General features: G+C 71.2%; 29 protein-coding genes, 1 pseudogene and 1 CRISPR repeat array (1 of these 31 running past the window's edge). Of the genes and pseudogenes, 5 read left to right on the forward strand and 25 right to left on the reverse strand.

What is annotated here, in order from left to right:
• Nucleotides 1-138: 138 nt before the first annotated feature.
• From AB0P03_RS13560 to AB0P03_RS13610, 11 genes are all read right to left on the reverse strand, one after another.
• Nucleotides 139-351 carry an MbtH family protein gene (locus tag AB0P03_RS13560; protein ID WP_363628887.1) on the reverse strand — a complete coding sequence of 71 codons (213 nt, stop codon included), beginning with the start codon at nucleotides 349-351 and terminating at the stop codon, nucleotides 139-141.
• Between the two features lie 12 nt (nucleotides 352-363).
• Nucleotides 364-1269: a winged helix-turn-helix domain-containing protein gene (locus tag AB0P03_RS13565; RefSeq protein WP_363628888.1), complete on the reverse strand. Its 906-nt coding sequence runs from the start codon at nucleotides 1267-1269 to the stop codon at nucleotides 364-366.
• Between the two features lie 51 nt (nucleotides 1270-1320).
• Nucleotides 1321-2127, reverse strand: a complete 807-nt coding sequence (gene mppR / locus AB0P03_RS13570) for an enduracididine biosynthesis enzyme MppR (protein WP_363629152.1) — start codon at nucleotides 2125-2127, stop codon at nucleotides 1321-1323.
• Between the two features lie 4 nt (nucleotides 2128-2131).
• Nucleotides 2132-3391, reverse strand: coding sequence for an aminotransferase class I/II-fold pyridoxal phosphate-dependent enzyme (locus tag AB0P03_RS13575; protein WP_363586135.1), 1260 nt, complete (start codon nucleotides 3389-3391; stop codon nucleotides 2132-2134).
• Nucleotides 3388-4518 (reverse strand): enduracididine biosynthesis enzyme MppP, encoded by a 1131-nt coding sequence (mppP, locus tag AB0P03_RS13580; RefSeq protein WP_363586134.1) that lies wholly within the window; start codon nucleotides 4516-4518, stop codon nucleotides 3388-3390. The genes AB0P03_RS13575 and mppP overlap by 4 nt, the downstream gene beginning before the upstream one ends.
• 39 nt (nucleotides 4519-4557) lie before the next feature.
• On the reverse strand, nucleotides 4558-5580 hold the full coding sequence (gntD, locus tag AB0P03_RS13585; RefSeq protein WP_363586133.1) for a guanitoxin biosynthesis L-enduracididine beta-hydroxylase GntD: 1023 nt from the start codon (nucleotides 5578-5580) through the stop codon (nucleotides 4558-4560).
• 125 nt (nucleotides 5581-5705) lie between these two features.
• Nucleotides 5706-7022: an MFS transporter gene (locus tag AB0P03_RS13590; RefSeq protein WP_363586132.1), complete on the reverse strand. Its 1317-nt coding sequence runs from the start codon at nucleotides 7020-7022 to the stop codon at nucleotides 5706-5708.
• A 4-nt stretch (nucleotides 7023-7026) separates the two neighbouring features.
• A complete protein-coding gene (locus AB0P03_RS13595; protein WP_363628890.1) occupies nucleotides 7027-8382 on the reverse strand; it encodes a serine hydrolase domain-containing protein in 1356 nt (451 codons plus the stop codon).
• A gap of 2 nt (nucleotides 8383-8384) precedes the next feature.
• A complete protein-coding gene (locus tag AB0P03_RS13600) occupies nucleotides 8385-20753 on the reverse strand; it encodes an amino acid adenylation domain-containing protein (RefSeq protein WP_363628892.1) in 12369 nt (4122 codons plus the stop codon).
• Nucleotides 20740-30291, reverse strand: coding sequence for an amino acid adenylation domain-containing protein (locus AB0P03_RS13605; RefSeq protein ID WP_363628893.1), 9552 nt, complete (start codon nucleotides 30289-30291; stop codon nucleotides 20740-20742). The genes AB0P03_RS13600 and AB0P03_RS13605 overlap by 14 nt, the downstream gene beginning before the upstream one ends.
• A 65-nt stretch (nucleotides 30292-30356) precedes the next feature.
• Nucleotides 30357-31904, reverse strand: coding sequence for a glycosyltransferase family 39 protein (locus tag AB0P03_RS13610; protein WP_363628895.1), 1548 nt, complete (start codon nucleotides 31902-31904; stop codon nucleotides 30357-30359).
• Between the two features lie 267 nt (nucleotides 31905-32171).
• Here AB0P03_RS13610 and AB0P03_RS13615 point away from each other — a divergent pair, with 267 nt between their 5' ends.
• The 3 genes from AB0P03_RS13615 to AB0P03_RS13625 all read left to right on the forward strand — a co-directional run bounded on the left by AB0P03_RS13615 (nucleotide 32172) and on the right by AB0P03_RS13625 (nucleotide 36618).
• Nucleotides 32172-33314 (forward strand): sensor histidine kinase, encoded by a 1143-nt coding sequence (locus AB0P03_RS13615; RefSeq protein WP_363629154.1) that lies wholly within the window; start codon nucleotides 32172-32174, stop codon nucleotides 33312-33314.
• A gap of 464 nt (nucleotides 33315-33778) precedes the next feature.
• Nucleotides 33779-34219 carry a hypothetical protein gene (locus AB0P03_RS13620; RefSeq protein ID WP_363628897.1) on the forward strand — a complete coding sequence of 147 codons (441 nt, stop codon included), beginning with the start codon at nucleotides 33779-33781 and terminating at the stop codon, nucleotides 34217-34219.
• 497 nt (nucleotides 34220-34716) lie between these two features.
• On the forward strand, nucleotides 34717-36618 hold the full coding sequence (locus AB0P03_RS13625; RefSeq protein ID WP_363628899.1) for a DNA/RNA helicase domain-containing protein: 1902 nt from the start codon (nucleotides 34717-34719) through the stop codon (nucleotides 36616-36618).
• A gap of 7 nt (nucleotides 36619-36625) precedes the next feature.
• Here the strand turns inward: AB0P03_RS13625 and AB0P03_RS13630 are convergent.
• Nucleotides 36626-36967, reverse strand: a pseudogene (locus AB0P03_RS13630) (HNH endonuclease); the annotation flags it as partial.
• Between the two features lie 491 nt (nucleotides 36968-37458).
• Between AB0P03_RS13630 and AB0P03_RS13635 the strand changes: the two are divergent.
• Nucleotides 37459-37587, forward strand: coding sequence for a DUF6408 family protein (locus tag AB0P03_RS13635; RefSeq protein WP_363586125.1), 129 nt, complete (start codon nucleotides 37459-37461; stop codon nucleotides 37585-37587).
• A 57-nt stretch (nucleotides 37588-37644) separates the two neighbouring features.
• Here AB0P03_RS13635 and AB0P03_RS13640 read toward each other — a convergent pair whose 3' ends face one another.
• From AB0P03_RS13640 to AB0P03_RS13655, 4 genes are all read right to left on the reverse strand, one after another.
• Nucleotides 37645-39720, reverse strand: coding sequence for a DUF2075 domain-containing protein (locus AB0P03_RS13640; protein WP_363628901.1), 2076 nt, complete (start codon nucleotides 39718-39720; stop codon nucleotides 37645-37647).
• Between the two features lie 849 nt (nucleotides 39721-40569).
• Entirely contained in the window at nucleotides 40570-40956 is a 387-nt protein-coding gene (locus tag AB0P03_RS13645; protein WP_363628902.1) for a hypothetical protein, read from the reverse strand.
• Nucleotides 40953-41279 carry a transposase gene (locus AB0P03_RS13650; RefSeq protein WP_363586123.1) on the reverse strand — a complete coding sequence of 109 codons (327 nt, stop codon included), beginning with the start codon at nucleotides 41277-41279 and terminating at the stop codon, nucleotides 40953-40955. The genes AB0P03_RS13645 and AB0P03_RS13650 overlap by 4 nt, the downstream gene beginning before the upstream one ends.
• 17 nt (nucleotides 41280-41296) lie before the next feature.
• Nucleotides 41297-41521: a hypothetical protein gene (locus AB0P03_RS13655; RefSeq protein WP_363628904.1), complete on the reverse strand. Its 225-nt coding sequence runs from the start codon at nucleotides 41519-41521 to the stop codon at nucleotides 41297-41299.
• 534 nt (nucleotides 41522-42055) lie between these two features.
• Between AB0P03_RS13655 and AB0P03_RS13660 the strand changes: the two genes are divergently transcribed.
• Nucleotides 42056-42835: a restriction endonuclease gene (locus AB0P03_RS13660; RefSeq protein ID WP_363628905.1), complete on the forward strand. Its 780-nt coding sequence runs from the start codon at nucleotides 42056-42058 to the stop codon at nucleotides 42833-42835.
• Nucleotides 42836-43738: 903 nt separating this feature from the next.
• Here AB0P03_RS13660 and AB0P03_RS13665 read toward each other — a convergent pair.
• From AB0P03_RS13665 to AB0P03_RS13705, 9 genes are all read right to left on the reverse strand, one after another.
• Nucleotides 43739-44158 carry a hypothetical protein gene (locus AB0P03_RS13665; protein WP_363628907.1) on the reverse strand — a complete coding sequence of 140 codons (420 nt, stop codon included), beginning with the start codon at nucleotides 44156-44158 and terminating at the stop codon, nucleotides 43739-43741.
• Nucleotides 44159-44864: 706 nt separating this feature from the next.
• Nucleotides 44865-45722, reverse strand: coding sequence for a type I-C CRISPR-associated protein Cas7/Csd2 (gene cas7c / locus AB0P03_RS13670; protein WP_363628908.1), 858 nt, complete (start codon nucleotides 45720-45722; stop codon nucleotides 44865-44867).
• Between the two features lie 31 nt (nucleotides 45723-45753).
• Nucleotides 45754-47601: a type I-C CRISPR-associated protein Cas8c/Csd1 gene (gene cas8c / locus AB0P03_RS13675; RefSeq protein WP_363628910.1), complete on the reverse strand. Its 1848-nt coding sequence runs from the start codon at nucleotides 47599-47601 to the stop codon at nucleotides 45754-45756.
• 2 nt (nucleotides 47602-47603) lie between these two features.
• Complete coding sequence (cas5c, locus tag AB0P03_RS13680) at nucleotides 47604-48296, reverse strand: type I-C CRISPR-associated protein Cas5c (protein ID WP_363628911.1); 693 nt, start codon at nucleotides 48294-48296, stop codon at nucleotides 47604-47606.
• Between the two features lie 472 nt (nucleotides 48297-48768).
• Nucleotides 48769-50907, reverse strand: coding sequence for a CRISPR-associated endonuclease Cas3'' (locus AB0P03_RS13685; protein WP_363628913.1), 2139 nt, complete (start codon nucleotides 50905-50907; stop codon nucleotides 48769-48771).
• A gap of 3282 nt (nucleotides 50908-54189) precedes the next feature.
• Nucleotides 54190-54393, reverse strand: coding sequence for a hypothetical protein (locus tag AB0P03_RS13690; RefSeq protein ID WP_363628915.1), 204 nt, complete (start codon nucleotides 54391-54393; stop codon nucleotides 54190-54192).
• 62 nt (nucleotides 54394-54455) lie between these two features.
• Nucleotides 54456-55900: direct repeats of the CRISPR family, unit length 28 nt; unit sequence GTTGCGAGCCCTCCAGGGCTGATCACGA.
• A gap of 89 nt (nucleotides 55901-55989) precedes the next feature.
• Nucleotides 55990-56253: a CRISPR-associated endonuclease Cas2 gene (gene cas2, locus AB0P03_RS13695; RefSeq protein ID WP_363628917.1), complete on the reverse strand. Its 264-nt coding sequence runs from the start codon at nucleotides 56251-56253 to the stop codon at nucleotides 55990-55992.
• Between the two features lie 6 nt (nucleotides 56254-56259).
• Nucleotides 56260-57240, reverse strand: a complete 981-nt coding sequence (gene cas1b / locus AB0P03_RS13700; protein ID WP_363628919.1) for a type I-B CRISPR-associated endonuclease Cas1b — start codon at nucleotides 57238-57240, stop codon at nucleotides 56260-56262.
• On the reverse strand, nucleotides 57240-57671 hold the 3' portion of the coding sequence (locus AB0P03_RS13705) for a CRISPR-associated protein Cas4 (protein ID WP_363628921.1). 90 nt of this gene lie beyond the right edge of the window; the window shows 432 of its 522 coding nt (coding positions 91-522); its start codon lies off the right edge, out of view; it ends in the stop codon at nucleotides 57240-57242. Before AB0P03_RS13705 ends, cas1b begins: the two co-directional genes overlap by 1 nt.

Raw genomic sequence — 57671 nt, forward strand, 5'->3', positions numbered from 1 at the left:
GGTTCTCAAGGATCCGCCGCATTCCGCGGCGGACCATCTCCTGGTCGTCTGCGAGCAGTAATCGAATGGTCACAGCCAGGAATTCTGTCATAGCGGCGGACCGGGGTGCTCCGGTCCGCCGGGTGGGACCGGGTCCGGTCAGCCCTGCCGGGCCGCCAGGCTCGCGGGCCGCATGTCCGTCCAGTTGGTGTTGACGTAGGCGATCGCCGCCTCACGGTCGGCGTCGGCCAGGACCGTCCGCCAGCCGGCCGGGACGTCCACGAAGACCGGCCACAGCGAGTGCTGGCCCTCGTCGTTCACCAGGACGTGGAAGATGGCGTCGGGGTCGTCAAAGGGGTTGGGAGAACTCATGGTCGCGCCTCCTCAGGCCGAGATCCAGGTTCGTTGGTGACTGCGAAACGGCACCGGCGTGAGTTCGCGGCTCTGCAGCAGGGCCATGCCGAGCGAGGTGAGGGTGTGCAGCGCCGTGTTCCGGTTGCGGGCGGTGGTGATCAGGCCGGCCCGGCGCAGGACCGCGGCGTGCTTGCTGGCGCCGGCCAGCGATATGCCCAGCTGTTCGGCGAGTTCACCGGTGGTGCGGCTGTCGGTGAGCGCTTGGATCGCGGCCGCCCGGGTGTGGCCGACCAGCGCGCCGAGCGCCTGTTCGTCCGACTGCCACGCATCCCAGAGCCCGGGCTTGACGCCGGAGCCGATCGGGAAGACGACGGCGGGCCCGCCGGCCTCGCGGTCGTCGTCGATGAACACGCAGGACTGGTCGTGCAGGAAGAACGAGGGGCTCAACACCAGCCCCCGGCCGCCGAGGTGGACGTCCCGATCCGGCCCGCCGCGAACCTCCAGGGTCGGCGCGTTCCAGATCAGCCGCGGGTGGAGGGCGCTCAACAGCCGTTCCGCACCGAGGGCGATCGCGACCCGGCCGCGGGCGTCCCGCACCCGCTCCAGCTGCGGCTTGACGTCCGCCCAGTGCGGCAGGACCGCGACCTGGGTGAAGGAGCTCAGGAGCGCCGTCGGACCGGCCTGCCCCTCGCCAGGCGCAGTGGACGTCCCGAGCAGCTCGATCAGGTCGGTCAAGTTCGGAGCCTGTTGCGCAAGTAACTCCAGCTCCGCGGTGCGCACGCCCAGGACGGCACGCACTCGCATGCGCCAGGGCTGGAACGCCACGCTGCCGCTGTGGCTGAACCGGTGAAGGGCGAAGACGCCCTCCGTCAGCGGGCCCAGGCCGGCGACCATGCGCAGCCGGGCCAGATCCTCGACGGTGAAGTGAATTCTCAACACAAAGACTGCCCCCGTAAGTCGCTTTATCAGGCGGGACTCAGTACCTGTTCAATCCTCGCTGCCCCTCAGGACCCGGCCGCCATGCAGCGTCTCGGCGTAGGAGAACACGTGACCGGCGCCCACTTCGACCGGGGCGAGCCGGGCGAAGTCCGCTCCCAGCACATCGAAGAATCCGAACTCGGCCGCCCCCGACCACACCTGCGAGAACTCCACATCGGACACTTCGGACGCCACAAGAGCCGTCTCTCTAGGTCGAGTTGACGTCCAGTCAGGGATATGCAAAGTGTGCGCCAACGGTACCATGTGCAACCCTGGCGGCTCAGGGGAGATTCCCGTCAGTGTCACCGATGCCTCGACGGCCCTGCGGCCGTGGACGGACATCGTTGCGGCGAAGGTCCCGCCAGGAGCCAGCCTGGGCCCGGCCCGGCCCACGGTGGCCGGCCGGCTCTGGTGGACGACCCCGAACTGCTTGGGCATGCCCTGCACCCAGCCGCGCATCATCGGCACGGGCTGGTCGACCCAGGCGTACGGGCACCTCGCCATCGGCTCCCCCTCGAACTCGCAGGCGAGCAGGACCAGGAACTCTGAGAAGCGGTTGCGGCACGGGTCGGCCAGCTCTTCCCCCGAGTCCGAGCACCATTGCCACTCCGCGAAGACGGCCGCCGCCGCGCCGGCGTCCCTGCCCGGCGTCAGCCCGGGTGGCAGGAAAGCGGCCACGGCCTCGGGTTCGACCCGGTAGTCCACCATCACCACCTCACCGGTGAAGTGCCATGGGGGCGGGGTGAGCATGGACGACCCTCCGGACGGGGAGAGCGGCAGGCTGTACCCCCGCAGGCCGCCCACGACGGCGGGCATCCCCTCATCGGTCACGGACACATTCGGCTCCTGTCGATAGCGGGGTCGCCGACGGGTGGGTGGTCGACGGCGGCGAAAGGGTGCGCCAGGCGGCGGCCAGCCGCTCGGCGGCCATCACCAGTCGCCCGGACGAGTTGAAGCTGAAGGCCAGCCGAAAGGAGTTCTCGCCACCAGGGCCGAACCGGGAACCCGCGGCGATCCGGACGCCGGCCAGGGCCGCCGCCCGGAGCAGTTCCGCCTCCCGGTGGCCGGCCACCGGCTCCAGCCACAGGAAGTAACCCCCGGACGGGACCCGGAACCGCACCGGCTCCGGCAGGTCGACGGCCCGCAGGCCGGCCACCAGGGCATCCCGGCGCGCCGCCAACTCCCCACACAGAAAGGCCACATGGCGATCGTATTCACCGTTCGCGAGCACGACGGCGGCGGCCAGCGAGGCGGTGTGGTTGAGCGAGCCGCCGCTGACGAAGAGGCCGTGCGCCGCCAGCCGGTCGACGAGTGCGGGATCGCCGAGCAGCCAGCCCAGCCGCAGCCCCGGGGCGAGCGTCTTGGAGAAGGTGCCGAGCCGGAGCACGCCCCGGTGGTCCGCCAGCGCGGCGAGCGACTGCGGTGGCTCCGCCGCCGGGTCGAGCGCCAAGCCGGCGTACGCGTCGTCCTCGACGACGAGCAGCCCGTACTCGGCCGCGACGGCGAGCAGCTCCCGTCGCCGGGCCGTCGTCAGCGTCCGGCCGGTCGGGTTGTGGAACGTCGGGTTGAGGTAGAGGAAGGCAGGCCGGACGCCCCCCGGGGCCGGAGCGCGAAGGGTCTCCCGCAGGGCCTGCGGCGACATGCCGGCGGAGTCCGCCGGCACCCGCCGCAGGGTGAGCCGGCAATCGGTGAAGAGCTTCTGGGCCAGGTCGTAGCAGAGGCCGTCGGTCAGCACCGCGTCCCCCGGGGAGGCCAGCGCGGTGGAGATCAGGTAGAGCGCCTGCGAGGTGCCCGCCGTCACCAGGACGTTCTCCGGCCCGCACGGGTGCCCGTCCGCACGGGTGGCCCGCTCGGCGAGTGCCTCCCGCAGCGGATGGGCCCCCGCGTTGTTCCCGTACGCCAGCGCGGCGGCGCCGAACTCGGCCAGTGCGCTCACCTGCGCCTCCCGCACGAGCTCCACCGGGAGCAACGCGGGGTCGAGGTAACCGGGCCCGAGGTCGATCACTCCGGGCTCGGCCGTCTCCTGCACCAGACCGCGCTGCCACCGCCGGGCGTGGCGGGCGGGCGTCGCCACGGTCACCTGGATTCCAGGACGGACCTGAGCAGGCGGACCGACTCGGCGAGCGGCTCGCGCGAGCGGGCCAGTGCGATGCGCAGCATCCGGTCGCCCTCGGCCGGCTCGGCCCAATGGAACTGCCGGCAGGGCAGGGCGAAGACATTGTGCTCCCGCAGGGCCTCCCACACCTCGGTACCGGTGCGGCCGGAGAAGCGGACCCGCTCCACGCTGGTTCTGCTGTCGGGGTCCGGGAAGTCGACGCCGGGCACGCCCGCCAGGCCGGTCCGCACCAGCTCCCGGTTGCCCGCGATGAACTCGTGCAGCTCGCCCAGCCCGCCGGAGGCCGCGTCCTCGGCGAAGCGGCGGATCATCGCCAGGATCAGCGGCGAGACGCCCAGCAGGATGTCGGAGTAGATCTTCTGCACCGGCAACCCGAGGTCCTCCGAGGCGACCAGCATGCCGGCCTTCAGGTCGAGCGTGGGCCAGAGCTTGCCGGTGTCCTCGATCACCGCCCAGCGGCAGCCGCTGGCGTCGAGCACCGCGTAGTGGTCGTAGTGGGCGCGCGGATCGAAGCCGCGGAAGGACGTGTCCAGGGCCAGGACCACGTCGTGCTCGGCGCACTGCTCGGCGATCCGGCGCAGCCGCTTCTCGCTGACGACCCGCCCGGTGGGGTTGTTGGGCGTGGTCAGGAAGAGGCAGCCCACCGAGGCCAGGAACTCCGGCGTCAGGTCCTCGCCGTGCAGCGGGTCCTCGGCGATCGGGACCAGCCGCAGGCCGTTGCCGCGCAGCAGGTCGGCGATGTTGTCGAAGGTGGGGTGGACCAGGGCGACCGTCTCCACCTTGGACGCCAGCGCCCGGGAGAGGATCTCCATCGCGACGGACGAGGAGTAGCAGCTCATCACCCGGCCGTGCTCGGACGGGTAGCCGTCCTGGCCGAGCAGGGTGAAGTAAGCCTCGTGCGCCTCCCGCTCGATCTGCTCGACGGGGCGGCGCTCGCCCTCGGCGAAGAGCAGCGGCAGCTCGTCGACGACCTTCGTCTGGCCGGGGGTCAACGCCTGTCGGGCGTGCCCGTCCGCGATGTTCAGCTCGCTGTTGAGGGCGAGGTACTCCCACTGGGTCAGGTTGCCCTTGTTCTGCTGTATTCCGGTCACGGTTTCCTCACGTGAGAAAAATGGGGGCTTCGGTGACGGTCAGTAGATGACCCGGGAGTCGGCGCTGAGCCGGTACTCCCGGGACTTGCGAAGGTCGCGGGCGATGTTGAGACGGCGCAGCCAGCGGTCGGTGCCGTCGTAACGGGCGCGGAACGGATTGCGGCCGTGCACCACCCGGTAGTTGTCGAGGAAGCAGATGTCGCCCGGCCGCAGGACGACTCCGGTCAGGGCCCGGTCGATGGCGGCGCCGATGGCGTCGAGCGCCCGCTGCTCCTCGTCGTCGTGGACTCCCTGCATGTAGTACGGGTCGATGACCAGGTAGGGGTCGTCGGGATCGCCGAACAGGACGGCCAGCGGGTCGGGCTGCCGCAGCGCCTGCTCCACCCGCTCCAGGGCTCGCCGGCGCAGCAGTTCCTCGCGATCCTGCGCCCCGGCGGACTGGGCACCGCCGCGGTGCGCGTCGTCCGGCAGGATGCGGAAGCGCGGCTCGCTGAGCGCGGCCCTGGCCCCGGCGTCCAGCTCGACGTCGGCGATGTCCGCGACGGTGGTCTCGACGCCGTCCGGGTTCCGCAGGCACATCAGACCGAGGTAGTCGGTGCGCAGCGGGTGGAAGGCGTCCTCGGTGTGCCAGCTGAGGGTCTCGGCGCTTCCCCACCCGATCTGGTCGTGCTCGTGCGACTTGACCGGGTAGACGTCGTGCATGATCAGGCCGTCCTGCTGGGTGGCCCAGCCGATCGGGTCGCCGAGCACGCTCCCGATCAGGAAGAAGGCGATGTCCTGGCTGAGCGAGGGGGACGGGGCGGGCTTCCTGCGACGCTCGGCCGGGGTGGGTCCGAGCAACGCGTCCTCGACGTGGAGACCGGAGACCACGAGGGTTCCGGACTTCTCGGTCAGTCGGAACTCGTTGAGCCTCCCGCGCAGTCGGCGGGGCAGTTCCTGCGCGTGGGTGCGGCTCTCGCGCTGGAACACCGGCGACTCCACGGTGTCGTACCGGTGGGCGAGTTCGTCGGCGATCGCCTCGACGGCCAAGACCTCTTCGTCGGTGAGTCGGATGTGGAACACGAGCGGGACCTCCCTTGACGGTCCTGGGGCAGACCTCCCGGTGCACCGGGAGCCTCACTGATGTCCGCCGGGGGTTTCCAGACACTTGAACAGAGAGTGAAATTGCCATGGGGCCGGAACGGCGGTTACCCGCGGGTCCGGTCGGCCGCTGGGAAGCGGCGCAGCACCGGGCTCGCGGTCGTACCGACGGCGATCAGCGCCAGTGCCCCGGCACAGGCCAGTACGGCCGCGGTGCCGCCCCCGGACCTGGCCACCAGCACTCCGCCGGCCAACGGGCCCAGCGCCCCGGCCCCGCCGGAGCACAGGGCGGCGATGGAGCTCACCCGGCCCCGGAGACCGTCGGGGGTGACCATCAGCTGGTGGGTCATCACCGTGGTGTTGGCCACCGGTGCGAACAGGGCCGCGAGGCCGAGCAGCACGCCGAGCGGCACGCCACCCGAGACGACGGCCATCAGGGCCGTCGCGACGGCGGCCAGCCAGGCGAAGCCCAGCACGATCACCGGCGCCGGCAGGCGGCGGTGGAGCCAGGGGGCGAGGGCGGCTCCCAGGAGTCCGCCCACCCCGAGGCAGGCCATCATCAGGCCGATCTCGCCGGGCGCCGTCCTGTCCTCGTTGGACACCGCCAGGATGATCACCAACAGGGCGTTGAAGACCAGGTTGGTGCCCACCATCCAGACGAGTGTGGTCCGCAGCACCCGGTTGCGCAGGACCCAGCGGAACCCTGCGGCCATCTCGCCGCCCATCCCGCCGTCCGGCTTCCCGGTGCCCGGGCCGGCCACGGGGGGCAGCCTGAGCAGGGTCAGCGCGCCCGCCGAGAGGGCGAGCACCGCGGCGGTCACCGCGAAGGGGTCGGTCGGGTGCACGGCGAACAGGAACCCCGCGACGGACGGGCCGAGCAGGGTGGCCACGTACGGGCGGGCGGCGTTGCGGGCCACCGCGGTGGAGAGTTGGGACTCCGGTACCACCTGCGGTAGGGCCGCGTGCTCGGCCGGCTCGAAGACCGAGCCGAGCGCCCCCTCCAGCACCACGACGGCCAGCAGGTGCCAGTAGCTGTAACGGTCCAGGGCCAGCGCGGCGGCGAGGCTGCCCATGCCGACGGCCCGCAGGGCCTGGCAGGTGAGCATCACGGTGCGCCGGTTCCAGCGGTCCGCGATCGCGCCGGCGGGGATCGCGGCCAGCATCCGGACGGCGGCGAGCACGGACGAGGCCGTGCCCATCTGGATCGCCGATCCGGTGTGGGCCAGGATCAGCAGCGGGATGGCCACCATCGCGATCTCGAAGGCCAGTTCGGAGAGCAGCTGGCCGGTCCACAGGATGTTGTAGTTGCGGTTGCGGGACAGCGGCCGTGCCGTCGGCGGGCCTGGCGGCCCACTCGTCGGTTCACCATCCGGTCCCGTCGTCGGTTCACTCGTCGTTCCACTGGTCGGGCGTGCGACGGTCATTCACTCACCACTTCTCGGACCGGCCTCGGCGCGCGAGCCGGCCGGACACCTGGAGGTACTCGACCCGGCCGGTGCCGGGATCGCGGAGGAAGCGTCCGGCGTGTACCAGGCCGACGGACGGTTCGCCGCCCGCCTCACGCATGGTGAAGCGCAGATCGGCGGTGCAGCTCAGCTCGTACTGCGGCGGGCCGCCGAGGCCGAGCAGCAGCCCGGGCCCACCCCGGGTGACCAGGTACTCCAGGTCGCCGTTGGCGTAGCCGCCGAGGCAGTCGTCGGGCGCGTCCGCCGGATCGCCGTCCGTGTCCAGGGCTCCCTGCCCAGGGACCGCGAGCCCGGCCTCGCGGAGCTTCCCGACCACGTCGGCCCACAGGTTCTGGCCGGTGTTGGCGTTGGTGGTGAGGACCACCACCGTGCCCTCGACGGGCTCGAACCTGAGGTGACAGGAGATCCCGTCGCCCGTGCCGTCGTGGCCGTACCAGTCCGAGCCGCCGTCGCGGTACCGGGCCCAGCCGAGCCCCCAGCCGTCGGCCATCCCGTACGGCCCGAAGGGGACGCCGGCGAGCTGGTCCCGGCGCATCTCGGCGACCGTGTCCGCGGCCAGCAACGGGCCCGGCCGGGCCAGGAACTGGCGGGCGAAGAGGGCCACCTCCCCGGCGCTGAGCGCCAGGGAACCGACGGACGCCTCGACCACCGACACGCCCTGCTCGGGCACCGGGATCGTCCGCCTACCCGGCGCCCGCACCACGTGGCCGCCGACCACGGACCTGCCACCCGGCTCGCGGACGTCCCCGACGAAGGCCGGGGCGGTCCCGAGCGGGGACAGCAGGATCGCGTCCAGCGCCTCCGGCCAGGGCATTCCGGTGATCTCCTCGACCAGGAGGCCCGCCAAGACGTACCCCACGTTGGAGTAGGAGAACGCCGTCCCCGGCGCGGCCACCTCGGACTGCCGGTTCGCGTACCGGGCCGCCAAGTGGCGCGCGCTGCCGGCCTTCCCGGCGTCCTCGGGCACGACCGCCGGCAGCCCCGCGGTGTGGCTGAGCACCTGCCGGACCGTCCCGGTGGTGTCCAGCCCGGCCTCCGGGAGGTGGCAGGCCACGGGGTCGTCCAGCCCGGCGTCCCCGTCCGCGACCAGGGTCATCACCAGCGCGGCGGTGAACGGCTTGGTGAGCGAGGCGAGCGGGAAGGCGCTGTCGCGGCGGACCGGCCGGCCGACGCCGAGGACCTGCTCGCCGACGGCCACCGACACGGTGCGGTCCCGGTGGTGAACGGCCAGTTGGGCGCCGGGGACCCGGTGCGCCCGGCACAGCCGTTCCAGCAGCGCGGACAGGCCCGGCTCGTCGATCGGGTGCTGGTCGCTCATGCTCACCGCCCCGCCGCGTGCCCGGCCATCGACCGCAGGGCGGCCAGCAGGTCCTGGGCGAGCCGTTCCACGGTCTCCCTGTGGTGCACGTTCCGGGAGTAGTACCAGCTGAGTCGCAGGCTTCCCTCGCTCAGCGCGCCGACCACCTCGAGCAGGTGGTCGATCTCGGCGTCCGGGCTGCGGTCCCGGCCGATCGAGGAGTGGAAGGCGTGGTAGAGCACGCCGTCGCCGCCCCCGCCCACCGGGTCGGCCTGGCCGTGGTAGTTGAACACCACCTGCGCGGTGGCGGGGGCCGGGCCGGTCGACTCCTTCAGGTGTCGCAGGGCGCCGTGGCCCAGGCCGTTGCCGGGCACCGCGCGCACCTGGCGCCGGACGTACCGGGCCAGGGCCGGCCAGTCACCGTCCTGCTCGGGGAGCTCCAGCGCGACCGGGTAGAGCGTGGTGAACCAGCCGACGGTACGGGAGAGTTCGAGGCCGTCGAAGATCTCCTCGCGGCCGTGCCCCTCCAGGTCGATCAGCACCTGGCGCTCACCGGTCCACCCGCCGATGGTGCGGGCCAGGGCGGCGAGGAGCAGATCGCGGGGTGAGGTGCGCAGCCTCCCGACCGCGCGCTGGAACCGCGCGGTCTCCTCCGGCTCCAGGGCCACCGTCACGGCGTCGACGGAGCCTCCCAGGTTCGGCCCGTCGCCGTCCCGGGGAAGGTCGGCAGCCGGCGGGACGGCCGCCCAGTACGGCGCCTCGTGGTCGAAGCCGCCGTCCACGGTGTGCTGCCGCAGACGCTCCGCCCAGCGGCGGAAGGAGGCGCTGCGCGGCGTGGGCCGGCCCGGCCCACCGGTCCGCGCGCACTCGTAGGCGGTCTGCAGGTCGTCCAGCAGGATGCGCCAGGAGACCGCGTCCACCACCAGGTGGTGGGCGGTGAGGAACAGCCGCGGCCGACGGCCCGCGCCGAGGTCGAACAGCAGGGCCCGCAGCAGCGGCCCGGCCTCCAGGTCCAGTGCGGCGTCCGTTTCACCGGCCAGCCGGTCCATCTCCGCGAGCTGGTCCGGCTCCAGACGGTCCGACAGGTCGTGCCGCTGCAAGAGGTCGACGACTCCGACGTCGACCGTGTACTGCCGCCATCCCTCGCCGGTGCGCCGGTAGCGAAGGCGCAGCGAGTCGTGCCGGGCGGGCAGTTCGGCCAGGGCGCCGCGCAGGGCCTGCTCGTCCACCCCGTCGACCAGCTCGATCAGTACCGACTGGGTGAAGTGGTGCGGGGCCACCGGGTCGGCGCCCAGGAAGGCGGCCTGGATCGGCGTCAGCGGCACGTCGCCCGCCGACGGCTCGTGCTGGTCCGGCTCGGCGGCCGTCTCGGGGACGACCACCGTGGCCAGTTGGGCAATCGTCGGGTTCAGGAAGAGGTCCCGGGAGACCACCCGCAGTCCCGCCCGCCTGATCCGGTGGACCAGTTGGATGCTCAGGATGGAGTCGCCGCCCGACTCGAAGAAGTTGTCGGTCACTCCGACCCGTTCGAGGCCGAGGACGTCCGCCCAGAGCTCCACGAGGGTCCGCTCGGTGTCGCTGCGCGGGGCCGTGTACTCGCCCTCCGGGATCTCGGCCGGCCCGGGCGCGGGCAGCGCCCGCAGATCTACCTTGCCACTGGGTGTCAGCGGCATCTCGTCCAGCACCACGACGGTCGCGGGGACCATGTAGTGCGGCAGCGACTTCCGTGCGAGCGCCCGCAGTTCGGCGGGGTCGGGCATGCTGGCCCCGACCCCGGCCCCGGTGGCGTAGGCCACCAGCTGAGGCAGGCCGACCGGGCCGGGCCGCACGACCGCGACGGCGGCGGCCACCGCCGGGTGCCCCTGCAACAGCGCCCCGATCTCGCCGAGTTCGATCCGGTAGCCGCGCAGCTTGACCTGGTCGTCGCTCCGGCCGAGGAACTCCACCGAGCCGTCCGCCCGCCGCCGGGCGAGGTCACCGGTGCGGTACATCCGGTCGCCGGGGGCACCGAACGGGTCGGCGACGAAACGCTCGGCGGTGAGTGCGGCCCGGTTCAGGTAGCCCCGGGCGAGCTGGCGGCCCGCCAGGTAGAGCTCGCCCGGCAGGCCGGCCGGGACGGGCCGCAGGTACGGGTCGAGCAGGTATGCCCCGGTGTTGGCACCGGGGCGGCCGATGACGGGGCGGCCGGGGACGACCGGCGCGTGCAGGCTGTCCACCGTGCACTCGGTGGGGCCGTAGCAGTTGTGGGCCGTGACGCCGTCGGCCTCGGCCAGCCGGCGCCACAGCCGGTCGCCGACCGCCTCGCCGCCGAGCAGGACCAGTCGCGGCCGGTGCCCCGCACCGGCCAACAGCCCGGCCGCGATCAGCTGTTCGGCGAAGGTCGGGGTGAGTTCCAGGTGGTCGATGCGATGCTCGGCGACGTACGCGACCAGCGCCTCCGGGTCCCGCCGTACGGCCTCGTCCACGACGTGGAGTTCACCGCCGCAGGCCAGCAGCAGCAGACCGACCAGCGAGCTGTCGAAGGAGAACGTGGTGGTGAGCGCGGACCTCAGCCCGACGGTCGGGCCGAACAGCCGCTCCCGGTGGTCGAGCAGGAGGTTGGCCAGGTTCCGGTGCTCGACCAGCACGCCCTTCGGCCGCCCGGTGGAACCGGAGGTGAAGATGAGGTAGGCCGGGTGCTCGGGGCGCAGCGGCTCCGAGCGGTCCGTATCCGTCGGGTCCTCGGCGGACAGCGCCGACAACTCGGCCAGAACGGACGGGTCCTCCAGATTGAGTACCGGCAACTCCTTTGTCATACCTGGCAATTCACCGATGACCAGCATCGGATTCGCGTCTTCCGCCATGAACCCGACCCGCTCGGCAGGAAGTTCGGGATCGACGGGGAGGTACGCGGCACCGGCCTTCAGCACCGCGAGCACCGACACGACAGTGCTCGCGGCCCGGGTGCCGGCCACCGCGACCAGCCGCTCGGGGCCGACGCCCCGCGCGATCAGCAGGCGTGCCAGCCGGTTCGCCCGGGCGTTGGCCTCGGCGAAGGTCAGCGCCCCGTCGGGGCCGACCAAGGCAGTCAGCCCGGGGGTCTCGGCGGCCTGCCGCTCGAAGCCCTCGACCACGCCGACACCGGGCCCGCGCAGCTCGGGGCCGGGCAGCGCCGGGCCGGAGGCTCCCCCGGCGAGCATCGGCAGGTCCGCCAGGCGGCGGTGGCCGGTGACCACGCCGGTCAGCAGCACGCCCAGGTGCTCGGCCATCGCCGCGACGGTGCCGGGGTCGAACAGGGCCGTGCTGTAGCCGATCGCCGCCTTCAGCCGCCCCTGCTGCTCGTAGAAGTTGAAGCTCAGGTCGTGGCTGACCTCGGAACTGACGAGTGGGGTCGGCTCGACCTGGATGCCGGGCCACCGGATCTCGCCCGAGCGGTCGGCCTCCAGACCGACCATGACCTCGACCAGGGCGTTGCGGCTGGGGTCGCGCTCCGGCCGCAACGTCTCGACCAGCTGATCGAAGGGCGCCTCCTCGTGGACGAAGGCCTCCAGGACGGTCTCCCGCACCTGGCCGAGCAGTTGCGCGAAGGACAGCGACTCGTCGACGGTCGTCCGCAGCACCACCGTGTTGACGAAGAACCCGACCATGTCCTCCAGTTCGGGGCGACCACGGCCGGAGGTCGGGGTGCCGACGGCGACGTCCCGCGTCCCCCAGTACCGGGACAGCAACACCTGGACGGCGGCGACCAGGGCCATGAACAGGGTGGCGCCCTGCTGCTGGGCCACGGCCCGGAGCCGGTCCGCCAGCGACTCGGGGACGTCGAGGGCGAGCAGTCCCCCCGCCGTCTCCCGGACGGCCGGACGCGGCCGGTCCGTGGGCAGCTCCAACGGGGCGAGGCCGGCCAGCCGGTCCCGCCAGTACTCCAGGTGGCGGTGCTGCTCCGGGGTGTCCAGCCGCTCCCGCTGCCAGGCCGCATAGTCGGCGTACTGCACCGGCAGCGGCGGGAGGACTGCGGCGGTCCCGTCCGTCGCGGCGATGTAGCAGGCTCCGAGGTCGCGGGCCAGGACGTCCATCGACCAGCCGTCGGTGGCGATGTGGTGGATGACCAGCGCGAGCAGGTGCCGGTTCGGACCGGACCGGGCCAGCGCGGCCCGCATCACCGGGCCGCCGCGCAGATCGAACGGCTGCCCGATCCATCGGCGCAACCACTCCTGCGCGGCGGCCTCGGCGTCGCCCGCGGCCGCCTCGCCCGGCTCGAACAGCAGGAGTTCGGGCTGTTCGGCGGGCCGGACCAGCTGGACCCCCCGGCCGTCCACGGTGCGGTAGACGGTGCGCAGCGGCTCGTGCCTGGCGACCAGGGCGGCGAGCGCCGTGCGCAGCGCGTCCACGTCCAGCTCGCCGTCCAGCCGCAGCCCGAGCGCGGTGTTGTACTCGGTGCCTTCCGGTGCGAAGTCGTGCAGGAACCACAGCCGCTGCTGGGCGGAGGAGAGTGGCAGGGGGCCGCCTCGGTCGACCGGCACCGGGCCGGCCGATTCCGCGACGGTCTCCTGGTCGAGCCAGGCGGCCAGTCCGGCGACGGTGGGCGTGTCGAACAGTTGGCGTGGCGACACCGCGAGCCCGAGGGCGGCCCGGATGCGGGAGATCACCCGGATGCTCAGGATGGAGTCCCCGCCGAGCTCGAAGAAGCCGTCCTCGACGCCGACCCTGGCGACGCCGAGCACCTCCGCCCAGATCCCGGCCAGCAGCCGTTCGGTGTCGGTCCGCGGCGCCGTGTACGGGAGGTCGGCGGCGTCCGGGGCGGCCGGGGAGGGCAAGGCCCGCCGGTCGACCGTGCCGCTGGGGGTCATCGGCAGGGCGTCCAGCACCACGTAGGCGGTGGGCACGGCCGCGACCGGCAGGCTCTCGGCGAGAAAGGCCCGGAACTCCGCGGGCTCGGGCACCGGCCCTCCGGCGGCTACGACGTACCCGACCAGGCGGCCGGGGCCGGTGTCGTCCTTGCGGACCGCCGCGGCGGCGGAGTGCACGCCGGGGTGGCGGGCCAGGGCTGCCTCGACCTCGCCGAGCTCCACCCGGAAGCCACGGATTTTCACCTGGTCGTCGGCCCGGCCGAGGCACTCGAGGTTGCCGTCCGCCCGGCGGCGGACGAGGTCGCCGGTCCGGTACATCCGGGCGCCGTGCGCCGGGACGAAGGGATCGTCACGAAAGCGCTCGGCGGTCAGCTCGGGGCGGTTCAGGTAGCCCCGGGAGACACCGTCACCGGCGATCCAGCACTCGCCCACCACCCCGGTCGGCACCGGCCGCAGGTCCCGGTCCAGCACGTAGATCCGGGTGTTGGCGAGCGGGCGTCCGATCGGCACGAAGGCCGTGTCGCCCAGCGGGTCACCGCCGAGCTGGAACACCGTGGAGTCGACCGTGGTCTCGGTGGAGCCGTAGGCGTTGACCACGACGGTGCCGGGGGCGAGCCCGGTCAGCACCTCCGCGGCCGCGTCCGCGGGCCAGCCCTCGGAGCCGACCATCAGCACCTTCAGCGCCTCCGGCCTGACCCCGCGCCAGCCCAGCTCGGCAACCAGGGCGCGCGCCAGGGTCGGCACCGTGATCATGAGCTCGGACCGGTCGGCCAGCAGCAGATCGGCCAGCGCGACCGGGTCGCTCACCGACTTCGAGGGGCAGACCGTCATCGTGCCGCCGAACAGGGTGGCCAGCAGGAAGTCCGCGAAGAAGAGGTCAACCGAGAGGCTGGAGACCGAGAGCACCCGAGGCCGGAGCGCGGTCAGACCGTAGCGGGCGTCCCAGCCGTTCACCATGTGGTAGACGTGCCGGTGCTCGACCATCACGCCCTTGGGCCGGCCCGTGGTGCCGGACGTGTAGATCACGTAGGCGAGGTCGCCCGGGGTCACCCCGCTCACCGGCGCCGTCTCGGGCAGGCTCGCCAGCACCTGCCGGTCGTGGTCCAGGCAGACCGTCCGCGCCTGGTGCCGGGCGACCCGGTCGAGCAGCCGCTCCTCGGTGACGACCACCGGGACGTCGGAGTCCGCGAGCATCTGGCTCAGCCGCTGCGCCGGGTACTCCGGGTCCAACGGGACGAACGCGCCGCCGGCCTTCTGCACCGCGAGGAGTGCGACCACCGCGTTCACGCCGCGCGCGACGCAGACGCCCACCAGCACGCCCGGAGCCACTCCGAGGCCGCTCAGGTGGTGCGCCAACTGGTTCGCTCTCACGTCAAGTTGACGATACGTCAGGCACTCGTCCTGGTCGGACACCGCAATCCCGTCCGGCGTGCGGGCGGCCTGTTCGGTGAACAGCTCGGGTACGGTGCGCGGCCTCGGCAGGTGGGTCGCGGTGTCGTTCCACTCCACCAGCAGCCGCCGACGCTCGGCCTCGGTGAGCACGGGCAGCTCACCGACCGCGGTGTGCGGCGCCGCGGCGAGCGCGTCGAGCAGGGTGGTGAGGTGCCCTGTCATCCGGGCGACGGTGTCGGGGTCGAAGAGCGCCGGGTCGTAGCCGATCGCCAGCTGGAACTCCTCGCCCGCGTGGGCGGTGAGGGTCAGCGCGTAGTTGGTGTGCTCGTCCCCCCGGTACGCGCCCACCCGCAGCCCCGACCTGGCCGCCTCCGCCTCGTCGTACGGGTAGTTCTCGAAGACCACGATGCTGTCGAAGAGGCCGTTCGGGCTGCCGCTCCAGCGCTGGACGCGGGCCAGGTCCACGTGCTCGTACTGGCGCGCCTCCACCTGGGCCGCCTGCAGGCCGCGCAGCCACTCGGCGGCCTCAGCGGTGCCGTCGACCGCGACCCGGACCGGCACGGTGTTGATGAACAGCCCGACCATGGCGTCCGCGCCCGGCAGGGTCGACGGGCGGCCGGAGACCGTGGCGCCGAAGCACACCTCGGTCTCGCCGCTGTAGCGCGCGAGCAGGACGGCCCAGGCTCCCTGGACCAGCGTGTTGACGGTCAGCCGGGCGGCCCGGGCCGCCTCGTACAGCCGGGCGGAGCGCTCCGGGCCGAGGCAGATCCTCTCCTCGCGGGAGGAGCGGGTGTCGTGCGCCCGCACCGGCTGGCGGTCGAAGAGCAGCGGAGTGGGCACGGTGAACCCGTCCAGCGCGCCGCGCCAGTACCGTTCGGCCTCGGCATCGTCCTGCCCGGCCAGCCACTGCACGTAGTCACGGTACGGGCGGCGCACCGTGGCGGCACCGGCCGGACCGCCGGTGAGCAGGGAGTACTCCCGGAAGACGTCGGACAGCACCCCGGCGAAGCTCCAGCCGTCCAGCATCATGTGGTGGGTCGACCAGAACACCTCCACCTCATCGCCGGAGAGCCGGACGACAGCCACCCGGATCAGCGGTGCACTGACGAGGTCGAGGCTCCGCCCCGTCCGCTCGGCCCACAGCCGCTCTAGCTCGGCCGACCGCTCCGCCTCGGGCAGCGCCCGCAGATCGAGCTGGTCGACGGGCACCCGGACGTCGGCGTGCACCACCTGTAGCGGCTCGGCGACGTCCTGCCAGACCACGGCCGTGCGCAGCACCGGGGTTCGGTCCACGACCCGCTGCCAGGCCCGGGCCAGCGCCGCCACGTCCCCGACCCCGCCGAGCCGGACGCCGAAGTGTCCGGTGTACATGTCCCGGCCGGCCTCGGAGAGCGCGTGGAAGAGCATGCCGCTCTGGGTCGCGGTGAGCGGGTAGATGTCCTCGACCGAGCGGCCGTCACCGGCCAACCGGTCCACGGTGGCCTGGTCGAGTGCGGCGAGCGGGAAGTCCGAGGGGGTGCAGCCGCCCGCGCCCGGGGTGGCGCAGTGCTCGACGATCTCCCCCAACGCGGCCAGGAAGGCGTCGGCCACCCTCCGCACCGTCCCCTCGTCGTGCAGCTCACCCGAGTACGCCCAGTGGAACTCCAACCGCCCGTTCGCGACCCAGCCGTTGACCTCCAGCAGTTGGTGGCGGGCCTGGCCCGCGCTGCGCTCGTGCCCCTCGACGGGCAGCCGGCCGAGGAAGAGCTCGGACTGCGCCGTCCCCGCGTCGAGCCGGCCCAGGTAGTTGAAGCTGACCCCCGGCTCGGTGGCCGTCGCACCGCCGTCCGTCCCGCCCAGGCGGCGCAGGGCGCCGTAGCCGAGGCCGTTGGACGGCACGGCGCGCAGCTGCTCCTTGACGGCCTTCAGCACCTCGCCCCAGCCCGCTCCGACCGGGGCGGTCAACACGGCGGGGAACAGCGTGGTGAACCAGCCGACCGTCCGGGAGAGGTCGACGTCGGCGAACAGGTTCTCGCGGCCGTGGCCCTCCAGCGCGACCGCCACGGTACCGTCTCCGGTCCAGTCGGAGACCGCCCGCCACAGCGCGCTGAGCAGGACGTCGTTGACCTGGGTCCGGTAGACGGCCGGCACCTTGCGCAGCAGCGCGTCGGTGCGTTCGGCGTCCAGTCGTACCGAGACGGTGCGCACCGACCCCGCGGTGTTCGCTCCGGCGTGGTCGACGGGAAGCGGGGACGCGGCGGCGACGGCCGTCTCCACCCCGGCCCAGTGCTCCGGTTGGTCGGCGAAGCCGCCGGCGCGGGTGTGCTCCCCGAGCCGGGTGGCCCACTCCTGGAAGGATGTGCTCCGCGGCGGCAGGACGATCGGCTCGCCCCGGCGGGCCTGCCGGTAGCCGGTCTCCAGATCGGCGAGCAGGATCTGCCAGGACAGCGCGTCGACCGCCAGGTGGTGGACGACCAGCAGCAGCCGCGGCCGACGGCCCTCGCCGAGCCCGAGGAGCCGGGCGCGCAGCAGTGGCGCCTCCGCCAGGGCGAACCCGGTCTGCGTCCGCTCGACGAGCTCCCGGACGGCGGCCTCCTGCTGCTCCGGCTCCAGGCCCGCGAGGTCGACCCGCTCGAAGTCCTCGCCGCCGTCGGCCGCATGGTGCAGCCGCCACCGCCCGTCGGTCCGACCGGCCCTCAGCCGGAGGGCGTCGTGGTGCTCGACCAGCGCGACGAGCGCCGAGCGGAGCGCCGCCTCGTCGGTGCCGTCGGCCGGCAGTTCGAGGAACACCGCCTGGTTGAACCGGTCGAGACTGTCCTCGAGGTGCTCGAAGAACCAGTGGTGGATCGGGGTCAGCGGCACCTCGCCGCTCACCGGGCCGCGCCGCGCCGCGGCTTCGGGCCGCCCGTCCCCGGCCGCCTCGGCCGCCTCGGCGGCGAGTTCGGCGATGGTCTGGCGCAGGAAGGTCTGCCGGGCGGTGATCCGCAGGCCCGCCTCGCGGGCGCGGGCGACCACCTGAAGGCTGAGGATGGAGTCGCCGCCGTGGTCGAAGAAGTTGTCCTCGACGCCGATCTCCTCGACCCCGAGCAGCTCCTGCCAGATTCGCGCGAGCGTCTCCTCGACCGCGTTGCGGGGCGCGACCCGGGCCGCGGCGGCCGGGTCACGGCGCAGGTCCGGATCGGGCAGGGCCCGGCGGTCGACCTTGCCGTTGACGTTCAGCGGCAGGCGGTCCATCAGGACGAACGCCGCCGGGACCATGTACTCGGGCAGCTGCTCGCGGGCGTGGGCGCGCAGCCGCGCCGCGTCGGGACCGTCGGCCTCGACGACCAGGTAGGCGACCAGCCGGCGGGTACCGCGCTCGTCCTGCTTGACGGCCGCCGCGACGGACGTCACCGCAGGATGCCGGGCGAGCACGGCCTCGACCTCGCCGAGCTCGATCCGGAACCCCCTGAGTTTGACCTGCTCGTCGCCCCGGCTCAGGTAGTCGAGCGTGCCGTCCGGCAGCCACCGGGCGCGGTCCCCGGTGCGGTACATCCGGGTACCGGACGCACCGTACGGGTCGGCGACGAAGCGTTCGGCGGTCAGGCCGGGCCGGCCCAGGTAGCCGCGGGCCAGAGCGTGCCCGGCCAGGTAGACCTCGCCGGGGGCGCCGGCCGGCACCGGGCGGAGCCGGCCGTCCAGCACGCGCACGCGGACACCGGGCAGCGGGCGGCCGATGGGCACGGGGCCGTCGCCGAGGGCGGCCGGGTCCAGCGGGTCGCTGAACGTCGCGCAGACGGTCGACTCGGTCGGCCCGTACGCGTTGATCATCCGGCGCCCGGCCGACCAGGTGGCGGCCAGCGCGGGCGGGCACGCCTCGCCGGCGACGATCAGCGTCAGCTCGGCGGGGATCCGCTCCGCCGGGAGCGCCGTCAGGGCGCTCGGCGGCAGGGTGACGTGGGTGACCCGGTCCCGGGCGATGAGCGTGGCCAGCGGTTCGCCGGGCACCATCTCGTCCTTTCCGGCGACCACCAGGGCGCCGCCGGAGAGCAGGGCCATGCCGATCTCGGAGAAGGCGGCGTCGAAGCCCGGCGAGGCGAACTGCAGCACTCGCGAGCCCGGTACGGTGCCGAAGCGGGCGGACTGGCCGGCCACCAGGCCGTGGACGCCCGCGTGGGTGACCACCACGCCCTTCGGGCGCCCGGTCGATCCCGAGGTGTAGATGACGTACGCGGGGTGCGCCGGGAGCAGTGCCCCGGCCGGCTCGGGCGCGGTATCCGGGAGCGCGGCGATCTCGGCGGTCGTCCGCGGCGCGTCCAGGGCGATCACCGCCGCCGCCGTCGGGAGCCGGTCCGCGGTGGCGGCCTCGGTCACCAGCAGGACGGGCGCGGCGTCGCCGAGGACCAGGCGCAGCCGCTCCTCGGGGTGGTCGAGGTCCAGCGGCAGGTACGCGGCGCCGCTCTTCAGGACGGCCAGGATCGCGACGACGGCCGCCACCGACCGGGGCAGGCCGATCGCCACCAGCTTCTCCGGGCCGGCGCCGTGGGCGATCAGCAGGTGCGCCAAGCGGTTGGCCCGCCCGTCGAGTCCACGGTAGTCGAGGGTCTCGTCGCCGCAGATCAGGGCCGGCGCGGACGGGTCGCGGGCGAGCTGGGCCGCGAAGAGCTCCGGTACGGTCCGGGGCTCGCGCCCCTGCCCCGTGCCGCTCCATTCCTCGGTGAGCCGGTGCCACTCGTCCGGGCCGAGCATCGACAGCCCGGCGATCGGCTCGCCGGGCGTCCGCGCGATCGAGGTGAGCAGGGTCACCAGGTGGCCGGCGATCCGTTCCACGGTCCGTGCCGTGAACAGGTCGGTGTTGTATCCGAGGTAGCCGGTCAGCGCGCCCGACCGCTCGAAGAAGTCGAAGGAGAGGTCCATGCTGCTGGTGACCACCGGCGGATCGACGTCCTCGATCCGCAGGCCCGCGGGCGCCCCCGCGGGCTCGGGGGTGTTGTGCAGGTTGACCGCCACCTCGGCCAGCGGCGGCCGGCTGGAGTCGCGCTCCGGCCGGAGCACCTCGACGACCTGCTGGAACGGGATCTCCTGGTTCGCGAGCGCGGCCAGCACGGTCGTCCGTACCGAGTCCAGCAGTTCGGTGAACGGCAGGTCCTCGTCGATCCGGCCGCGCAGCACCAGGTTGTTGACGAAGAAGCCGACCAGTTGCTCGGTCTCCGTCCGGGCCCGGCCGGAGACCGCGGTCGCCACCGCGACGTCGGGTCCCCCGGTCCAGCGGGACAGCAGCAGATGGACCGAGGCGACCAGGGTCATGAACAGGGTGGCGCCACCGCTCCGGCCCACCTCGCGCAGCCGGGCGGTCAGCTCGGCGGGCACCTCGAACTCGTGGAGCCGGCCGGCACCGCTGCGCACGGGCGGCCGAGGACGGTCGGTCGGCAGGTCGAGCGGGGCGAGGCCGTCCAGCCGCTCCCGCCAGTACTCCAGCTGACCGCCCAGTTCCGTACCGGCCGCCCGGTCCCGCTGCCAGGCGGCGAAGTCGACGTACTGGACGGCGAGTTCGGGTAGCTCGGCCGGCCGACTGTCGGTCTCGGCGGAGTACAGCGCGGCCAGGTCGCCGACCAGGACGCCAAGCGACCAGCCGTCGGTGACGATGTGGTGCATGCTCAGCACCAGGACGTGCTCGCGCTCGTCCAGTCGCAGCAGGCGAGTCCGGAACACCGGGCCGGTGCGCAGGTCGAAGGGGCGCCTCGCCTCATCCAGCAGCCCGGCCCGGACGGCGGCCGCCCGCTCCTCGGCGGGCAGGGCGGCGAGATCGGTCACCGGCAGCGGCACCTCCTCGGCCGGCCGGACGTGCTGCAGGCCGATCCCGTCCACCGCGTCGAAGACCGTGCGCAGCGACTCGTGCCGTCGCACCAGACGGTTCAGCGCGGTGTGCAGCGCCGGCACGTCGAGCGCGCCCGTCAGCCGCAGCGCCCGCAGGGTGTTGTACTCGATGCTCTCCGGGTCGATCTCGTGCAGGTACCAGAGCCGCTGCTGGGCCGAGGAGAGCGGTGAGCCGCCCTCCCGGGAGACCCGGGTGATCCGGTCCTGCTCCCAGTCGTCGAGCGCCTGGCCCATCAGCCGGCCGCGCAGCAGCTCCTGGAGGTGGGCCGGCAGCGCGGCGATCCGGGCCTCCCTCGAGGCGGTGCCGTCCACGGTGCCCTTCCGGTCATGCCCTGCCATGCGTACCGCCTCCGACTGCTTCTTCCAGGCTGATCAAGATCTTTTCCTCCAGGACGTCCGCGAGGGCGGCCACCGTCGGCCGGTCGAAGAAGTCCGCGGGCGAGAGCTCGACACCGAACACTCCCGCCATCCGCGACATGAGGCGCAGGCTGGTGATGGAGTCCCCGCCGAGGTCGAAGAAGTCGTCCTCGACCCCGATGCGCTCGGCGTCGAGCACCTCGGCCCAGATCCGGGCCAGCGCCTCCTCGGTCGGAGTGCGCGGCGCCAGGTAGCCGACCGCCACGGTGTCCTGGCGGGTCGGCGCAGGCAGCGCCCGGCGGTCGACCTTGCCGGTGGGGTTCAGCGGCAGGGCCGTCAGAACCACGAAGGCCGAAGGCACCAGGTGGCCCGGCAGGACGGCGGCAGCCGCCCGGCGCAACCGCGCGGCGTCCGGCGCCGGCCGGTCGGGCACGGGCACCACGTAGGCGACCAGGCGCTTGTGCCCGGACTCCTCTGCACGGGCGACCACCACGGCCTCGCCGACGCCGTCCAGGCCGAGCAGCGCGTTCTCCACCTCGGCCGGCTCGATCCGGAACCCGCGGATCTTCACCTGCTGGTCCGCCCGACCGGCGAACTCCAGCCGCCCGTCGGCGTTCCAGCGCACCAGGTCGCCGGTGCGGTACAGCCGGGCTCCGGGCGGGCCGAACGGGTCGGCGACGAACCGTCCGGCGGTCAGCGCGGGCTGGTCGAGGTAGCCCCGCGCCAACGCGACCCCGCCGATGTACAGCTCGCCGATGACGCTCACGGGCACCAGCGAGAGACGGGCGTCCAGGACGTACGCCCTGACGTTGGGCGCGGGCGTGCCGAGCGGGACGGTGCGGTGCCCGGCGCCCGGCTCGACCGGGAACATGGCGACCGCCATCGCGGTCTCGGTCGGGCCGTAGACGTTGAACAGGCGTCGGCCGTGCGACCACTCCTCGGCGAGCTCGGGCGGCAGGACGTCACCGGCCACGCCCAGCACGGCCAGGTCCGGCAGCGCGCCCGGGTCCAGCGCGGGGAGCAGGGCCGGCGGCACGGTCAGGGCGGTGATCCGGTCCTCGCGCAGCTGCCGCTGCAGCACCTCCGGGCTCTGCACCGCGTCGGGCCGGGCCAGGACCAGGGTCGCCCCCGCCACCAGGGTCTTGAAGACGTCCCAGACGCCGCCGTCGAAACTGAGCGTGTAGAACTGCAGGACCCTGCTCCCGGGGCCGAGCCCGTAGGCCCGGCCGGCCGCCAGGACGATGTTGTACAGCGAACGGTGCTCGATCATCACGCCCTTGGGGCGGCCGGTGGAGCCCGAGGTGAACATCAGGTAGGCGAGGTCGCGCGGGCCCGCCCCGGCCTCCGGTGCGGTGTCCGGCCGGGCCGAGATCGCCGCGTCCTCCTCCTCCGGGCACACCACGACCATGCCGGGCCGGGCGAACCCGTCGGCCAGGTCGCGCCGGGTCAGCAGCACTGGCGGACCGGCTTCGGCCAGCATGGCGTTCAGTCGCTCCGGCGGGAAGTCGGGGTCGAGCGGCAGGTAGCCGGCCCCGGCCTTCAGCACGCCGAGGATGGCCGCCACGGCGTCCACCCCGCGATCCAGCGCGATCCCCACCACGTCGCCCCGGGCCACTCCCAGCGCGGCCAGGTGGTGGCCGAGCCGGTTCGCCCGCCGGTCGAGTTCGGCGTAGCCGACGACGGTGTCCCCGGCCACCATCGCGGCGGCGTCGGGCTGCCGCCGCGCCAGCTCGGCGATCACCTGTTCCACCCTCCGGTCGAGCGGATCGGCGGTGGTGGTGCCGCTCCACTCCTGCCCGAGGCGGTGCCGCTCGGCGGCGGTGAGCACCGGCAGCCGGCCGAGCGCCCGGTGCGGGTCCTCGGCCACGGCCGCGAGCAGCACCTCCAGATGCCCGGCCATCCGCTCGACCGTGGCCGCGTCGAAGCACTCGGGGTCGTAATGCAGCAGCAGCGAGAGCCGCTCCTCGGCGTAGGCGACCAGGTTCAGCGGAAAGTTGGTGCCGCTGCGCGCCTTGATGCCGCCGAGCTCCAGGCCGAAGTCGGCTGCCAGCCGGTCGTCCACCGGGTAGTTCTCGAAGATCACCACACTGCCGAACAGCTCCGCGTCGCTGTGCGGCGCCACCCACTGCTTCAGCCGGGCCAGCGGCACCTGCTCGTACTGCCGGGCCTGGGCCTGGCTTTCCTGCAACTGCCTCAGCCAGTCTGCCAGTTCGGCGCCAGGGTCGACCAGGACGCTGACCGGGAGGGTGTTGATGAACAGGCCGATCATGTCGTCCACGCCGTCCAGCTCGGCGGACCGGCCGGACGCCGTGGCGCCGAAGCAGACCTTCGCCTCACCGCTGTAGCGGGCCAGGAGCAGCGCCCAGACCCCCTGCAGCACGGTGTTCAGCGTCACCCTGACCTCACGCGCCACGCCGTACAGCCGCTCGGACAGCTCAGCCGGCAGTTCGAGCGCCACCTCGGCCGAGGAGGCGCTCCGGTGGCCCACCGCCGGCGGCCGGTCGAAGGGCAACGGGGTCGGCGACTCCCAGTCGGCCAGCACGCCGCGCCAGTACTCCTCGCCCGCCCCGGGCTCCTGTCCGCGCAGCCAGGCGACATGGTCGCGGAACGGACGGCGCCGCTCGGGCGTCCGGCTCCGGCCCCCGGCCAGGGCGGTGTACTCGGCGAGCACCTCCGCCAGCAGCCGAGCCGCGCTCCAACCGTCCAGCAGGACGTGGTGGAAGGTCCAGAACACCCGGACCCGGCTGTCGTCGAGCGCGGCGACGGCGATGCGCATCAGCGGCGCGCCGGCGAAGTCGAGCCCGCGCTCGCGGTCCTCGCGCAGACGCTCCTCGACCGCCGCCCGGTGCCCGGCGCCGTCCAGCCGCGTCCAGTCCAGCCGCACCACCTCGAGCGGGGCCCGGGTGTGCACCACCTGCAGCGGCTCCGGGAGGCCGTCCCAGCGCAGCGCCGTGCGCAGCACCGGCGTCCGGTCCACCACGCGCTGCCAGGCGGGGCCGAGCAGCTCCGGGCGCCGGACGCCGGACAGCTCGAAGTGGTTCTGCTCGAGGTACAGACCGCGCCGCTCGTCCACCAGGCTGTGGAAGAGCATGCCGCTCTGCATCGGGGTGAGCGGATAGACGTCCTCGACCTGCCGGCCGTCACCGACCAGCCGGTCCAGCGCCTCCTGGTCCAGCCCGCTCAGCGGGAAGTCGGACGGCGTACGGCCGCCGGCCCCCGGCTCGGCGCAGTGCGCGACGAGCGCGGCGAGCGCCTCGGCGTACTCCGCGGCCAGCCGTTCGACGGTCTCCCGGTCGTGCACCTGCCCGCCGTACTGCCAGGTGAACTCCAGCCGGCCGTCCCGCACCGCACCGACCACGTCGATCAGGTGCAGCCGGGCGCCCTCACGGTCCTGGTACAGGCCGATCTCGGAGACGCTCCGGAACAGCCCTCGGGGCGCGGCGGCGCCGAAACGGCCGAGGTAGTTGAAGCCGAACTGCGGCAGCGGGTCGGACGCCAACTCCGGCGCCCGGACGGTGCGCCGCAACGCGCCGTAGCCCAGCCCGCGACCGGGCACGGCCCGCAGCTGCTCCTTGACCGACTTCAGCAGGCCACCGGGGCCGGCCTCGTCGGCGGCGGCGTCCAGCAGCACTGGGAAGTACGAGGTGAACCAGCCGACCGTGCGGGAGAGGTCCAGGTCGGCGAAGAGCTCCTCACGCCCGTGCCCCTCCAGGGCGATCACCGTACGCGGCCGACCGGTCCACCGGGCCAGGACCGGCGCGAGGGCGGCCAGCAGGACGTCGTTCACCTCGGTGCGGTAGACCTCGGGAACGCCCTTGAGCAGCGCCTCGGTGGTGGCGGCGTCGAGCCGGACCCGCACCTCCCGGGTGCCGGCGACCAGATTCGGCCCGGCCGCGCCCGGCGGCAGTTGGTGCTCGGCGTGCTCGAAGACCGGTTTCCAGCGGGCGAGTTCGCCGTCGAAGTGCCCGTCTGCCGCCAGCCGGGCGAACCTCCGTGCCCAGTCCCGAAACGAACCGGTGCGCGCGCCGAGGTCCACCGGGTCACCGGCCAGCGCCTGCCGGTACGCCGTCTCCAGGTCCTCCAGCAGGATCCGCCAGGACACCCCGTCGACGACCAGGTGGTGCACCGTCAGCAGCAAGCTGGCGGGCCGGCGCCCGGCGGTGAACAGGACGGCCCGCAGCAGCGGGCCCCGGGCCAGGTCCATGGCATGCTGCGCGTCCTCGGTCACGGCGTCGACCAGGGTCGCGGCCTCCGCATCCCCGAGCCCGGCGAGGTCCACGGTGCGCAGCAGCCCGGCGGGCTCCTCGGCCGCGTTCTGCTGCGACCAGCGCCCGTCGGCCCGGTCGAAGCGCATCCGCAGGACGTCGTGGTGGTCCAGCACGGCCGCCACCGCCGTCCGCAGCGCGGACTCGGACGGCGCCTCGGCGAGTTCGACGGTGACGAACTGGTTGAAGGCCACCGCGCCCTCGCTGTGGACGTGCTCGAAGAACAGGTCCTGGATCGGCGTCAGAGGCGCCGGACCCTCCACCCGGCCGGTTCCGGGCGACGCCCCGGCCGGCTGTCCCGGCTCCAGCCCACCCGCCAGCTCGGCGATGGTCGGCCGGCGGAACACGTCCTTGGAGGTGAGCCTCAGGCCCGCCTGACGGGCCCGGGCGACCACCTGAAGGCTGAGGATCGAGTCGCCGCCGAGGGCGAAGAAGTTGTCGTGGACGCCGATCTGCCCGGCGCCGAGCACCTCGGCCCAGATTCCCGCCAGCGTACGCTCGGCCCCGGTCGCCGGCTCGACCGGCTCGACCTCCCCCGCCGGGGCCGGCTCCGGGGCGGGCAGCGCCCCCCGGTCGACCTTCCCGTTGGGGGTGAGCGGCATCCGGTCGAGGACCACGAAGACGTCCGGCACCATGTACCCGGGCACCAGCTCCCGAAAGTGCGCGGCGAGTGCCTCGGTCCGCAGGTCGGCACCCGGCTCGGGGGTGACGTACGCGACCAGCCGACGGCCGTCGGCGGCGAGTGTGACCGCGCTCTGCGCGACCCGGGGCACGGCGCCGAGCAGGCTCTCGATCTCACCGAGCTCGATCCGGAACCCGCGCACCTTGACCTGGGTGTCCATCCGGCCGAGGTAGTCGAGCGCCCCGTCCGGGCGGCGGCGCACCAGGTCGCCAGTGCGGTACATCCGCGCGCCGGGCGGACCGAACGGGCAGGCGACGAAGCGTTCGGCGGTCAGGCCGGGCCGGTTGAGGTAGCCCCGCGCCAACCCGGCGCCCGCCAGGTGCAGTTCGCCGGGCACGCCCACCGGGACGGGCTGCCCGTACGGGTCGAGCACGTAGGCGCCGGTGTTGTCGACCGGCGTGCCGATGCCCGGCGGTCGACCGTCCGACTCCCCGGGCGCCACCTCGCCGGCCGTGCCGACCACCGTGACCTCGGTCGGCCCGTAGTTGTTGACCAACCGGAACGGCAGCCCCGGCGCGGGTCGGCGGTGCAGCACGTCGCCACCGGTGAGAACGGTGCGCAGGGCGGTGCCGGCGAGGGCGGGCTGGTCCAGCAGGACCTCCGCCAGCGGGGCGGGCAGGAAGCAGACGGTCGTCCCCCTCCGGGTGAACCAGTCCACCAGGGCGGACGGGTCGTCCAGGACGTACGGCTCCGGCAGGTCGACCCGGGCGCCCGCGGTCAGGTAGGGCCAGAGCTCCCACTGCGCCGCGTCGAACCCGAGCCCCGCCAGCTGGCAGGCCCGGTCGGCGGGCCCGACGCGGTACGCCCGGTTGTGCCAGGCACAGAGGTCGGCGAGCGAGCGGTGCGAGACCATCACGCCCTTGGGCACACCGGTGGAGCCGGAGGTGTAGACGATGTACGCCAGGTCGTCCGGCTCCACCCGGACGTCCGGCTCCGTCTCCGGTCGGCGTGCGATCTCCGGCCAGGTGCGGTCGAGTTCGACCACCGGCGTCCCCGACGCCGGAAGCCCCCCGGCGGTGGCGGAGGTGGTGAGCAGCACCGGAGCCCCGGTGTCCTCGACGACCAGGCGCACCCGCTCGGCCGGCAGATCGGGGGCGAGCGGCACGTAGACCCCGCCCGCCTTCAGGACGCCGAGCATCGCCACCAGCAGCAGCGGGTCCCGCTCCATGGACAGCACCACCGGCACGCCCCGGGCCACGCCGTGCTCCACCAGGTAGTGCGCCAGCCGGTTGGCCCGCTCGTCCAGCTCGGCGTACGAGAGCAGCCGCTCCCCGGCGCCGACGGCGATCGCCGACGGCGCCCGACGGGCCTGCTCCGCGAACCGGTGGTGCACCCCCCGCACCACGTCGTGGTCGGCGGCGGTGTCGTTCCATCCGGACAGCAACTGCTCGCGCTCCGGGCCGGTCAGCAGCGAGAGTTCGAAGATCCGCCGGTGGGGGTCGGTGCCGAGCTCGGTGAGCAACGCCCGCAGCCGGTCGGCCATCCGCTCGATGGTCCGCGCGTCGAACAGGTCGGTGTTGTACTCGACCATGACGTCGAGCGCGCCGTCCCGCTCGGTGAACTCCAGGGTGAGGTCGAGCACCGCCGCCCGGCGCGGCAGGTCGAGCCACTCGCTGCGGATCCCGGCGAGGTCGAGGGCTCCGGCCGGGGCGTTCTGCAGCACCACCATGGCCTGCACCAGCGGGGTGAGGCTCGGGTCCCGCTCCTCGCAGAGCTCGTCCACCAGGTGCTCGAACGGGATGTCCTGGTGGGCGAAGGCACCGAGCACGGTCTCCCGTACCTGGGCCAGCAGCTCCGGGAACCCGGCCCGCCCGTCCACCTGGGAGCGCAGCACCACGGTGTTGATGAACGAACCGACCAGTTGCTCGAGTTCGCGCCGGTCACGACCGGAGACGGCCGTGCCTACGGCGATGTCCGACTGGCCGGAGAGCCGGGCCAGCAGTACCTGGCAGGCCGCGACCAGGGTCATGAACAGGGTGGCGCCGTTCGCCCCGCCCAGTGCCTTCAGGCCGGTCACCACGCTGTGGTCGACCCCGAAGCGGTGCACGGCGCCGGCCGAGGTGCGCACGGCCGGGCGCGGCCGGTCGAACGGCAGCTCCAACGGCGTGAGTCCGGCCAGGCGGTCACGCCAGTAGTCGAGCTGCTCCGCCGCGTCCGCACCGGCCGCACGGTCCCGCTGCCAGACCGCGTAGTCGGCGTAGCCGATGCGCAGCGGCTCCAGCGCGGCCGGCCTCCCTTCGCAGGCGGCGGTGTACAGGGCGCTCAGCTCGTCGGCGATCAGCCCCATCGACCAGCCGTCGGTGGCCAGATGGTGAACGCCGAGCACGAGGACGTGGTCACGCTCGCCCAAGCGGACCAACAGCGCCCGCAGCACCGGTCCGGTGCGCAGGTCGAACGGCCGGTCGGCCTCCTCGGCCAGCAGCCGCTCCAGTTCCTCGGCCCGCTTCCTCGCGGACAGCGTCGAAAGGTCGGCCACGGTGAGCGGCACGTCCGCCCCGGGTGCCGGGGCGACCACCTGGAAGGCCTCCCCGTCCTCGGTGGAGATCGTGGTGCGCAGTGGCTCGTGACGCTCGACCAGCTCCACCAGGGCGCGTCGCAGCGCGTCCGTCCGCAGGGCGCCGCGCAGCCGGTGGCCGACGTGCACGTTGTACGCCGCGCTGTCCGGATCGAACTCGTGGAAGAACCAGAACCGCCGCTGGGTGGAGGAGAGCGGCAGCCTGCCGTCCCCGGCCACCGACTCGATCGGAGCCGCCGCGGCCGACGCCGCCCGGCCGTCCGCCAGTTCCGCGATGGTCCGCGCCCGGAGCAGCGCCCGGACGGTCAGGTCCCAGCCGAGCTCCGCCCTGATCCGGGAGATCGCCCGGACCGCGGACAGCGAGTCACCGCCGAGTTCGAAGAAGTCGTCGGTGACCCCGACCTCGGCCAGCCCCAGCACCTCGCGCCAGACCACGGCCAGCATCTCCTCGACGGGATCGCGCGGTGCGACGGACTCCGCCTCCACACTGTCCTGTCGGGTCGGCGCCGGCAGGCTCGCGCGGTCGAGCTTGCCGTTGGTGGTGAGCGGGAACCGCTCCATCACGTGGAAGGCCGCCGGGATCATGTAGCCGGGCAGCCGGTCGGTCAACAGCTCGCGCAGCCGCGACGGCGGCGGCACCTGGGCGGTCGGCTCGCCGGGCACCAGGTAGGCGACCAGCCGGCGGTCTCCCGGGCGGTCCTCACGGACCAGCACCGCGGCCCCACCGACGGTCGGTTCGCGCGTCAACGCGGCCTCGATCTCCCCGAGTTCGATCCGGAAGCCGCGTAGCTTCACCTGGTCGTCACCGCGCCGCAGGTACTCCAGACCGCCGTCGGCGCGCAACCGCACCAGGTCGCCGGAGCGGTACATCCGCACGCCCTGCCCGCCGAACGGGCAGGCCACGAAACGCGCCGCGGTCAGGTCGGGCCGGTTCGCGTAGTTCCGGGCGAGCCCGGGGCCGGCCACGTACAACTCGCCTGCCGCCCCCGGCGCCACCGGGCGCAGACCGGCGTCGAGCACGTGGAAGGTCAGGTCGGGGATGGCCGTGCCGATGTCGCTGCCGGCGGCCGCGGCGGCCCCCTCGGCGTCGAGCGTGATGAAGGAGGCGTGCACGGTGGTCTCGGTGATCCCGTACATGTTGACCAGGGTCGGCGCCGTGTCGCCGTGGCGCTCGTACCACTCACCAAGCCTGCCGAGGTCCAGCGCCTCCCCGGCGAAGACCACCCAGCGCAGGGCCAGCCGGGCGCTCAGCTCCGGTTCGGCGCGGTCGGCCGGCATCAGCTGGTAGAAGGCCGACGGGGTCTGGTTCAGCACCGTGACCTGCTCGTCGACCAGCAGCCGCAGGAAGTCGGCGGGCGAGCGGGTCACCTCCTGCGGCACGACCACCAGCCGGCCGCCGTGCAGCAGTGCGCCCCAGATCTCCCAGACCGAGACGTCGAACGCGAAGGAGTGGAAGAGCGGCCACACGTCCCGCTCGTCGAAGCCGTACCAGTGCGCGGTCGAGGCGAACAGCCGCACCACGTTGCCGTGCGGGATCACCACGCCCTTGGGCCGCCCGGTGGAGCCCGAGGTGTAGATGACGTACGCGGGGTTCTCCGGGCTGCGCCCGGCCGTCGGCAGGGCCACCGACGCGGCCGCAGCCACCGCCCCGGCCGTGCCCGGGTCGTCGAGGGCCAGCCAGGAGGCACCGGACGGCACGCCGGCGAAGCCCTCGCCCACCTCGGTCGTGGTGAGGGTGAGCACCGGCCGGGCATCCTCCAGCACGTGGGCGATCCGCTCGGCCGGGTACTCGGGATCGATCGGCAGGTAGCCCGCACCGGACTTGAGCACCGCGAGGATCGCCACCAGCATCTCGGTCGACCTCGGCAGCAGCAACGCCACGAACCGTTCGGGGGCGGCACCGCGATCGACCAGAAGCCGTGCCAACTCATCTGACCTGGAGTCGAGTTCGGCGTAGCTGAGCGACTCGCCCCGGTACGTCAGGGCCGTCCGATCCGGCGTCCGAGCGGCCTGCTCGGCGAACAACTGGTCCAGGCAACGCTCCTGCGCCACACCCATCGGTACTACTCCTCCTCGGCTTGGGATTGCTCTGCGGGACCGCGACTCACGGTGTCCTCGGCCTGTCACTCGTACGCGCCGAGATGGCGGTACGCGGGCCAGAGCGACTTCCACGGCGCGCGCGGCCCCTGGCAGATCGAGATCTGCCGGCCCTGCTCCGGATTGCCGATATCCAGCCCGTTGTCGAGCCGGGCGACGGCCGTACACCGCTCGAAGTCCGCGGTGAGCCGGTCCTGGTCGATGCCCACCGCGACCACCACCTCCGCGGAGTCGGGCGGCGGCCCCCAGTTGTGGAGCTCGTTGTGCCCGCTGTAGACGGCGGGCAGGCCGTACTTCTCGCCGTAGCGGTCCAGCGCACCCGCCTCGCCGAAGTTGCCCGCCAGCAGCACCGCGCGGGCCCTCTCATCCGCCGACAGCCCGTCGTACACCGCCGCCACCTGCGCGACCGTGGTCGGCCAGCCGACGGTCTCCAGCGCCATGCTGTTGATCGCCGCGCTGTGCAGCGACCTCTCCGGAATGACCGGCAGCGTCAACAGCATCTGGAGCAGCGCGGTCAGGACCAGCCCGACCGCGACCACCGGCATCCGCCGCCGACCGCGGGCGATCCAGCGGTCGGCCCGGACGGCCCCGACGGCGAACAGTGTGACCAGGAAGCCCCCGGTGTAGTCCGGCCGACCGCCCTCGATCATCAGCGCGGCGACCGTCGCCAGCAGGTAGCCGATCGCCACCGCCCGCACCGGGCGCCACTCCCGCTTGCGGAGCAGCCCGATCAGACCGGCGACCCAGAACACCGCCAGCCCGGGACCGAGCAGCAGCAGCAGGTTCGACACGAACATCGAGCGGTTCGCCGAACCGTCGCTGGCGCCCAGCGCACGCGCCATCTGGATCTGCGGGAAGTCGTGGGTGATCTGGTAGACCAGGTTCGGCGCACCGATGACCAGCGCCAGCGCCATTCCCAGGTAGAGCCGCTTGTCGCGAAAGACGTCCCGGGGCCCGACCACGACCAGACCGAGCAGCAACACCACCGGCAGCAGCAGCACCATGTACTTGGCGTAGAGCGCCGCACCGCACGCCGCACCCGCCCACAGCCACCACCGGCCGTCCCGCCGCAGCAACGCCCGCAGCACGAACAGCATCACCAGGCACCAGGCGACGGCATCCAGACTGCTGGTCAGGATCCAGTGGCCGACGCTCAGCACCATCACGGAGCTGCCCAGGCCGATCGCCGTCATCAGCTGCGCCCGCCGCGAGGCCCCGAACTCGGCCGCGATCAGCGATCCGAGCACCACCACCGCGACCGCGCACAGCACCGCCGGGACGCGGATCGCCCAGAGGCTGTCCCCGAAGACCAGCGTGGCCACCCGGACGATCGCAGGCAGAGCCGGCGGCTGGTCCACGTAGCCCCAAGCGAGCCCCCGCTCACCCAGCATCCGGAAGTACAACTCGTCGGCGTCATAGCCGTATTCATTGATGAACAACAGCAGGACGGCAGCCGTGCCCGCCGCCACGGCGGCCACTGGTCGCCAGGCCGGCACCGCCGCCGACGGGGAGACCCCGGGCCCGGCCTCCTGCCGTTCGGTGACCCGCGTCCCGTCCGTACCAGTGGAAGCCATCAAAACCCTCACGTAATGGAGATCTGCCGACACCTGGGCAGGCCGGACGCCGGGCGTCACGACCCTCGGCAGATCCTCGTCGAACTACCGATCGAGGCTCCATGTGTTTGACTCGTCCGCTAAACAGCTCAGTCCGGAGCGCCTTTGACGGGTTCATCTCCACCCTGCGACTGATGCCGCCTCACCCTCACGGTGGACCTGGGCCCCGGCGCGGCTACTTAGCCTGAGGGGGTGCATCGACTCAACATCCGGCTGCGCCACCACCCGATGACGGTCGACGCCGGTTGGGCGGGGCTGCTGCTGTTGATCGGCCTACTGGACGCGCCGCGCGGCGGCGGACCAGGGCCGGTGATCGCGGTCGTGCTGATGTCCGTACTGGTCGCCGTCCGACGCCGGGCGTCCGGGCCGGCCGTCGTCGGCGGCGCGGTGTTGGCGGCCGGCCAGCTCGCTCTCGCCGTTCCACCGGGCCCGGTCGGCGTCGGCTACCTCGCCCTGACCTACGCCGGTGCCGCGTTCGGCCCTCCCTGGGCCTCCCGGCTGGCGCTGGCCGCCTGTGCCCTCGCCGGCCCGCTGACGGTCTGGCGCTTCGAAGCCGTCGGGCCCACGTCCGGCTGGCTGCGGGCGGTCGTACTCTCCGGGTTCCTGTCCACCCCCTTCGTCCTCTGCTGGGCGTGGGGGCGGCTCACCCGGATCCGCCGCGCCTACCTGACCGAGTTGGAGGACCGCGCCGCCCGCCTCGAGCGCGAGCGCGACGCCCAAGCCAAGGTCGCCGTCGCCGCCGAACGCGCCCGTATCGCCGGTGAACTGCACGACGTCGTCGCACACAACGTCTCCGCCATGATCGTCCAGGCCGACGGCGCCGCCCACGTCCTCGACAGCTCCCCCCAGCAGGCCAAGGAGGCACTCGGCACCATCGCCTCCACCGGCCGACAGGCCCTCGTCGAGATGCGCCGCGTCCTCGGCGTCCTGCGCACCTCCGAGACCGCCAAGGAATACGTGCCTCAACCCGGCGTCGAGGAACTGTCCGAACTCCTCGAACAGGTCCGCACCGCCGGCCTCCCCGTCGACTACACCACCAGCGGCCGCCCCCGCACACTGCCCCGCGGCGTCGAACTGACCGTCTACCGCATCGTCCAGGAGGCCCTCACCAACGTCCGCAAACACGGCGGCCCCGCCGCCCGCGCCCGCGTCGCCGTCGACTTCGGTGAACGCGAACTCATCGTCCTGGTCGAGGACGACGGCCGAGGCAGCACGGACGAACACCTCACCACCGGCGGCGCCGACGGCCACGGCCACGGCCTGGTCGGCATGCGCGAACGCGTCGCCATGGTCAACGGCTGCCTCGACGCCAGCCCCCGCCCCGACGGCGGCGTCCGCGTCCACGCCGCCCTCCCCCTCAAAGCCCCGTGACCGCCCTCCGGCCTCCGCGTCACAACCACCGAATGACATCCGGGGAAAACATCATTGATGCCGCTTCCTCCGGCAGCAGGTTACGGAAGCCGGCCTTGACCGCTCACCGGCTTCTCCGCACCCGAGTGCTCAGCGGAGTTCAACGAGTACCGATACGCGGCCTGACCAGCAGCGACCGGTTTCCGTACGACGCAGGATCCGAGCCCGGCCGTACCGCGGTTCACACCACCCGCGATCTGGTTGCCGACGCGGTTCGGTCGTGGGGTCGACTTGGCGGCGGCGTGCGGGCGGGCTCTGCCGGCCACCTATCCGCCTTTTGCTGCGATGCTCTTCGTGCCGAGCACAGAGGTCGTCCGTGGCGGTGGAAGACGTTGCCTCCGGCGGGGGTGAGCTGGCCGAAGGCTCGTGATCCGGCCCGGTCTTCGAGGGCCTCGACGACGCGGTCGGACAGGGCGACCCACGCCTTGCCGCCTCTGGTCTTCGGCCTGGTCAGCACCACCTGGTTGTTGCACCCCAAGACCGCCCTCGACCGCTTCCACCTGCTCTGCGACAAGGCAGGCGTCCCCCACATCGCCCTCCACGACCTACGCCACCTCACCGCCGACCTCGCCACCGCAGCCGGAGTCCCACTGACCGTCGCCTCCAAGACCCTGCGCCACCGCACCCTGTCCACCAGCGCGAACATCTATACGGACCTGACGTTCCTCGCCGCCCGCGCGGCAGTCGACGCCGTCGCCTCGGTCCTCAACGATGCCGACCGCGCCGCAGTCGACCGCCCAGCCTGCCGCGCCCGCCGCCCACGGCACCAGACCCACGCCCGCACCGCCAAGTACCCACATACCAACAGGCACGAACAGAAGAACCGTCCACCCCCAGGCCGATGTGGCCCGGCGACCACCAGCTGACACCGAAACAGGAGAAGCCGGCACCTGGTTTCCCAAGTACCGGCCCTCACGAGCGACATCACTGTCGGGACGACAGGATTTGAACCTGCGACCCCTTGCCCCCCAGTCGCCCAGCCGTAGCCATCGCTGCACGTCAGACGGTAGACAGCCCGTGCTGTTCGTTCACCGAAAGACGCCTCAGAGGCAATGGTGATCGACGCGTGGTCCCCGGTTCTCCCCGCTCCAGACCCTCCCCGGCTCCGTCGCAGTTCTCGTGGCCCAAGCCGTTGGAGTAGCCCGGTCCAGACGGGGCCGCTCCGGGGCTCCGTCGGCCACGCAAGCCTCCCCCGTCACCCATTCCCCGGTCCGCCATGCGTTGGTGGAGGCTCAGGTGTTCGGGCACGAGCTCAGACTCTCCGCTGTAGGTTTAGCCCTGTCATCAGCGCGGCCCGCCGGGCTTCCCTCCAGGGACATGCCCCCACCCGCACGAGTCACTTCGTGCTGCCTGGGAGCATGTCTTGCTGTTCCGCGACTCCGCGTCCGCGGTCGCTGCCGAGAGCCTGGCCGGATCACTGTTCGTGCGCCTCATCGACCAGTTCGTCCACAAGCACGGCCACAAGCCCAGCCCGTCCGAGGTGCGTTCCTGGGAGCGGAGCATCCCGGCCCTGACCAATGCGCTCCTGGCCGCCGGGCTCGACATGGTGGAGGTGCTCCTCGAGTACTCACTGCCGCTGAACAGCAAGCGCGCCGACGTCATACTCGCCGGCGTCCACCCGAGCACGGGCGAACCATCGTACGTGGTGGTCGAGCTCAAGCAGTGGAGCAGCGCGCTTCCGGAGGACGGCGATCCGCTGCTCTGCCGGGTCGACGCGTACACCCGGCCGGTGCTGAACCCGATCGAGCAGGTCCGCGGCTACTGCGACTACCTGATCTCCTTCAACGGCGCGCTCGCGGCGCATCCCGAGCGGCTGTCCGGCGTTGCCTTCCTCCACAACGCGACGGAGTTCGGTGTCCAGGGCCTGTACGAGGTGCCGCAGGACGATCGCGGCCGGCTCTTCACGGCCGAGCGCCGAGGGGAGTTCATCCAGTACCTCCGCTCGAAGCTGAAGCCGGTCTCCGGCGCGGAGGCTGCGGACCAGTTGCTTGCGGGCAAGGTGGCCCCGTCCAAGCAGCTGATGGCGGTCGCCGCCGACGAGGTCCGCGAGCGCGAGCAGTTCGTCCTGCTGGACGAACAGCGGGTCGCCTATGAGCTGGTGCTGCGCGCGGTACGCCAGGCGCAGCAGTCCGACCACAAGGAGGTGGTCGTCATCACGGGCGGCCCGGGTACCGGGAAGAGCGTCATCGCGCTGTCCCTCCTGGGCGATCTGTACCGGCGTGGCGTCACGGCCCTGCACGCGACCGGGTCCAGCTCATTCACCACCACCATGCGCCGGATCGCCGGCGCGCGGAAGCGTGAGGTCCAGGACCTGTTCAAGTACTTCAACAGCTTCATGACCGCCGAACGCAACGGGCTGGACGTATTGATCTGCGACGAGGCCCACCGGATCCGGGAGACGTCGGCCAACCGCTACACGCGGGCCGCCCAGCGCACCGGCAAGCCCCAGATCGAGGAGCTGATCGACGCCGCCCGGGTGCCTGTCTTCCTGCTGGACGAGCACCAGGTCGTCCGGCCTGGCGAGATGGGCACTGTGGCCCAGATCCGGGCGGCCGCCGCCGTGAAGGGCCTGGGCTGCCAAGTGGTGGAGTTGGACAGCCAGTTCCGCTGCGGCGGCAGCGACGCCTACCTGCACTGGGTGGTGCGCCTCCTGGGCCTCGAGCCCGGCGGCCCGGTCGGCTGGGAGCCCGACGGCAAGGTCGCCCTGGATGTGGTCGACAGCCCCCAGGAACTGGAGGCGTTCCTCGACGCCCGCCGCGCGGAGGGATACGGCGCCCGCATGTCGGCCGGGTACTGCTGGAAGTGGACCACGAAGGTGGCCCCAGGAGACCAGCTCCCCCTCGACGTGCACATCGGTGACTGGGCCCGCCCGTGGAACGTCTACGGCGACCGCTCGATCGCCGGCGCCCCACCAGCCGCGCTGTGGGCCACCGACCCGGCCGGCTTCGGCCAGGTCGGCTGCGTGTACACCGCCCAGGGCTTCGAGTACGACTGGAGCGGCGTCATCCTCGGGCCCGACCTCATCTGGCGGACCGACCAGTGGATCACCGACCGGACGGCGTCCAAGGACCCCGTCTTCCGCAAGTCCACCACCGACGCCGACATCGACCGCCTGATCCGCAACACCTACAAGGTGCTCCTGACACGCGGCATGATCGGAACGGTCGTGTACTCGACGGACCCGGAGACACGCGCCAAACTGCGGAACCTGGTGGCCGGCCAACAGGTGGAGCAGATCGAGGTGGCGCACGGCCGTCGCGGCTGATCGGCACTCACCGCGCCGGGCCGACGGGCTCCCCGGGTTCGCCTCGGAAGACCTGTTCGCCGTGCCACCGCCGGTGCAGGCCTGCGACCAGTGGAGCCCCTGCCTGCGGGCCGTGACCGGCCGTCCGGCCAACGCCAGCACGTGCTGGCGGCTTGCCTCGCTGCGTCCGACGAAGCGCTGTGAGACGGGTATGCGGCGCCCCTCCCCAAGACCCAGGACGCCCTTGTCGAAAAGCTTGTGGTGCAAGGAGCGCAGGCACAGACCGTTGTCGACCTCATCCGGCCCGTCGTGGGATCACCAACGCACATGCGCCCGCTTCCGGTCCGACCGTGCTCGTTCCCAGCATTCCCCGGACGAGGACGAACCTCATTCAGATCTCGCACGCCTCTCACCGGACACCAAGCTCGTTCTCGTCGCCTGCGCTTGCTCCCTGGCCGACGGTGTGATCCGCCTTGAGTGGGAATCCGCGGAACTCCGCCGCGAGGACAGGTCATTGATCTGGCACCGCCATGAGCCCCTGCCCATCCCACGGCAGCACTGACACGACAGCTTCGCGCGCCGACGGTGAGCCCTTTGCCTCTGCCCCTGAGGGGCATGGCGGCGGACCGGCGTGCGTCCTGCGAGGTTCCGCTCGCTGATCCCCGACGCCAACGCGTCCACGCGGTAGCATCATTGCGCTGCGCACCTTCCCGGAGGGTACGAGGCCTAGGTTCCGTGCGCCCTCGACAGGCGGCGATTGACGGATGGTTGTGCCCGTCAGGTGGTCAACATCTGACGTGAGCGTGGTTGCCCGGTAGGGTGCCCCCTGCCATTCCGATATCACTACCTGGGGATGGCCGCATGACCTCGATCGAGTACAAGCCTGCGCGTCGTGGACGGATCCGCAAGATCCTCACCGACATCGCCGTCGGAGTCGCCTCCAACATGCTGGTGGCGGCGCTGACCTCGGTGGCGCACCTGCTCTTCTGACGCAGGTCAGTGGCGGGCCCGGCGAGCCCGCCACGTCCACCCTTTCCACACCTTCGGTCAGAACAAGCGAAGGTCGTTCTTGGGCTTCTTCCGTCCCCGCTTCGGACGGGCGTGATGCCATGGCAAGCTCTCCCGAGTCGGCCGCAATCCGTGGATCTCGGTCTCCCCGACAAGGCCCTTGAGGTAGGCCCGGGTCTCCTCGTCCGTGGAATAGAGCACCGTCGCCCGGCTGGCCCGGGTCATCAGCACGTGGTAGGCGTGCCGAATCAGGCGGGCGAACTCCTCGTCACCGACGCTGCTCGCACTGACCTTCGGATCAAGCGATCCTGGAACTCTCACCCGTCTTACACCTTGCGCCGACTTCTCCGTCTCCTTGCCTCGGCGGAACACCCACTGGTCGTCCCGGCGCACCATGTCATCGCCCATGATCACTCCGCACCAGTCCCACTCGAGGCCCTGTGCGGTGTACACACAGCCGATCTGGCCGATGCCGTTCTTGTGCATCGACCACCTGACACCGGGCGGGACGCCGTCCGCGCAGAAGCTGTCGCTCTTCGCGTTCCACGGCTCGTGCCAGTCACCGATCCTGACATCCCGCTCCAGTCGCTTCTCCCGGCCCAGAGGCTCGGTCCAAGGCCAGCAGTAGCCGGCAACCATACGCGCGGATGCCCCGGCGCTCTCCTCGCCGAGGATGATGCCCCTGAGCGCGTTCGGTGTGTCCACCACCTCGACATGCATCAAGCCGTCCGGCGTCCAGTGCTCAGGTTCGTCATCCGACATACCGAGCAGCGCGTGCACCCAGCGGACGTACGCGTCACTGCCACCGCATCGGAACTGCTCGCGGAGGCCGTACCGCACCACCTTGGCTCCGCGCCGATCAGCCGCCTGCTGGATAAGGTCGACCGTACCGACCTCCTTCGGACGAACGACCTGGCCTTCGTCGATGAAGAACACCGTCAGCCGGGACGCATCGAGGAGTTCGTCCACCTGCGGCCGAGATCCCTGCTTCTCCGGCGGCCAGAACCGGTTCTCGGAGCGGTCACGGAGTCGGTGTGCCTCATCGCAGATCAGAACATCGAGCAGCGGGTCGGGCGTCGTGACGTAATCGAAGAAGTAGGTGAAGGTCTCCTTGAACTCCCGGTCACCGACACCGACGTGCTCCTGCATCGCCGCGTTGAAGGCCCTGCTCCCGCTGGCGTAGTTGACGTTCCGGCCAGCGGCCTCCAGCTCCGCCTTGATCTGCAGGCCGATAGCGCTCTTGCCGGTGCCTGCGCCACCGGTCACCAGGAAAACTACTCGTCGCTCGTCCGGAACCAGCGCGGACTGCTTCGAGGAGGGCAGTACCTTGGCGGCTGTCTCCAGGATCTGATCAGCCACCTCCTTCTGCCGCCCCCGCAGGGTGAAGACCGTGTCCGTGCCCCGGGACCACATCATCGCGTCGAGCAGCGGTGCGTTGCGCACGCCGATGCCCTGTAGTAGCAGCTCGGCCTCGGTGCCGCCGCCGTCAGCGGCAAAGTGTCCCTGCAAGTCGGTCAGCAACTGGCGGCGACGATCACCGGTGTACACCTGCGCATAGACACCCGTCGGTGCGTCCACGTCGATCAGCGGACGGACAGAGTCCTCAGTGGCGTTGTGCAGGTAGGCAAAGCCGCCGCACTCGATGTCGACCATGCCGAAGGGGCCCCGGCTGCCGGTGAACGCATGGTAGTACTCACGCAGTTGCAGCGCAGGGTGCTTCTTGGGCTTCGCCAGGCCTGCCACGTAGACCTGGTCCGCAATGGCCCGCTCGACCCTGGTCACGGTCGACCAACGCTTCAGCTCCACCAGCTGGACGGACGGCCGATTCTCGCGCGGGTGGCGGCCCACAAGGACGACGTCCACGAGCCTGGGACTGCTCCCCTTGATGTCCTCGTCAGCAGTCGCGGCGCACTCGACGACCATCTGCACATTGCCACGATCAGCGGCAACCAAATCGTTCGCCAGACAAATCAGACTCTCCGCCCACGCAAACCGCTCCGTCTCCGAAGCCTCGTGCTCCCGGAACTTTCGCCACCGTTCGGCAAGATGTGGCACCATCCGGCGACGCGAGTTCAGAGTGAGCAGATCCTGCGCCGACAACTTCAGCAGGAGCATGGGCACGAAGGGACTCCCCCAGACCAGACCACGAGTGATTCGTGCGGGTTGGGGGCATGTCCTCAGCGGGAAGCCTGTCGGGCCGCAAACAGTACCGTCGATCCTACGTGCAGAAGCGGCCGTCAGTACACAATGCTCAGCGGCGATACGTACATCAAGAGATCATTCTCATCCCGGGCGAAGGCCCAGCCGCGCAATACCCCCAGTCGCCCGGCCATTGCCATCTCTGCACGTCAGGCGGTAGACAGCCCGCGCTGTTCGTTCACCCAAAAGCCCTCAAAGGCGGAGGTGAATAGCGCGTGGTCCCAGATCGCCCCCGACTGATGCACTGACCAGCGTCTCCAAGGAGCTGAACCAGTCGATGCCCTCGGCCCCGGCCAGCAGCTACGGGCGCCCACCCTCGCACGTCAGCCGCGACGAGGACTCATCCGCCCACGCCACTGATTCCCCGCCGCGGCCATCAGTTGCTTTCCTTTGCGGCACGGTCCGGGGAGGGCTTCGCCGGCCTTCTCTTCGATGTGTGCAACACATCACGGCTGAGCACGTTTCAGGAGGACACCACGTCTCTCGACCCTGCCCTCGACGACCCCCTGGGCCTTGGCCAACGTGTACTCGCCAGCCACCGCGGAACGCCGCCGCCAACTCGATAGCGAAGTACGAGATATGCCCTACGTCCGGGTACACCAGCGTCCGTCCGCGCGTGTCCCAATAGTCCCGAGCCACGGTTTCAGTCCGCCCGGAGCGAGAACCTAGCCGGTTGAGACAATACGACCGCCGCTGAGTCGAGGTCCGCAAGTCTGGTGGCGAGTGTGGCCAGAGCCAGCCGCTCGGGGAGTGCCTCGTGGAACTTCAGTCCGCGCATGGCTTCACATCGACGTCTGGCAGGCACAGCCGTGAGACCGCATCCGCCGTTCCGACCTTCCACATCTGTGGGGTGAGGTCGGTGCGTAGGCGCAGGTATTCGTCGGAGAAGCGCTGGCGTTCGTCGGTGAGGCCGGCGAGGGTGGCGGTGAGGGTGTGCACCCTCGACACCCCGTACGCGCCCCGTGCCTCCTGGTGGACCCCGCGGATCTCGTGAACGAGCACGGCCTCGGCCGACGCCCGTTCGGCGCGGGCCGGAGCACCGGCCCGCCAGGCGTAGTACCCGGACCGGGCGACGCCCAGGACCTCGCACAACCACTGGACGCCGAACTCGGCGGCGTGGGTGGAGACGAAGTCCCAGCGGCGGGCCCTCACTTCATCTCCCGCGCGAAATAGGCCGCTGCCCGGCGCAGGATCTCCTTCTCGGCCTGCCACTCGCGCTCGGCGTTGCGCAGGCGGACGAGTTCGGCCCGCTCCTCGCTGTTCAGCACCTGCCCGGTCGACGCCGGCTCGGTGTCGGCGGCGCGCACCCAGTTCCGCAGGGTCTCGTGATTGACCCCGATCTCCTTCGCGACGGCCGCGAACGTGCGCCGGCCCTCCGCGGCCCGGTACAGCGCGACGGCATCATGCCGGAACTCGTCCGAGTACTTCGACGGACGTCCCACCTGGACTTCCCTTCCTGGATCGACAAGATCCAAGTGTCAGGGTGTCCACGTCACGGGGCAAAGCTCAGCGGAAGGTGGACCCCGCCGTCGAACACGCCCGGCTCCTGGCCGCCGGCGAGAAGCACCTCCAACGCGAGGAGGCCGCCCGAGCCAAGGAAGCCGCCCGCGTGGAAGCCGAGTTGGCCAAGCGCCAGACGGCTCGCCGCCGGGTGGAGGAGGCGAAGAAGCGCGCGGACGCCCAGGCCGAGAAGGAAGCCCAACGGCAAGCCCGGCAAGCGAGGAACTGGAATCAGTCCTGCTGCTGCGCCCCGAAGGTCTGGAGGCGTGGCACCCGCACGTCGAAGAGGCCTTCGATCACGAGGGTCCTCAGGGCGTCGCGGAGCGGATCGAGGACCTGCTGCAGCGCTCTCCTGTCCCCCGGGCTGCCGGACCGCGGCCCAGGCGGTCTACGTCCCCGAGGCCCAGCAGCTCCTGGTCGATGTCGAGCTGCCCAACCACGAGATCGTCCCCCCGGTGGCCTCCTACCGCTACGTCGCGCAGCAGACCAAGGTCATCCCCCAGCCCGCCAAGCAGGCCGAGATCCACGAGGCCTACGCACGGCTCGTGGCCCGCCTGGCACTGCGCGCGCTGGACGAGGCGTTCTCCGCCACACCGGCCGCGTTCGTGGAGACCGTCATCCTCAACGGCCGCGTCAACACCACCGATCGGGCGACCGGCCAGACCGTCCGGGCCTGCGTCGTCAGCGTCGTCGCCCAGCGCAAGGACTTCGCCGAACTCGTTCTGGACGAGCCCAGGCTCGACCCGCAGCAGTGCCTCCACCGGCTCGGCGCCACCGTCTCCAAGCACCCCCACGACCTGGAACCGGTCACACCCATCGTCGAGACCGACCTGTCCCACTACCGCATCACCACCGACACCGCCGTGGTCGCCACCCTGGACAGCCGGCCCGACCTGCTCCAGATGAACCCCTACGACTTCGAACGCCTGGTCCGCAAACTCTTCGAAGCCATGGGCTACGAAACCTGGCGCACCCAGGGCTCCGCGACGACGGCGTGGACGCCGTCGCGACATTGGCCGACCCGACCGGATCCACCATCTTCGCCATCCAGGCCAAACGCTCCAAGAACGTGGTCCCGGTGAACACCGTCCGCGCCATGTCCGGCGTCATCGACGACAAGGACGCCGGCTACGGCATCGCCGTCACCACCTCGTGGTTCGGCAAAGACAGCTACGACTTCGCCCACCGCAACGGCCGCCTCCGCCTCATCGACGGCCGCAACCTCAAGGCCCTGCTCACCGAGCACCTGAACATCGACGCCCTGATCGGACTGCCCAAGGTCCCCCGGGCTGGCAGGCCGGCGACCTCGTGTAGGCACGGCCATGGGGTCGCCGCAGCAGATCGCGGTGACCCTCGGCCGACGGCTGCGGTCCCTGGCTGGTCCCCAGCAAGATCACAAAGCGGCTGCGCCGCAGCCACCCATCACCTGTCGGATCATCAACAAAAAGGCCGCTGGCCTGGGATTTCTCCCGGCCAACGGCCTTCCGACATCACTGTCGGGACGACAGGATTTGAACCTGCGACCCCTTGACCCCCAGTCGCCCGGCGATAGCCATCCCTGCACGTCAGACGGTAGACAGCCCGCGCTGTTCGTTCACCGAGAGGCGCCTCAGAGACGGTGGTGAACGACGCGTGGTCCCCAGCAAGTCCCCCCGACTCGGTCTCGGCTGCTCCAGGGAGCGATTGCCACTCTCGTCTCAGGGCCCAGCTCGGCACCGCACCGGAACTGCGATCCTGGCCGCCCAAGAGGGCAACCGCCACCACCCTCCGGCGCTGGGTGCGCGGACAGCGCGGCATCGCGTTGCGATCCTCGGCCGCCCCGAAGAGCGACCGCCACCGGCCAAGGCCTGGTACTCCTGCACGCGGGCGACGTTGTTGCGATCCTCGGCCGCCCAGGAGGGCGACCGCCACCAGCGCGCGGTCGCCCGGGATGCGCGAGGCGCGTTCGTTGCGATCCTCGGCCGCCCCGAAGGACGACCGCCACTGGGTGATCTGGGTGAGCAGGCCGGCGAGCTGGCCGTTGCAATCCCTGGCAGCCCCGAGGGGCGGCCATCACTGCCTGCGGCGTGGGTACTCTCGCCGACATCGAATTCGTTGCGATGCTCGGCCGCCCGCGAGGGCGACCGCCGCCGCCCAGTTCATCACCTCGGCCTGGGCGCGGGAGTTGCAATCCCGGGCCGCCCCAGAGAGCGACCGCCACGACGCACGACCAGGCCGGTCGCCGAGTTCCGTGTCTCGTTTCGATCCCCGGCCGCTCCAAAGGGCAACCGCCACCACGCAACAGGGTGCAGGCTGCGGTGGCGTCAGGGTTGCGATCCTCGGCCGCTCCGGAGGGCGGCCGCCAATGCGCCATCGCTGCCTTGGCTGCGTCGATCACACGGTTGCGATCCTCGGCCGCTCTGGAAGACGACCGCCACAACTACATCAAGGAGCGCTACGACAGCCCCGTCAAGGTGTTGCGATCCTCGGCCGCCCCGGAAGACGACCGCCAACAGAGCCTGACCCAGCTCTTCGGCTTTGGTGCCGTTGCGATCCACGGCCGCCCCCGGAGGGCTACCGCCACCTGCCTGGGGACATCGCCCTTGCGCAGGATGACGATGTTGCAATCCTCGGCTGCCCCCTGAGGGCGACCGCCGCCCCAGGAAATCCAGAGCATGTCGATAGCGGAGTACCAGTTGCGATCCTCGGCCGCCCCGAAGAGCGCCCGCCACCAGGTGGCCGGGTTCACCGGCACCGACGTGACCCTGTTGCGATCCTCGGCCACTCCAGGGTTGACCGCCAACAGTGCTGTGCCCAGCTCTTCGGCTTTGGTGCCGTTGCGATCCTCGGCCGCCCAGCGGGGCGACCGCCACATTCATGCCCATGGCACTCTCGTCGGCCTTCTTGTCGATGCGATCCTCAGACGCCCCGAGGGACAACCACTATTCCCCGCCGAGTTGGCCCGCCACCGACCGGGGCGACGTTTCAACCCTCAGCTCTCCCCAAGGACAGCAGCCATGTCGACGACAATGACCCAGGTGTCGAGGGCAGGTGCGATCACCGATCGCCGAGGAGGATGGGCCGCCTCTCTTAAACCGACTCCTCACCACTGTCCCGACAGATGTTGCAAACCTCAGCCGCCCCGAAGGGTGACCGCCGCTGCTGTACGCCTACATCGGCACCACCGGCGCGTACAAGTTGCGATCCTCGGCCGCCCCGATGGACGACCGCCAGTGACCCACCCCGCTAGCAGGCCCATCAGCCATTCAGCGTTGTGATTCTCAGCCGCTCAAGAGCAACTGCCACCCAAACAGCTCGACATAGACCATGTGGTGCCGCTCGCGTTGCAAATCCTCGGCCGCCTCGGAGGGCGACCGTCGGTGCAGCACCGTTGACGCCCAGATTCGCCGTCGGCGTTTTGTTGCGATCCTCGGCCGCCCAGGGCGACCGCCGCAGTTTGCCCGTCCGAAGGTCGACAGTGCCGTTGCGGTTGCGATCCTCGGCCGTCCCTAAGAGCGACCGCCAGCAAGCGTGGGCCCAGCAACAGCACCGGTGACCTTCTGATGCTGAGCAGACACTACCTAGTCCACGAGCGCCGTGAGGGAGATTCCCTCCGGAACGTCTGCGTCGACGGTTACCTTGTAGTCGGAGTACGAGCGTGCTGCGGTGTGGCCGAGCGGGGTGACGTGCACGCGATCGAGGAGCTTGTGGGCGGGGGTTTGGCCGTAGGCGTCGGAGTGGCTGAAGACCCAGAGGCCTCGCAGGGCCATGGAGGCGCGGGCGGCGGCGCGGTCGTGTTCCAGCATCATTTCGAAGGCCTGCCAAAGGGCGTGGAGGTCGTCGCTGGTGACGCCGGTCTTGGCGGCGAGCGGGGCTGAGAAGTGGCCGGCGCCGCGGTAGAGGCCGTAGGGGACGATGTTCTTGGTGCCCATCTCCGTCTGCTTGGTGGCCAGGTCCTCGACTCGGGTCGGGGTGACGCGGGTGATGGGGACTTCGATCGTGGTGACGGGGTCGATGGACCTGCTGAACGTGAGCTGCAGGGGGCCCTGGACGCGGCCGGCGGTCCGGTCGCGGTTCTTGCCGGTGGTCATGACGGCGCCCATCATGCGGACGTCGTAGAAGGTCTGGCACATCCAGTCGCGGGCTTCGGACTCGTTGGCGGCGCCGCCGGTATCGTAGGCGCGCTCGTGTTGGGCGTTGAGGGCGACGCCGGCTTCCACGTAGATGTCGTAGCCGGGGCGGCCGGCGTTCAGGAGGGCGACGGTGTTGCGGATCTTCCGCTTGAGGGCGACGTCGGTGACGTAGCCCTGCATGGTGATGGGGTCGGTGCGGGGGGCGCCGCCGTTGTCGGGGTCGCCGTTGGGGTTGCCGTCGACGATGTCGAAGAGGAACACGAAGTCGTGCTTGCGCGCGGGGTCGAGGTGGGCGGGGATCGTCATGGTGGGCTCTCGCTTTCCGGTGGGTGGGTGGTCAGACGGTTTCGGCATCGGCCGGGGAGGCTTCGACGAGGTCCGAGACGTCGAAGAGCGCGCCGGCCCCGGCGGGCTGGGGCTCGGCCGGCCCGGCGGCCTGCTCCTTGGCAGCCTTGTGGGCGCGTGCGGCGGTGATGTCGGCGGCACGCTGGTGTTCGTAGCCGAGGACGAAGCGGCCCTGCTCGGGGACGGTGAGCAGCAGGGGGACGTCGTTGAGGTGGTGGTAGATGTCGCGCATGCGGGCTTCGAGGGCGTTGGCGGTGGGCTGGTTGCGGCGGCGGATGATGCGGAGGTGGTTCTCGGCGCCGGCGCGGAGGTTGGCGAGGACGGTTGCGGGGCTGCTCATGGCGGTGCCGAAGTATTTGTCGGTGATGGTGGTGTTGACGGTTCGTCCGGTGTCTTTGGCGGCGCGGCGTTGGACTGCGGCGAGGGTGGCGAAGAGGCGGCCGCACATGTAGGCGGGGTCGGTGGCGTTGGGGTCGAGGCCGGGCATGCCGTGCTCCTGGGCGTGGTGGCGGGTGAGGGCGAGGCGTAGGAGGGCGGTGCGGGGGCCGTCGATGCGGCGGTCGGCGCGGATGCGGGCGAGGAGTCGGGGGAGCATCCAGGCGGGGGGTGGTGTGCCGTGGAGGGCGCTGTGGAGGAGTGCTTCGTCGAGGCCTTCGGGGATGGTCTTGGGGTGGTATTTCTTGTCGGTCTTGACCCATCGGGCGCAGGCGAGGGTGAGTCGCCAGATTGGGTAGGCCTGGTAGCGCGGGTCGGTGTCCGGGGCCGGGTGGTCCTGGGTGGTGTGGGGTGACCAGGGGTCGAGGTATCGGTGGTCGCGGAACCAGCGGCCGAGGCAGTCTTCGATGACGGGCAGGGGGACGTCGATCCAGTCGCGTACGACGACGCGTGAGGAGTTCGCGCCGAGGGTGGCGGAGTAGAACTTGTTGACGTCGGCGGAGTATTCGGTGGTCCCGGTGCCCGGTTTGAAGATCTTCCCGATGAGGTTGGTGACGTCCTCGGGCTGTGGGTCGTCCAGGTTGCCGAAGTGGTTGCATTTGACGGGTTCGCGGGTCCACCAGACCGTCACCGCAGTGTCGGCGCGCCGGCGGTGTTTCGGGTCGGCGAGGAGTTCGCCGAGTGAGGTGGTGGCGGCCGTCCCGCACCTCTCGCACAGGGGCGTGGCGGCGAGTCCGGCGGTGACGCCGGCGCGGCCTTGTGCGGCGGTGTTCACGCTGACGAGTTGGGTGCTCTTGGCCTGCTTGGCGGGGATGGCGCCCATGGCGATCGAGATTGGAACGGTGGCGAGTAGCGGGCGTTCGTGTCCGCAGGCGAGGCAAAGTCCGGTGTTGCCGGCTCCTTTGGAGTCGCTGACCTTGTCCGCCCAGAACTGGAGGGCGCTCGGGTGCTGGTGGGCCCACTGGCCGTCGATGCTGATGGCGACCAGGTCGCCGGCGGCCATGTCGGCCGGCAGGTCGATGGTGGTGGCGAGGAAGCGGAGGACGGCTTCAGCGGTGGGGTCGCCGGGGTTGGCGGCTGCCCACTGGCGGGCGAGGTCGGCGAAGGCCGTGCGGCATTTCGCCGCCCGGGCTGCGTCCTTTTCCTTGACCTCTCCGGTTTTGGGGTCGGCCTTCGGTACGCCGAAGACGTACTGGGCGTTGTCGGCGAGCAGGCACGGCGCGATGGCGACCGTGCGGGTGGAGGTCGGCACGGCCAGGCGGAGCGCGGGCTCGCCCTTGGGCATTCGCATGTCCTGGAGGTCCGCCAGGTCGCCGTCGAGGAACACGGCCCATTTGATCGTCGCCGGTTTCGTGTAGGAGTGTTCCTGGTCGGCGACGCGTTCAGTGAGGCGTTGCAGCAGCATGGTCAGGCTCCGGTTCGCCAGGAGCCGGCGGGCATGTGGACCTCGTCGTCGCCCAGAGGGCGTCGCGGAACGTGGAGCACGCCGTTGTCCAGGCGGGCGCGAAACCAGTGGTAGGTCTCCTGGCCGCGGTCACCGTACCTGATCGAGTGCAGCATCACACCGAGTTCCTCCGTGCGCTCGATGGGGCCGGCCTTCGTGTCGGCGGGGCTGCCGGGCCATGATCCGCGGGGGCCGAAGCCCGCGGAGAACTCCCGGCAGCCGAGGAAGGGCTGCGAGAAGCACCCGCCGCGCTCGGTGCGGCGCCGCAGTTGCTCCCGGTATTTGGCGGCCGGTGCCTTGGCGCTGCGGGTCGGGATGATCTGGGTGTTCACCCGGTAGGCGACGTCGCGCAGCGCCACGGTGTTGCGCTGGTCCCGGTCGTGCTCGACGTCGTAGCGCTCTTTGTGGTCCGCGCGCAGGGCCTTGATGCGGGGTGCGGTGATGACGGACTTGACCTCGTTGCGTCGGATGTTGATCCAGTCGATCGGGGTGAGGATCTCGATCGACTGGATGACGTACTGCATCTCCGGTTTCCAGAAGATGGCGCTGAGCGCTCCGACGGCCGCGGAGGGCGTCATGACGGGGTAGCTGACCCGTTCGACTTTCAGTTCGGGTCGCGTGAAGCAGGCCAGTGGTCCCCACAGCTCGACGGTCACCGGCGGCTCCGGCCAGCGCGTCTGGGCATGGCTCGGCAAGGAAATCACCCTCTCCAGGGCAATGTGACGATGTGTCAGACACGGACCGTAGCATCACTAGCACTCCTATGAAGCTGCTTCCCGGGAGGGCTTGACAGCCTCGACGGCACCGTGATGCCCACGGCCCATGTCGTTGCCGAATGTGTATCAGGGGTCACTGACAATGACGCCCCCGCCGGCAAGCCGACGGGGGCGCGAACGTGCTGACAGACACCAGCACGCCTGTGTTTCGATCCTCGCCACCCCTCCGAGGAGGCGGCGCCACGGTCCGGGAGCCTACCCAACACGCGCGTTCCGACCCGACTGTCCTCGCCGGACCGCAGTCAGGCCTCCGCACGCTCAGGGCGAGGAGGCGCAGGGAGTCCCTCGCGACGTGGCCAGCCGACTCGCTTCCGGGCGAGAGTGGTCGGGGCCGGCAGCCGCCCGGGCACCGCTACCGATTCGGCGGCTCGATGCCACGCTGTGGATGGTAGGGACCGACCCACTCGACGAGGTCGTCGACGATGAGCTTCGCGTGGCCGGCTTCCAGCGCCGCGTCCGCCTCGGCCCTGGGGATGCCGGCGATGTGGGGCTGCAGGACGCGCTGGGTCTCGGGCCCGCAGGGCTGACCCGTGCGAAGCATGTCGATAGCAGCACGGGCCGCAGCCTGCTCCTCGGGCTTCAGCTCGGGCCGGACATGGACGACGCTCGCCGTACTCTCACCGATCATGACGAATTGCTCCGCCACGGCGGGGAAGTCGAGTTCCCGGCGCAGCGCCTCGATCGGGTCCCCGAGGTTGGCGAGGCCCTGGAGCCGGTAGCGGGTCCTGGAGTAGCGGGCGAGTGCGGTGAGGTCGTCCGGATCGGCCCTTCCGGGGCCGTCGCCGAAGCGGTTGGCGGCGATGCCGAGCGAGAGCATGTACGACGGGTCCGGGATCCTGCCGCTGTCGTGGGCTTTGAAGACGACGACCGTTCCTCGGTGCAGGCGGCCCTCACGGTTGCAGCGGCCGGCCGCCTGCTGGAGGTTCTCCGGCGGGGCCCAGGCACGGAAGACGATCGGGAAGTCGAGGTCGACGCCGGCCTCGATCAGCGACGTCGACACAACCCGGACACACTGCTTGGCTGCCAGGAGCGTTCGGATCTCCTCGATCGTCTCCCGGCGGTGTCCCGAGGTCATGCGGGTGGACAGGTGCAGGGCACCCTCGGGCAGTTGCTCGTGGACGGCGTTGGCGTCGCGGGTGGTCGAGACGATCATCAGCGTCTGCTCGTGCCGGGAGGCTTCGCTCGCCATGGCGGCCAGCGTGGTGTCCTCGCGCCACTCGTAGCGGACGCGTTCGAGAGCCGAGAAGAGCGGCGCCGGGTCGGGGATGACGTGCCGGTGCCCGGTGCCGTCGATGCTGCTGAACTCCGGCTGTGTCGCGGACGACAGCAGCACCGTCGTGCCGAACCGCTCGGTCAGACCCCGCAATGCGGACAGGATGGGAACCAGCAGCCGGTCCGGCAGCGCCTGGACCTCGTCCAGGACGATCACCGCTCCGGCCAGCCGGTGGAGCTTGCGCATCCTCGACGGCGAACGACTGAAAAGGGACTCGAACAGCTGCACCGTGGTAGTGATCACGAACGGCGCGTCCCAGTTCTCCGCCGCCAACCGGGCCCACCCCGCACGCTCGAGATCGACGGAGGAGTGGTGTTCGAGGACGTCCCGCTCACCGAGCATCTTCCGGTAGACGGAGGCGTTCTGCTCGGTGATGCTGATGAACGGCACCGCGACGATGATCCGCCGCTGACCGTTTCGCGCGGCGTGGCGCAGTCCGAACGCGGCTGCGGCCAGTGTCTTTCCCCCGCCGGTCGGCACGTGCAGCCGGTAGATCCCCGGCTCACCGTCCGCCGCGGCCACAGCCTGCTCGTAGATGCTCGTGCGGATCCCATCGATCCGCGACGGCTGCCGGCCGGCGAGCATGGCCTTCCGGGCCTCCTCGAACCGCTTGCCCAGAGCGGCCATGTCCGCGTCCGGGCGAACATACGGAACCCGGCCCAGGCGGTGCGCGCGGGTGTCCAGGCGATCGGCGTCGATGACGCAGCTGAAAAGCATCCGGACCATCAGGTCGACATCAGCGAAGTCGCTGTCACTGTCGGGGTCTGACAGCCACTGCGGTACCGCGATCCCCGCAGACTCGATCTCGGGAACCTCCGCCGCGACCCGGCGAATCGCCTCCTCCACAACGCCGGGCCGTGCCCGCAACTCCCTCAGCAAAGCACGCATCTCACCCCAGGACCGCAAACCCCCGTGATGGCCCTCCACCACCCCGGCAAGAGGCCCCGGCAAACACTGCGCCGCAAGACGGACCCCCGCCCTCTTGTGGTCGATCCCGACCGTCCCACCGGTACCAGCAACCTCCACCAGCCGGCCCTGCCACACACACCCGCCCTTCCCCACATCGTGGACAAGCGCCAGATACTCAGCCGCGGCAGCCATACCGAACACCGCACCGAACCGCGCAGCCAGTTCAGCCGACCCACGAAGATGATCACCCAACAGATGCCACCGGCCAGCACCATTGGGCGAGTGGGCATAGAGAGGCTCGTCACGCATGACCCACAAGGCTACCCATCCGCCACTACACAGGAGTTACGACTGCGACCAAGCCGCTGCACAAGCCCAAACTACCCAGAGGAGAAGTAGCAATCCCAGGTACTGGCTACCACCACCGGTGACGCGCTCACCCGCCCCAGACAGCGACCGCCACGTCGGCCTTGCGGCAGGGCAGCATATCCTGGATGCCGTTGCGATCCTCCGTTACCCCGGATGGCGACCACGACGGCCCGGGCCCGCGCGCTGCGCACCGACCTGGAGGCGTTGCGATCCTCGGTCACCCCAAAGAGCAACCGCCACGTCGCCTCCTCCCGCAGCTCGAGCGCGAACTCATCGTTGTGATCCTCGGTCGCCCCAAAGGGCGACCGCCACCCAATCCGGACCCTGATGACCCGCTCCACCAAGACGATGTTGCGACCCTCGGTCGCCTCGGAGGGCGACCGACACCGGCCTCAGTCATCGCGGTGACCAGCGGACCGTACTGATTGTGATCCTCGGTTGTCCCGAAGGGCAACCGCCACCATGCCCTGATGTTGCTCCGGCATACCCGCCAGCACGGGTTGCGATCCTCGATCGTCCCAGAGGGCGACCGTCATGACCAGGGCGGGGACGTCGGCGCGGGCGTAAGCGATGTTGCAATCCTCGGTCGTCCCGAAGGGCGACCGCTACTCCGCCACCGCCTCGACGCCGGACATGCTCCTCTCGTTTCGGTCCTCGGCCGCCCCGAAGAGCGACCGCCACATTGATCGCCACCCCCGAAAGCCTCCCGCTGTACGAGTTGCGATCCTCGGCTGCCCCGAAGGGCGACCGCCACGAGATCGACCCGGCCGCGCTCGGCGAGATACCGGTATTGCGACCCTCGGTCGCCCCGGGGGTGACCGCCACCGCCCTGGCCAGCGCGCAGTGGGAGGACGGTGACTGGTTGCGATCCTTGGCCGCCCCCGGAGGGCGACCGCCACCTCGGCCCAGGCGTACCTGCTCTGGTCGATGTCGCTGTTGCGATCCTCAGCCCCCGAAACGGGGACCGCCGCTCCCAACACGTCCCGAACGCTCGCGGCGTCCAGCTTGGTCCGATCCTCGGCCGCCTGAGGGGGCGACTGCCATCTACCGACCAGGTCCGCGGCAACCCCGTCACCCGACGGGTCCATCACTGTCCTGACCCGCGTGCACGCGGTTGCGATCCTCAGCCGCCCGAGGGGGCAACCGCCACGACGCGGCCCTGAGGCACAGGTAGGCGACGCCGTCGTTGCGATCCTCAGCCGCCCTGGGGGCGACCGCCACGTCCCGACGAGGCCGATGCCCTGCTGAGGTGTGGGTTGCGATCAGCGGCAGCTCCGGGGTGGGCGATCGCCACGGCGGCGCGCCGGAAACGAGCTGGATCGCGGAACGATGGTTGCGATACTCGGTCGCCCCGGAGAACGACCGCCACCTTTGATCTTGGCCTTGATGGAGTGGCGCGCTTGGTGTTGCGATCCTCGGTCGCCCTGGGGGGGGGCGACCGCGACGCTCCATCTCCTCATCATCCAAGTCGACCGACACGTTATGATCCTCGGTCGTCCCGAAGGGCTACCTGCACGCCACGAGGACGGACACGCTCTACCTGTTGAGCAACTTGCGATCCTCGGTCGCCCCGAAGGACGACCACCACTGGTGGAGATCGGCGGCGGCGCCGGGGTGGTAGCAGTTGCGATCCTCAGCCGCCCAGGAGAACGACCGCCACGTGGAAGACGGTCAGGTTCGCCTCGGGGAACTGGCCGTTGCGATCCTCGGCCACCCGAGAGGGCAACCGCCACGGCCTCGCCAGTGAGGTCGTCGTCGGAGACAGCAAGTTGCGATACTCGGCCGCCCCTGAGGGCGACCGCCACGCCGGGTCGGCGGTCGGCGGACACACGCCGTCGGGGTTGCGATACTCGGTCGCAGCGCGGGGCGACCGCCATCTCCTCGCTGAACTCGTGCTCGACACCGTCCTCGGTGTTGCGATCCTCGGTCACCCCCGGAGGGCAACCGCCACAGGCCGGGCTGGCGATGGTAAAGCGGTCAGCGTGGGCGGTGCGATCCTCGGCCGCCCCAGAGGGCGGCCGCCACCAGTTTCTCGATGGCGGCGAGCCGTCCGCCGTCAGGGTTGCGATCCTCGGCCGCCCGGGAGGGCAACCGCCACCCGTCGCACTGGTACCCCCGACCCGCTCAACCCGGATGTTGCGATCCTCAGCCGCCCCGAGGGGCGACCGCCACTCTCCTACGCTTGGCCGACTGACGCCACCTGCAAGGCGTTGCGGCTCCCGGCCGCCCTGGGGAGCGACCGTCACCAGACGATTCGTTGTCCGAATCACCCGCCGAAGCGTGTTGGGATCCTCGGCCGCCCCGAAGGACGACCGCCACTCGTCCAGCAACTGGGCCCACACGAACTGGGTGTTGCGAGCCTCGGCAACTCCGAAGAGCAACCGCCATCAGTCCGCTGACTGGCGCGGCTCCCTCACCAACAAGTTGCGATCCTCGGTCGCCTGAAAGACGACCGCCGCCGGCGCTGGTTCGCAGGCATCAGCGCCTGGCTGATGTTCCGTTGCTCGGCCGCCCGAGAAGACGACCGGCACGGCCCGGCGGGCCGGGGTCCGGCGGCGACCTACGCGTTGCGGTCCTCGGCTGCTCCGGAAGGCAACCGTACCCTGGCCGGTCATCTCCTTGGTCTTGTAATCGGCGTTGCGATCCTCAGACGCCCCGAAGGATGACTGCCACACGACCCTCGATATTGCGAACCCAGTCGATGCCGCCATTGCGATCCTCGGCAACCGCGGAAGGGCGACCACGTTCGGCAGCCAGCATCACAGACGGAGTCAGAATTGTTGCGATTCTCGACTGTCTCGGCGGATGGACGCCGCATGGCTTCCCCGACCGCCGAGGCCGCCAAGAGACTAGTAATCGGTATGGAGGAGTCAAGCACCAGCGCGGCGTCACTTTGGGCGCGCAGCCGGAACTTATCAGGCTGAGGCCATACTACGGAGGGCCACCGCTCAAGTTGGCCTTGCTGAGGCGACAGTTCAGCCCATAGTCGCCCGGCGATGCTGAACGGAACGGGTTGTTCGTGTAGAAGAGCGAGTCCCATGCAGACGTTCTGGTACGAGTTCGGGCTCCCCGTTGTAGGTTTGGCCCTGTCGTCAGGGCGGCCCGCCGGGCTTCCCTTCAGGGACATGCCCCCACCCACACGAGTCTCTTCGTGCTGCCTGGGAGCATGTCTTGCTGTTCCACGACTCCGCGTCCGCGGTCGCCGCCGAGAGCCTGGCCGGATCACTGTTCGTGCGTCTCATCGACCAGTTCGTTCACAAGCACGGCCACAAGCCCGGCCCGTCCGAGGTGCGCTCCTGGGAGCGGAGCATCCCGGTTCTGACCAACGCGCTCCTGGACGCCGGACTCGGCATGGTGGAGGTACTCCTCGAGTACTCGCTGCCCCTCAACAGCAAGCGCGCCGACGTCATACTCGCCGGCGTCCACCCGAGCACGGGCGAACCGTCGTACGTGGTGGTCGAGCTCAAGCAGTGGAGCAGTGCGCTTCCGAAGGACGGCCTCCAGAGCTGATCACGACGGGACGCGGCCACCTCGCCTCCTCCTACTCCCTCCTGTTGCAAGCCCTCCAGGGCTGATCACGACGGCACCCACGGATCGTCGTCGCCGGGGTCCACGTGTTGCGAGCCCTCCAGGGCTAATCACGACTGGCGCTGCCCCTCAAAGGGCTGATGAAGTTGCGGTTGCGAGCCCTCCAGGGCTGATCACGACCGGCCACTTCCGTGCGGTCTTGTCGCCGGAGGTCAGCGTTGCGAGCCCTCCAGGGCTGATCACGACGGTCTGGGCGGAGTCGCCGAACGGCCTGATGCAGTGGTTGCGAGCCCTCCAGGGCTGATCACGACCACGCTTCCGCTCGACCTGCCGATCCGGGCGGTCGTGTTGCGAGCCCTCCAGGGCTGATCACGACACGTGCGCTGTGGCCGGTGCTGGAGCTGGAGCGCACGTTGCGAGCCCTCCAGGGCTGATCACGACGCGCTGCGGGCCGGCCGCGGTACGGCGCTTATGGGCGCGTTGCGAGCCCTCCAGGGCTGATCACGACACGACCACCAGCGTCGCAACCGCGAGATCCGCCGCGCGTTGCGAGCCCTCCAGGGCTGATCACGACGGTCTGGGCGGAGTCGCCGAACGGCCTGATGCAGTGGTTGCGAGCCCTCCAGGGCTGATCACGACCACGCTTCCGCTCGACCTGCCGATCCGGGCGGTCGTGTTGCGAGCCCTCCAGGGCTGATCACGACACGTGCGCTGTGGCCGGTGCTGGAGCTGGAGCGCACGTTGCGAGCCCTCCAGGGCTGATCACGACGCGCTGCGGGCCGGCCGCGGTACGGCGCTTATGGGCGCGTTGCGAGCCCTCCAGGGCTGATCACGACACGACCACCAGCGTCGCAACCGCGAGATCCGCCGCGCGTTGCGAGCCCTCCAGGGCTGATCACGACCCGCCCCGGGCCGGGGGCCGCAGCCCCGGGCGTGGTTGCGAGCCCTCCCGGGCTGATCACGACGCCGAGACCGCCTGGAGCTCCACAGCGGGCTGCAGTTGCGAGCCCTCCAGGGCTGATCACGACCGGCCAGCGAGCGTGGCCCGCAATCAACGCCGCCGTCACGTTGCGAGCCCTGCCCGCGCACTGCGGACGGGATCGCCTGCCCGTTGCGAGCCCTCCAGGGCTGATCACGACCTGGGCCTGGACCAGCTCGCGGCGGCCCTTGAGCGCAAGTTGCGAGCCCTCCAGGGCTGATCACGACGACCAGGCAGGGAGCCCGTGTGCCAGTCTCCCCAGCGTTGCGAGCCCTCCAGGGCTGATCACGACCCCTCACCACCGGCGCCCTCGTCGCCACCGCCAACGTCACGTTGCGAGCCCTCCAGGGCTGATCACGACACGCCCGGCACGTAGACGGCGGGTCGTCCCCAGTGTGTTGCGAGCCCTCCAGGGCTGATCACGACCCGAGGGTAAAATCCCAGGTCAGGGTACCCGTGGGAGCCGCCACAGGTGGCGGTGTTGCGGCGACCGTCGAATACTGCAGCGGTGCTGGTCACAGGATGTCGCCTGGCCCGCCGAGAGTGGCGCCGAGTGTCGCGGTGTCGATCATGTCCGGGGATCGGGCGGTGTAGGTGACGATGCTGTCGTAGGTGGGGTCGATCAGGTTGTTGAGCGTGCTGGTGAGGGCGCGGTACTGGGCTGCGGTGAGTTCGCCGTGGAAGACGCTCCGCTGGGTCCAGTGGAGGTATTTGCGGCAGGTTTTGAGGACTTTCGGGTTGCGTTCAGCGGCGGTGTCGTAGACCAGGATGACGAACATGGGCGGCTACCACCAGGGCCGGAAGGGCTTGTACGGCGCGCCCTCCAGGCACAGCCGGACCACCTTGAGTGCCTCGAGGTGGATGAGCTCCTCGTAGCTGACCTTACGCTTCAACGTCCGGTGGGACACCGTCGTCGCCAGTTCCTCCCGCACGAGAGCGGCGATCTTCTTCCGCCCGTCCTTGCTGAGTGCGGCGCGGCCGACCTCCGTCTCGAAGTCGCTGGGCTTGAGGTGTTTCTGGCTTGCGGCCCGTCGCAGCAGGCGTTCGGCGAAGAGTGGTTTGAAGGGTTCGGCGAGGTCGAGGGCGAGGGTGTTGCGGCGGCGGTCGGTGTCGGCGTGGAGGAATCCGATCGCGGGGTGGAGCGGGGTGGAGCGCAGGGCGGTAAGGACGCGTGCGTAAAGGATGGCGTTGAGGTAGCTGATGAAGGCGTTGCCGGCGTTGGTGGGTGGCCGGCGAGTACGTCCGTTGAGGCGGAGCCAGGCGGGGAGTTGGGTGTCGAGGACGGCCCAGGCGGTGCGGCGGAAGTTGCCTTCCTGTCCCATGAGGTCGTTGGTGTCCTGGCAGTCGGGCAGGGCGGTGCGCAGGGTTTCGAGGGCGGGGTCGAGGAGGTCGGTGTCGAGGGACCAGCGGAGGTTCTCGGCGGTGGCGAGGAGGAGGGAGCGGGCGATGGGGAGGCGTTGCTCCGGGTCTGCGGTGGTCTCCACTTGTCGGCGGACGACGGTGGCGGAGGACATGGCTTCGGCGGGTGCGAAGTGTCCGGCGTGGTTGCCGTAGTGGTCGAGGACGTGGACGGTGACGCCGTGGCGGCTGAGGAGGGAGAGGGCGGAGGTGTTGAGGTCGACGTGGTCGAAGGTGACGAGGTCGCGGATGTCGGTGATGGGGATGTGGACGGGGCTGCCGTCGGGGCGTTCGATGCGGATGCTGTTGTCTTCGCGGCGGATGCGGCAGGGTTCGGTGAGCCAGTAGGTGCGGCCGACGGCGGGCATCAGGTTCCCCAGCAGTAGTCGAGGTAGGAGCAGCCGCGGCAGGCGGTGCGGGTCTGGCGGTCGGGGGGTGTGGTGGAGGCGATGACGGCGCGGGCTTCGTCCTCGGCGGTCTCGGCCTCTTCCCGTGCCTGCTCGTTCCAGGGGATGTCGGTGGTGCGGCGGATGAGGGGGTAGTGGATGGTGCCGCCGCGGACGTTGACGCCTCTGCGTTCGAGGAGCAGGCAGTAGTGGCGGACTTGGGCGTCGTGGGCGGGTGAGGGGCTGCGGGAGGACTTGGTTTCGTGGATGACGGCGCCGGCGGTGACCCAGTCGATGCGGGCTTCGCCGAGGTCGACGTCCCGGCGGCGGGCGAAGGTGGTCTCGTTGACGACCTCGCCGAAGGCGACGAGGTCGCTGCGGCCTTCGGGGCGGTAGCCGCGGGTGTAGAGCCA

The organism is Kitasatospora sp. NPDC088779 (genome assembly GCF_040685395.1).
Lineage (GTDB): Bacteria > Actinomycetota > Actinomycetes > Streptomycetales > Streptomycetaceae > Kitasatospora.

Coding starts and splice junctions, on each gene's coding strand:
- AB0P03_RS13615 (WP_363629154.1), top strand. CDS start 32,172: ATGACGGTCGACGCCGGTTGGGCGGGGCTGCTGCTGTTGATCGGCCTA.
- AB0P03_RS13605 (WP_363628893.1), bottom strand. CDS start 30,291: ATGGGTGTGGCGCAGGAGCGTTGCCTGGACCAGTTGTTCGCCGAGCAG.
- cas7c (WP_363628908.1), bottom strand. CDS start 45,722: ATGACGATCCCCGCCCACCTCGACCCCGCGCGCAAGCACGACTTCGTG.
- cas8c (WP_363628910.1), bottom strand. CDS start 47,601: ATGCTGCTGCAACGCCTCACTGAACGCGTCGCCGACCAGGAACACTCC.
- AB0P03_RS13590 (WP_363586132.1), bottom strand. CDS start 7,022: ATGACCGTCGCACGCCCGACCAGTGGAACGACGAGTGAACCGACGACG.
- mppR (WP_363629152.1), bottom strand. CDS start 2,127: ATGCCCGCCGTCGTGGGCGGCCTGCGGGGGTACAGCCTGCCGCTCTCC.
- AB0P03_RS13600 (WP_363628892.1), bottom strand. CDS start 20,753: ATGGCAGGGCATGACCGGAAGGGCACCGTGGACGGCACCGCCTCGAGG.
- AB0P03_RS13685 (WP_363628913.1), bottom strand. CDS start 50,907: ATGCGTGACGAGCCTCTCTATGCCCACTCGCCCAATGGTGCTGGCCGG.
- AB0P03_RS13610 (WP_363628895.1), bottom strand. CDS start 31,904: ATGGCTTCCACTGGTACGGACGGGACGCGGGTCACCGAACGGCAGGAG.
- cas1b (WP_363628919.1), bottom strand. CDS start 57,240: ATGCCCGCCGTCGGCCGCACCTACTGGCTCACCGAACCCTGCCGCATC.
- AB0P03_RS13560 (WP_363628887.1), bottom strand. CDS start 351: ATGAGTTCTCCCAACCCCTTTGACGACCCCGACGCCATCTTCCACGTC.
- cas2 (WP_363628917.1), bottom strand. CDS start 56,253: ATGTTCGTCATCCTGGTCTACGACACCGCCGCTGAACGCAACCCGAAA.
- AB0P03_RS13665 (WP_363628907.1), bottom strand. CDS start 44,158: ATGTGGCGGTCGCCCCGCTGGGCGGCCGAGGATCGCAACGGCACCAAA.
- AB0P03_RS13595 (WP_363628890.1), bottom strand. CDS start 8,382: ATGAGCGACCAGCACCCGATCGACGAGCCGGGCCTGTCCGCGCTGCTG.
- AB0P03_RS13635 (WP_363586125.1), top strand. CDS start 37,459: ATGACCTCGATCGAGTACAAGCCTGCGCGTCGTGGACGGATCCGCAAG.
- AB0P03_RS13640 (WP_363628901.1), bottom strand. CDS start 39,720: ATGCTCCTGCTGAAGTTGTCGGCGCAGGATCTGCTCACTCTGAACTCG.